General features: G+C 68.9%; 56 protein-coding genes and 1 pseudogene (2 of these 57 only partly in view). 30 read left to right on the top strand and 27 right to left on the bottom strand.

All coding sequences use genetic code 11. The features are described 5' to 3' along the window. A protein-coding gene (gene epsC / locus H5V44_RS10610; protein WP_185193085.1) for a serine O-acetyltransferase EpsC crosses the window boundary here: on the bottom strand, positions 1-71 show its 5' end (the start). Its footprint begins 802 nt before the window's first position; 71 of the gene's 873 nt are visible here — the first part of the coding sequence; the start codon lies at positions 69-71; its stop codon lies off the left edge, out of view. A 79-nt stretch (positions 72-150) separates the two neighbouring features. Next, on the bottom strand, positions 151-1,188 hold the full coding sequence (locus H5V44_RS10605) for a BGTF surface domain-containing protein (protein ID WP_185193084.1): 1,038 nt from the start codon (positions 1,186-1,188) through the stop codon (positions 151-153). A gap of 274 nt (positions 1,189-1,462) precedes the next feature. Here H5V44_RS10605 and H5V44_RS10600 point away from each other — a divergent pair, with 274 nt between their 5' ends. From H5V44_RS10600 to H5V44_RS10590, 3 genes are all read left to right on the top strand, one after another. Continuing rightward, on the top strand, positions 1,463-2,812 hold the full coding sequence (locus H5V44_RS10600; RefSeq protein ID WP_185193083.1) for a S8 family serine peptidase: 1,350 nt from the start codon (positions 1,463-1,465) through the stop codon (positions 2,810-2,812). Between the two features lie 81 nt (positions 2,813-2,893). Beyond that, positions 2,894-3,502, top strand: a complete 609-nt coding sequence (locus tag H5V44_RS10595) for an ArsR/SmtB family transcription factor (protein WP_185193082.1) — start codon at positions 2,894-2,896, stop codon at positions 3,500-3,502. Between the two features lie 180 nt (positions 3,503-3,682). Beyond that, the gene (locus tag H5V44_RS10590; RefSeq protein ID WP_185193081.1) at positions 3,683-3,907 is read left to right on the top strand and encodes a hypothetical protein; all 225 of its coding nucleotides are present in this window, start codon (positions 3,683-3,685) and stop codon (positions 3,905-3,907) included. Positions 3,908-3,937: 30 nt separating this feature from the next. Here the strand turns inward: H5V44_RS10590 and H5V44_RS10585 are convergent, their stop codons facing one another. After that, positions 3,938-6,301: a heavy metal translocating P-type ATPase gene (locus tag H5V44_RS10585; protein WP_185193080.1), complete on the bottom strand. Its 2,364-nt coding sequence runs from the start codon at positions 6,299-6,301 to the stop codon at positions 3,938-3,940. Between the two features lie 244 nt (positions 6,302-6,545). On the opposite strand from H5V44_RS10585, the gene H5V44_RS10580 reads away from it, so the two are divergent. Genes H5V44_RS10580 through H5V44_RS10570 form a run of 3 tightly spaced genes read left to right on the top strand, consistent with a single transcriptional unit; the run spans position 6,546 to position 8,866 of the window. Then, complete coding sequence (locus tag H5V44_RS10580) at positions 6,546-7,553, top strand: zinc-dependent alcohol dehydrogenase (RefSeq protein WP_185193079.1); 1,008 nt, start codon at positions 6,546-6,548, stop codon at positions 7,551-7,553. Between the two features lie 16 nt (positions 7,554-7,569). Further along, on the top strand, positions 7,570-7,974 hold the full coding sequence (locus tag H5V44_RS10575) for a 6-pyruvoyl trahydropterin synthase family protein (protein WP_185193078.1): 405 nt from the start codon (positions 7,570-7,572) through the stop codon (positions 7,972-7,974). Between the two features lie 4 nt (positions 7,975-7,978). Continuing rightward, a complete protein-coding gene (locus H5V44_RS10570; RefSeq protein ID WP_185193077.1) occupies positions 7,979-8,866 on the top strand; it encodes an SAM-dependent methyltransferase in 888 nt (295 codons plus the stop codon). 217 nt (positions 8,867-9,083) lie between these two features. Here the strand turns inward: H5V44_RS10570 and H5V44_RS10565 are convergent, their stop codons facing one another. The 5 genes from H5V44_RS10565 to H5V44_RS10545 form a co-directional block, all read right to left on the bottom strand. Beyond that, complete coding sequence (locus H5V44_RS10565; RefSeq protein WP_185193076.1) at positions 9,084-9,893, bottom strand: ABC transporter permease; 810 nt, start codon at positions 9,891-9,893, stop codon at positions 9,084-9,086. Beyond that, positions 9,883-10,803 carry an ABC transporter permease gene (locus tag H5V44_RS10560; protein ID WP_185193075.1) on the bottom strand — a complete coding sequence of 307 codons (921 nt, stop codon included), beginning with the start codon at positions 10,801-10,803 and terminating at the stop codon, positions 9,883-9,885. The genes H5V44_RS10565 and H5V44_RS10560 overlap by 11 nt, the downstream gene beginning before the upstream one ends. Continuing rightward, on the bottom strand, positions 10,803-11,933 hold the full coding sequence (locus H5V44_RS10555; RefSeq protein WP_185193074.1) for an ABC transporter ATP-binding protein: 1,131 nt from the start codon (positions 11,931-11,933) through the stop codon (positions 10,803-10,805). The genes H5V44_RS10560 and H5V44_RS10555 overlap by 1 nt, the downstream gene beginning before the upstream one ends. 58 nt (positions 11,934-11,991) lie before the next feature. After that, the gene (locus H5V44_RS10550) at positions 11,992-13,161 is read right to left on the bottom strand and encodes an extracellular solute-binding protein (RefSeq protein ID WP_185193073.1); all 1,170 of its coding nucleotides are present in this window, start codon (positions 13,159-13,161) and stop codon (positions 11,992-11,994) included. A gap of 106 nt (positions 13,162-13,267) precedes the next feature. Beyond that, positions 13,268-14,782: an aldehyde dehydrogenase family protein gene (locus H5V44_RS10545; RefSeq protein ID WP_185193072.1), complete on the bottom strand. Its 1,515-nt coding sequence runs from the start codon at positions 14,780-14,782 to the stop codon at positions 13,268-13,270. A 116-nt stretch (positions 14,783-14,898) separates the two neighbouring features. On the opposite strand from H5V44_RS10545, the gene H5V44_RS10540 reads away from it, so the two are divergent. After that, on the top strand, positions 14,899-16,170 hold the full coding sequence (locus H5V44_RS10540) for an iron-containing alcohol dehydrogenase (protein ID WP_221625677.1): 1,272 nt from the start codon (positions 14,899-14,901) through the stop codon (positions 16,168-16,170). A 46-nt stretch (positions 16,171-16,216) separates the two neighbouring features. Here H5V44_RS10540 and H5V44_RS10535 read toward each other — a convergent pair whose 3' ends face one another. Beyond that, positions 16,217-17,014: an IclR family transcriptional regulator gene (locus H5V44_RS10535; RefSeq protein ID WP_185193071.1), complete on the bottom strand. Its 798-nt coding sequence runs from the start codon at positions 17,012-17,014 to the stop codon at positions 16,217-16,219. An 861-nt stretch (positions 17,015-17,875) separates the two neighbouring features. Between H5V44_RS10535 and proC the strand changes: the two genes are divergently transcribed. The 3 genes from proC to H5V44_RS10520 are packed head-to-tail and all read left to right on the top strand — an operon-like array spanning position 17,876 to position 20,825. Next, on the top strand, positions 17,876-18,649 hold the full coding sequence (gene proC / locus H5V44_RS10530) for a pyrroline-5-carboxylate reductase (protein ID WP_185193070.1): 774 nt from the start codon (positions 17,876-17,878) through the stop codon (positions 18,647-18,649). Beyond that, the gene (proB, locus tag H5V44_RS10525) at positions 18,646-19,473 is read left to right on the top strand and encodes a glutamate 5-kinase (RefSeq protein WP_185193069.1); all 828 of its coding nucleotides are present in this window, start codon (positions 18,646-18,648) and stop codon (positions 19,471-19,473) included. Before proC ends, proB begins: the two co-directional genes overlap by 4 nt. After that, entirely contained in the window at positions 19,470-20,825 is a 1,356-nt protein-coding gene (locus tag H5V44_RS10520) for a glutamate-5-semialdehyde dehydrogenase (protein ID WP_185193068.1), read from the top strand. Before proB ends, H5V44_RS10520 begins: the two co-directional genes overlap by 4 nt. Before the next feature lie 12 nt (positions 20,826-20,837). On the opposite strand, the gene msrA is transcribed toward H5V44_RS10520, so the two are convergent. Next, positions 20,838-21,365 carry a peptide-methionine (S)-S-oxide reductase MsrA gene (msrA, locus tag H5V44_RS10515; RefSeq protein ID WP_185193067.1) on the bottom strand — a complete coding sequence of 176 codons (528 nt, stop codon included), beginning with the start codon at positions 21,363-21,365 and terminating at the stop codon, positions 20,838-20,840. A gap of 157 nt (positions 21,366-21,522) precedes the next feature. Here msrA and H5V44_RS10510 point away from each other — a divergent pair, with 157 nt between their 5' ends. From H5V44_RS10510 to H5V44_RS10500, 3 genes are read left to right on the top strand one after another with little or no spacing between them, the layout of a single operon-like run. Further along, on the top strand, positions 21,523-21,822 hold the full coding sequence (locus tag H5V44_RS10510) for a sulfurtransferase TusA family protein (protein WP_185193066.1): 300 nt from the start codon (positions 21,523-21,525) through the stop codon (positions 21,820-21,822). Between the two features lies 1 nt (position 21,823). Beyond that, entirely contained in the window at positions 21,824-22,147 is a 324-nt protein-coding gene (locus H5V44_RS10505) for a rhodanese-like domain-containing protein (RefSeq protein WP_185193065.1), read from the top strand. 4 nt (positions 22,148-22,151) lie between these two features. After that, positions 22,152-22,562, top strand: coding sequence for a desampylase (locus H5V44_RS10500; RefSeq protein WP_185193064.1), 411 nt, complete (start codon positions 22,152-22,154; stop codon positions 22,560-22,562). A gap of 47 nt (positions 22,563-22,609) precedes the next feature. Here the strand turns inward: H5V44_RS10500 and H5V44_RS10495 are convergent, their stop codons facing one another. Together H5V44_RS10495 and ubaA are read right to left on the bottom strand one after the other, a co-directional pair. Next, a complete protein-coding gene (locus H5V44_RS10495; RefSeq protein WP_185193063.1) occupies positions 22,610-22,831 on the bottom strand; it encodes a hypothetical protein in 222 nt (73 codons plus the stop codon). 236 nt (positions 22,832-23,067) lie between these two features. Then, complete coding sequence (ubaA, locus tag H5V44_RS10490; protein ID WP_185193062.1) at positions 23,068-23,916, bottom strand: SAMP-activating enzyme E1; 849 nt, start codon at positions 23,914-23,916, stop codon at positions 23,068-23,070. Positions 23,917-24,098: 182 nt separating this feature from the next. Between ubaA and H5V44_RS10485 the strand changes: the two genes are divergently transcribed. The 3 genes from H5V44_RS10485 (at position 24,099) to H5V44_RS10475 (ending at position 26,295) form a co-directional block, all read left to right on the top strand. Further along, on the top strand, positions 24,099-24,359 hold the full coding sequence (locus H5V44_RS10485; RefSeq protein WP_185193061.1) for a MoaD/ThiS family protein: 261 nt from the start codon (positions 24,099-24,101) through the stop codon (positions 24,357-24,359). A gap of 71 nt (positions 24,360-24,430) precedes the next feature. Further along, positions 24,431-25,657, top strand: coding sequence for an MFS transporter (locus tag H5V44_RS10480; RefSeq protein WP_185193060.1), 1,227 nt, complete (start codon positions 24,431-24,433; stop codon positions 25,655-25,657). Between the two features lie 170 nt (positions 25,658-25,827). Continuing rightward, positions 25,828-26,295 carry an ester cyclase gene (locus tag H5V44_RS10475; RefSeq protein ID WP_185193059.1) on the top strand — a complete coding sequence of 156 codons (468 nt, stop codon included), beginning with the start codon at positions 25,828-25,830 and terminating at the stop codon, positions 26,293-26,295. Between the two features lie 54 nt (positions 26,296-26,349). Here the strand turns inward: H5V44_RS10475 and H5V44_RS10470 are convergent, their stop codons facing one another. After that, positions 26,350-27,651, bottom strand: coding sequence for a cytochrome P450 (locus H5V44_RS10470; protein ID WP_185193058.1), 1,302 nt, complete (start codon positions 27,649-27,651; stop codon positions 26,350-26,352). Positions 27,652-27,757: 106 nt separating this feature from the next. On the opposite strand from H5V44_RS10470, the gene H5V44_RS10465 reads away from it, so the two are divergent. Next, positions 27,758-29,545 (top strand): hybrid sensor histidine kinase/response regulator, encoded by a 1,788-nt coding sequence (locus tag H5V44_RS10465; protein WP_185193057.1) that lies wholly within the window; start codon positions 27,758-27,760, stop codon positions 29,543-29,545. Positions 29,546-29,554: 9 nt separating this feature from the next. Here the strand turns inward: H5V44_RS10465 and H5V44_RS10460 are convergent, their stop codons facing one another. Further along, entirely contained in the window at positions 29,555-30,553 is a 999-nt protein-coding gene (locus tag H5V44_RS10460; RefSeq protein WP_185193056.1) for a hypothetical protein, read from the bottom strand. A 340-nt stretch (positions 30,554-30,893) separates the two neighbouring features. On the opposite strand from H5V44_RS10460, the pseudogene H5V44_RS18155 reads away from it, so the two are divergent. Further along, positions 30,894-31,291, top strand: a pseudogene (locus tag H5V44_RS18155) (potassium transporter TrkG); the annotation flags it as partial. Between the two features lie 74 nt (positions 31,292-31,365). Here H5V44_RS18155 and H5V44_RS10450 read toward each other — a convergent pair. Beyond that, entirely contained in the window at positions 31,366-32,394 is a 1,029-nt protein-coding gene (locus tag H5V44_RS10450; protein ID WP_185193055.1) for a PLP-dependent cysteine synthase family protein, read from the bottom strand. A gap of 148 nt (positions 32,395-32,542) precedes the next feature. After that, a complete protein-coding gene (locus H5V44_RS10445) occupies positions 32,543-33,751 on the bottom strand; it encodes a YeeE/YedE family protein (protein ID WP_185193054.1) in 1,209 nt (402 codons plus the stop codon). A 155-nt stretch (positions 33,752-33,906) separates the two neighbouring features. Here H5V44_RS10445 and H5V44_RS10440 point away from each other — a divergent pair, with 155 nt between their 5' ends. Genes H5V44_RS10440 through H5V44_RS10430 form a run of 3 tightly spaced genes read left to right on the top strand, consistent with a single transcriptional unit; the run spans position 33,907 to position 37,243 of the window. Then, on the top strand, positions 33,907-35,202 hold the full coding sequence (locus tag H5V44_RS10440; RefSeq protein ID WP_185193053.1) for a hypothetical protein: 1,296 nt from the start codon (positions 33,907-33,909) through the stop codon (positions 35,200-35,202). After that, the gene (locus H5V44_RS10435) at positions 35,202-36,236 is read left to right on the top strand and encodes a sulfurtransferase (RefSeq protein ID WP_185193052.1); all 1,035 of its coding nucleotides are present in this window, start codon (positions 35,202-35,204) and stop codon (positions 36,234-36,236) included. The genes H5V44_RS10440 and H5V44_RS10435 overlap by 1 nt, the downstream gene beginning before the upstream one ends. After that, entirely contained in the window at positions 36,236-37,243 is a 1,008-nt protein-coding gene (locus H5V44_RS10430; RefSeq protein ID WP_185193051.1) for a hypothetical protein, read from the top strand. The genes H5V44_RS10435 and H5V44_RS10430 overlap by 1 nt, the downstream gene beginning before the upstream one ends. A gap of 36 nt (positions 37,244-37,279) precedes the next feature. Here the strand turns inward: H5V44_RS10430 and H5V44_RS10425 are convergent, their stop codons facing one another. The 3 genes from H5V44_RS10425 to H5V44_RS10415 all read right to left on the bottom strand — a co-directional run bounded on the left by H5V44_RS10425 (position 37,280) and on the right by H5V44_RS10415 (position 40,671). Beyond that, positions 37,280-38,404 (bottom strand): MFS transporter, encoded by a 1,125-nt coding sequence (locus tag H5V44_RS10425; protein WP_185193264.1) that lies wholly within the window; start codon positions 38,402-38,404, stop codon positions 37,280-37,282. Between the two features lie 135 nt (positions 38,405-38,539). Next, on the bottom strand, positions 38,540-39,766 hold the full coding sequence (locus H5V44_RS10420; protein ID WP_185193050.1) for an ABC transporter substrate-binding protein: 1,227 nt from the start codon (positions 39,764-39,766) through the stop codon (positions 38,540-38,542). Between the two features lie 107 nt (positions 39,767-39,873). Then, positions 39,874-40,671, bottom strand: a complete 798-nt coding sequence (locus H5V44_RS10415) for an SDR family oxidoreductase (RefSeq protein WP_185193049.1) — start codon at positions 40,669-40,671, stop codon at positions 39,874-39,876. Positions 40,672-40,788: 117 nt separating this feature from the next. Between H5V44_RS10415 and H5V44_RS10410 the strand changes: the two genes are divergently transcribed. Further along, positions 40,789-40,947, top strand: coding sequence for a hypothetical protein (locus H5V44_RS10410; protein WP_185193048.1), 159 nt, complete (start codon positions 40,789-40,791; stop codon positions 40,945-40,947). Positions 40,948-40,996: 49 nt separating this feature from the next. Here H5V44_RS10410 and H5V44_RS10405 read toward each other — a convergent pair whose 3' ends face one another. After that, complete coding sequence (locus H5V44_RS10405; protein WP_185193047.1) at positions 40,997-42,373, bottom strand: hypothetical protein; 1,377 nt, start codon at positions 42,371-42,373, stop codon at positions 40,997-40,999. Positions 42,374-42,461: 88 nt separating this feature from the next. On the opposite strand from H5V44_RS10405, the gene H5V44_RS10400 reads away from it, so the two are divergent. The 3 genes from H5V44_RS10400 (at position 42,462) to H5V44_RS10390 (ending at position 43,584) form a co-directional block, all read left to right on the top strand. Beyond that, positions 42,462-42,773, top strand: coding sequence for a hypothetical protein (locus H5V44_RS10400; protein ID WP_185193046.1), 312 nt, complete (start codon positions 42,462-42,464; stop codon positions 42,771-42,773). A gap of 80 nt (positions 42,774-42,853) precedes the next feature. Beyond that, the gene (locus H5V44_RS10395) at positions 42,854-43,279 is read left to right on the top strand and encodes a cupin domain-containing protein (protein ID WP_185193045.1); all 426 of its coding nucleotides are present in this window, start codon (positions 42,854-42,856) and stop codon (positions 43,277-43,279) included. Then, the gene (locus H5V44_RS10390) at positions 43,279-43,584 is read left to right on the top strand and encodes a cupin domain-containing protein (RefSeq protein WP_185193044.1); all 306 of its coding nucleotides are present in this window, start codon (positions 43,279-43,281) and stop codon (positions 43,582-43,584) included. Before H5V44_RS10395 ends, H5V44_RS10390 begins: the two co-directional genes overlap by 1 nt. A gap of 501 nt (positions 43,585-44,085) precedes the next feature. Here H5V44_RS10390 and nirK read toward each other — a convergent pair. Next, entirely contained in the window at positions 44,086-45,168 is a 1,083-nt protein-coding gene (nirK, locus tag H5V44_RS10385) for a copper-containing nitrite reductase (RefSeq protein ID WP_185193043.1), read from the bottom strand. A gap of 298 nt (positions 45,169-45,466) precedes the next feature. On the opposite strand from nirK, the gene H5V44_RS17845 reads away from it, so the two are divergent. The 3 genes from H5V44_RS17845 to H5V44_RS10375 all read left to right on the top strand — a co-directional run bounded on the left by H5V44_RS17845 (position 45,467) and on the right by H5V44_RS10375 (position 47,104). Further along, positions 45,467-45,592 carry a hypothetical protein gene (locus H5V44_RS17845; RefSeq protein ID WP_281381257.1) on the top strand — a complete coding sequence of 42 codons (126 nt, stop codon included), beginning with the start codon at positions 45,467-45,469 and terminating at the stop codon, positions 45,590-45,592. Between the two features lie 187 nt (positions 45,593-45,779). Continuing rightward, positions 45,780-46,112: a hypothetical protein gene (locus H5V44_RS10380; protein WP_246403905.1), complete on the top strand. Its 333-nt coding sequence runs from the start codon at positions 45,780-45,782 to the stop codon at positions 46,110-46,112. A 332-nt stretch (positions 46,113-46,444) separates the two neighbouring features. Next, positions 46,445-47,104 (top strand): helix-turn-helix domain-containing protein, encoded by a 660-nt coding sequence (locus H5V44_RS10375; protein ID WP_185193042.1) that lies wholly within the window; start codon positions 46,445-46,447, stop codon positions 47,102-47,104. 28 nt (positions 47,105-47,132) lie between these two features. Here the strand turns inward: H5V44_RS10375 and H5V44_RS10370 are convergent, their stop codons facing one another. Together H5V44_RS10370 and H5V44_RS10365 are read right to left on the bottom strand one after the other, a co-directional pair. Next, positions 47,133-47,900 carry an MOSC domain-containing protein gene (locus H5V44_RS10370; protein ID WP_185193041.1) on the bottom strand — a complete coding sequence of 256 codons (768 nt, stop codon included), beginning with the start codon at positions 47,898-47,900 and terminating at the stop codon, positions 47,133-47,135. A gap of 25 nt (positions 47,901-47,925) precedes the next feature. Continuing rightward, complete coding sequence (locus H5V44_RS10365) at positions 47,926-48,186, bottom strand: hypothetical protein (protein WP_185193040.1); 261 nt, start codon at positions 48,184-48,186, stop codon at positions 47,926-47,928. Positions 48,187-48,307: 121 nt separating this feature from the next. On the opposite strand from H5V44_RS10365, the gene H5V44_RS10360 reads away from it, so the two are divergent. Next, positions 48,308-49,681, top strand: coding sequence for a glycine cleavage T C-terminal barrel domain-containing protein (locus H5V44_RS10360; protein ID WP_185193039.1), 1,374 nt, complete (start codon positions 48,308-48,310; stop codon positions 49,679-49,681). A gap of 62 nt (positions 49,682-49,743) precedes the next feature. Here H5V44_RS10360 and H5V44_RS10355 read toward each other — a convergent pair whose 3' ends face one another. Continuing rightward, positions 49,744-50,367 carry a histidine phosphatase family protein gene (locus H5V44_RS10355; protein ID WP_185193038.1) on the bottom strand — a complete coding sequence of 208 codons (624 nt, stop codon included), beginning with the start codon at positions 50,365-50,367 and terminating at the stop codon, positions 49,744-49,746. 256 nt (positions 50,368-50,623) lie between these two features. Between H5V44_RS10355 and H5V44_RS10350 the strand changes: the two genes are divergently transcribed. Beyond that, a complete protein-coding gene (locus H5V44_RS10350; RefSeq protein ID WP_221625676.1) occupies positions 50,624-51,820 on the top strand; it encodes an NAD(P)/FAD-dependent oxidoreductase in 1,197 nt (398 codons plus the stop codon). A gap of 118 nt (positions 51,821-51,938) precedes the next feature. Here the strand turns inward: H5V44_RS10350 and glyA are convergent, their stop codons facing one another. The 3 genes from glyA to H5V44_RS10335 form a co-directional block, all read right to left on the bottom strand. Next, positions 51,939-53,186: a serine hydroxymethyltransferase gene (glyA, locus tag H5V44_RS10345; RefSeq protein ID WP_185193037.1), complete on the bottom strand. Its 1,248-nt coding sequence runs from the start codon at positions 53,184-53,186 to the stop codon at positions 51,939-51,941. Between the two features lie 91 nt (positions 53,187-53,277). Further along, on the bottom strand, positions 53,278-54,147 hold the full coding sequence (locus H5V44_RS10340; RefSeq protein WP_185193036.1) for a methylenetetrahydrofolate reductase: 870 nt from the start codon (positions 54,145-54,147) through the stop codon (positions 53,278-53,280). Positions 54,148-54,331: 184 nt separating this feature from the next. Next, on the bottom strand, positions 54,332-54,543 hold the final stretch of the coding sequence (locus H5V44_RS10335) for a hypothetical protein (RefSeq protein WP_185193035.1). It continues 991 nt past the right edge of the window; only the last 212 of its 1,203 coding nucleotides appear in the window; its start codon lies off the right edge, out of view; it ends in the stop codon at positions 54,332-54,334.

Raw genomic sequence — 54,543 nt, 5'->3', positions numbered from 1 at the left:
AACGGCTCCGTGTCGTCCTGGTAGGCGGCGAAGAGCCGCTCGTGTGCGTCACCGTCGTACCGGTACTCCATACCCACAGTCACCGCAGGACGGTATTATACCTTGCACATTAGTGGCCCCGTCGGCCCACGGCGGGCGTTTCCTGTCGCCTCACCACTCCAGAAGCACCGCGGCCAGGACGGCCCCGCCGAGCAGGAACGCGCCGCTGACGAGGGCGCCGACGGCGACCGATCCGGGACCGTCGCCGCCGGCGTCGGCCGGCTCGTTCGTCGGGGCGTCGGTCGCCACGGTCGGGGTGGCCGCCGCCTGGACGACGAGGCTCCCGACGTCGGCGGGCGCGTCGGTCCCCTCGCCGCCGGCATACAGCGCGACGTCGTAGGTAGCGGGATCGAGCGTCCCCTCGAGTGGGGTCTCGGATCTGATCGTCACGCTGTCGCCGCCGGAGGTGCTGACGGTGTCGCCGCCGCGCCCGGCCAGGGAGGTGTCGACGTAGAGGATCGCCTCGCCGTCCCCGTCGCCGTCGGTGACCACGGCTTCGAGTTCGTAGTTCACCTCGGCCGCGTCGCCGACGACGACGACGGCCCGGTCGGTGTCGCCCCCGTCGAACGTGACTGGCACGGCCGTAACCCCGCCGGTGTCGGCCAGGAACACGTTCTCGCCGAACGTCACCGGCGCGTCGGGACCGGCCGTCCGCGTCGGGGTCGCGGTCTGTTCCGGGATCGGTGTTGGCGTGTCGCTCGGCGGGGTTTCCGCGCAGTCGCCCTCGCAAGCGACGACCTCGCCGTCGACCTCGATCTCGGCGGAGCCGTTCTCGGTTTGGGCGGTCAGCCTGAACCCGTCGCCTGCCGACTGGTGCGCGAAGTCGAAGGCGACGGCCCAGGTGCCGTTCTCGGTCACGACGCCGCGTTCCGCCTTGAGGAAGGCCGGGTCGGTGCCGTCCGTCGACCGAACCCGCACCAGGATCTCGGTGCCGACCGGCGCGTCGGCGGTGCCGCGCACGACCTGCGCGGTGCCGTTTGCGACCGTCACCCGATCGCCCTCGTGGTCGACCGTGACGCTCGGGCCCGCCGCGACCGGCGCGGCGAACGTCGCCGGCGCAAGCGCGGTCACGAGGACGACGAGCGCGGCTGCGATCCGAACCGGACGGCCGCGACCCAGCCACCCCGTCCCCGACCGACGGCTACGCATCGACCACCTCACCGACGACGGGCGGTCCACGACCCGGTTCCTGCAGCGGTAGCACTGTTAGCCCGGCGGGCGCATCCGCCGACCCGTCTGCGGAGGGTATCTGTGTCGACTCGTGTGCGGAGGGCATCCGTGCCGACCCCTGTACGGAGAGCATACGCGTCGACCGAGCGGGGGTATCACCTAAGAACGCCCGATTGCTTCGAGAGCCGTTTACGCTACCGCGTGGCCGGGATCCAGAAACGTTTATCACCGCTGTCACGATACCGGGTGACGGATGCCGACGGATCGGACCGAGTTCGGCGTCAGCCGGCGCCGGGCGCTCGCGATCGGCGGCGCAGCGGCCGCCAGCGTGCTCTCCGTCCGGGGGATTCCCTCCCTCGGTAGCGGCGGCTCCGAGACGGGGACCGACCCGCCGCCGGTCGCGGACGACTCGATCGGCCGCGTTCACGACCTCGGGGTCACCGGGCGCGGCGTCCACGCCGCGGTCCTCGACCCGACCGGGTTCGATCCGACCCACGACGCGGTGGCCGGTCGGATCGCGGACATCCGCCAGTTCGGCGCCGAGCGTGCGGTCGTGGAGGGGACCACCCACGGCACCGCCGCCGCCGCGGCCGTCTCGTCGATTGCGCCCGACGTCCGGCTCTCCCTGGCGTCGTTCCGGGAGACGGGGGAGTTCCGCGCGGCGACCGGGTGGGCGCGGGACCGCGGCGCGGACGTGATCCTCGCGCCGGTCGCCGCCCACGGGGCCGTCACCTCGCCCCGCTCGCCCGTGTTCCGCGCCGCACGGGCCGCAGCCGAGTCCGGGTCCGTGGTCGTGGCACCCGCCGGCAACGCCGCCCTCGGCCACTGGCAGGCGCCGTTCGACGCACTCGCCGACGGCACCGCCGCCGACCGACGGCTCCGGATTCGGGCGATGCCCGGCGGCGATTCCGTCGCGGGTCGGTTCGTCGCGTGGCTGGTGACCGACCCCCCGCTCGGGGCGGACCTGACGCTCTCGCTGCTGCGCGCGGTCGACGGCGGCGAGCGGTGGGATCTGATCGCGGTGTCGCGGTCGGTCGATAGACGGGCGGGCCGGCGGCTGACCGCCGATCTCACGCCCGGCGACTACGCGCTCGCTGTCCGAGTCGAGGGGTCAGCGCCGGCAGACGGCGCCCCCACGAGCCGCGTCGAGGTCACAACCCCGACCCACGCGTTCGTCTCGCCGCGGCCGCTCGGCAGCGTCGCCGTCCCCGCGAGCGTCCCGGGCGTCGTCGGCGTCGGCGCCGTCGGACGCCGGAACGACCTGGAGGACGTGGTGCCGAACGCGGAATCCGGTCCGGCCGCCGGGGCCGTGGCCCCGTACAGCGGCCGGGGGCCGACGGTGGGAGGTGACACGGGCGTCGACGTCGTCGCGCCGCCCCGCCCGTGGGCCGCTGCCGGCGCACCCGGCACGTCGGCCGCCGCCGCGCGAACCGCCGGGGCCGCCGCCCTGGTACTCGACGCGCGACCGGGACTCGACCCCGAGGGGGTGACGCGGATCCTCCGGGCCTCCGCGGGCGACGTCGGCCGTCCCGGACGCGACCTCTCGGCGGGGTGGGGCCGACTCGACGCCGTCGCCGCGGTCCAGCGCGCACGGGCCCGGTAGGGGGCCGCTCTCGACCGGCTCAAACGGACGTTTAAGCTTCCACACACATTGATAGGTCGCGTCTGCGTAGTCCGACGTACGATGTCATCGCCCATCGCCCGGCTGGGGGGAAGCGTCCGGTCGCCGGACGCCTCGCCAGCGGTCGTCGATGTCAGCGACGACGACGCGGGTGAACTCGTCGACGCACTCGGCTCGGAGACCGCACGGGAACTCTACAGCGCACTCCACGACGACCCCGCGCCGCCCTCGGAGCTGGCTCGGGAGCTCGACACGTCGGTCCAGAACGTCCACTATCACCTCTCGAAGCTCCGGACGGCCGGGGTCGTCGAGTCCGTCGGCACGCGGCTCTCGGAGAAGGGCAACGAGATGACGGTGTACGGCCCCGCCGCCGATCCGATCGTGCTCGTCGGCGACGCGTCGCCGACCCGCCGGGCGGACCTCCGGCGGGCGATCTCGGAGGTGGCCGCGGGCGTGGCGGTCCTCGGGCTCGCGAGCCTCGCGGTCCAGATCGCGGCCGAACGCCTCCTCGGGGCCGCGGCGTCGTCGCCCTTCGAGCCGGCGAGCCTCGGCGTGGGCGAGGGCGCGCGGGGGCTCCTGCTCGCCGCGGAACCCGGCGTGCTGTTCTTCGTCGGCGGGCTCGTCGTCTTCGCCGTCGCGATGCTCCGCGGCGCCGTCTCGACGGATCGATGACCGACCGCGAAGCCCGTCCGGCCCCGACCCGGATCGGCCGGACCGCGCTCCGCGCGGCCGACCTCGACGGGGCGATAGGGTTCTACCGGGACGCGTCGGCCACGTCCACCCGGAAGCGACCGACCTCGGGGCCGCCCGGGCCTTCTACGTCGACACGCTGGGGTTCGACGTGCGGGCGGAATGGGGTTCCGCCCCGTTCCTTGCCGCCGGCGACTCCACCGCCACGTCGGCGCGAACACCTGCAACGGGCGCTCCGAACCCGCGGGCGGCTACGGGCTGGCGTGGTTCGAGGTCGTGGTCCCCGACAACGCGGCGCTGGCGGCGGTTCGGGAGCGACTCGCTGCCGCCGATGTCGCTGTCGGGGAGCGCGGGGACGGCATCGAGTTCGGGGTTCGGACCGACTGACCGGAGGGGGCGCCCGGGAGCGGGTGCCGATCACTCCCCCTCGGGTCGCAGCCGCGAGAGCCGCATCGCGTTGCCGGTCACGCCGACCGTCATCCCGGCGTCGCCGGCGAGTACCGCCAACCAGATCGGGACGTAGCCGAACGGCACCGCGACCGCGAGCAGTGCCTTCAGCCCCAGGCTGGCCCAGACGTTCTGCCGGATCACGCTGTTTGTGTCGCCCGCGAGTTCGTAGAGGTACGGCAGCTTCGAGAGGTCGTCTGCGAGTAGCGCGATGTCTGCGGTCTCCAGGGCGGTGTCGGTGCCCGCCGCACCCATCGCCACGCCGACCGTGGCGGTCGCCAGCGCCGGCGCGTCGTTGACGCCGTCGCCGACCATCGCGACGCCGCCGTCCCCGTCCCGCCCGGCGAGGCCGCGGACCGCGTCGACCTTCTCCTCGGGGAGCAGCTCCGCGCGGAACTCGTCGACGCCGACCGCCTCGGCGACCGCGCGGGCGGTCCGCTCGTTGTCGCCGGTCAGCATCACCGTCCGCGACACCCCGAGTTCCTTGAGCCGAGCGACCGCGCGGGCGGCGCCGGGCCTGACCTCGTCGGCGACCGCGATCACGCCCTCGATCTCCTCGTCAGTCCCGACCAGGACGACGGTCTTGCCCGCCGACTGGAGTTCGGGGACGATCCCCTCGAGGAGGTCGACGCAGTCGTTGCGCTCGCAGAGCTGCCGGGCGGTCGTGGTCACGGCCCCGCCGTCGGTCGCGGCGTGGACGTGCGAGAGGTCGAACCCGAGTTCCTCGAACAGCCCGGGCTTGCCCGCGAGGTGGGGGGTGCCGTCCAGACGGCCGCGGACGCCCCTGCCGGTGAGGCTCTCGAAGCCGTCGACCTCGGGGGCCGCCGAGTCGGTGACGCCGGCGTCGCCCGCGGCCGCCACGATCGCCTCCCCGACCGGGTGTTCGCTCCGGCCTTCGAGCCCGCGGGCACACCGGAGGACGTCGGCCTCGCTGTTGCCGTTCAGCCCGATCACGTCGGTCACTGCCAGTTCGCCCGTGGTGAGCGTTCCCGTCTTGTCGAACGCGACCGTGTCGACCTCGCCCATCGCCTCCAGGTGCGTGCCGCCCTTGATCAACACGCCGTTCTTTGCGGCCGAGGTGATCCCCGAGACCACCGACACCGGCGTCGAGATGACGAACGCACACGGGCACGCAAGCACCAGCAGGGTGAGGCCGTAGACCAGCGCGGTCGGCCACGTCACTCCGAGGACGAACGGGGTCGACAGCGTGACCACCACCGCGAAGGCGACCACCACCGGCGTGTAGTACGACGAGAACCGCTCGACGAACTGTTCGCGGTCGGTCTCCTCCGCCCGGGCGTCCTCGACTAGCCCGACGATCCGCGAGAGGGTGGTGTCGGCTGCGGCCGCGGTGACCCGGACTTCGAGGTACCCGTTCTCAACGAGCGTGCCGGCGAAGACCTCGTCGCCGACGGTCTTGTCGACCGGGACGCTCTCGCCGGTGATCGGCGACTGGTTGACTGCGCTGTCGCCCGCGATCACCTCCCCGTCGGCGGGGATCTTCCCGCCCGGCCGCACGACGACGACGTCGCCGGGCTCGACGGCGTCGACGGGGACTATCTCCTCCTCGCCGTCCGCGCGTTTCACCGTCGCCTCCTCCGGCGAGAGGTCCATCAGCTCCCTGAGGGAGTCGCGGGCGCGGTCCATCGAGTACCGCTCTAGGAGTTCGGCGACGCTGAAAAGCACCGCGAGCGTCGCGGCCTCGAAGTACAGCGCCTCGCCGAACCCGACGCTCGCGGAAAGCGCCCCCAGGATCGCGACCGACATCAGGAAGTCGATGTCCAACCGGCGGTGCAGCGCGGAGTAGTAGCCGCCGCGGAGGATCGCCTGGCCGCCGGCCGCGACGGCGAACACAAAGAGCGCGTCCGCGAGGTGGAGTTCGCTTCCGAGTGCGGCCGCGACCCGTGGGTTCGCTCCGGGGACGAAAAACTCCAGGGCGAGTCCGGCCGCGAGGAAGACCGCGCCGATCCAGGTCTTCACCGCGCGGGGGCTCCGCCAGACCGGGTCGGGATCGGTGTCCGTCCCGCCGGCCCCGTCCGCCGTCCCCGCGTCGGTCACCTCGTAGCCCGCCCCGCCGATCGCGTCGACGAGGGCCGACGCCGACACCGACTCGGGGTCGTACGTGATCGTCACCCGACCGGTCGCGGGCGCGGTGTCGCGGTCGACGACCCCATCGACCCGGTCGAGGGCGGCCTCGACCTTCCCCGCACACGAGGCGCAGTCCATCCCCGGCACCTCGAAGCTCGCGGTCGCGACGGCGCCGTCCTGCGGTTTCGCGGTAGCGCTGCCGCTCGACGGGCCGTCGGGCGGCGATTCCCGGCTCGAGGGTGGCATTACTGGTCCGGAGTGGCTCGGTCCGTATTAATTTCACTGCTATATTGACCGCCTCTCTTGGTACTCCTTAATAATTGAATGAAACTAAAATAACAACACCGTCCGTCGAGCCAACAGCGTCATAACGCTGCGGCTCAGATCCGTGGTAACGACCTTATATGTGCGTCGAACCCTCTCGCGTCGGGCGGTCGCACGTCCCAGTCCCCCACTGCGGGTCAGAACACCGTCGTCCCCGTTCCCCGCGATGAACCGGCGCTCCCTGTACTTCACTGGTCCGTCGGAAGCCGCGATCAGGCCGACGTCGGTCGGGATGGCCGACGACGAGGTGCTCGTCGAGACGCGCGTCTCGGGGATCAGCGCGGGGACCGAACTCCTGATCTACCGCGGCGACGCCCCGACCGACCTGCCGGCCGACGAGACGCTGGAGGCGCTCGACGGCGACCTCTCCTTTCCGGTCCGGTACGGCTACGCGGCCGTCGGCGAGGTCGTCGAGACGGGAGCGGCGGTCGACGACGAGTGGCTCGGCCGGACGGTGTTCGGGTTCACCCCCCACGAGACCCACTTCGCGCTCCCCCCCGAGCGGCTTCTCGTCGTGCCCGATGCGGTCGACCCCGAGGCGATGGCGACGTTCCCGTCGGTGGAGACGGCGACGTCGCTTGTCCTCGACGGCCGGCCGCGGGTCGGCGAGGAGGTCGTCGTCTTCGGCGCGGGCGTCGTCGGGCTGTGTACGACCGGCGTCCTGTCTTCGTTCCCGCTCCGCCGACTCGTCGTGGCCGAACCGATCGAGGGCCGCCGGGAGCGGGCCCGGGAGATGGGCGCCGACGTCGCGGTCCCGCCCGGCGCGGTCGCCGACGTGATCGGAAGCGACGCCGACCGCGAGGGTGCCGACCTGGTGTACGAACTCTCCGGCCGCCCGGCGACCCTCGACGACGCGGTGGCCGCCGCGGGCTACGACGGCCGCGTGATCGTCGGGTCGTGGTACGGCGACAAGCCGGCCGCCCTCGACCTGGGGTCGTCGTTCCACCGCGACCGGATCTCAATCGAGTCGAGCCAGGTGAGCACCCTCGCACCGGAGACGCGGGGCCGCTGGAGCAAACAGCGGCGGGCCGAGGTCGCGGTCGAACGCCTCCGCGACCTCGACGCCGCCGACTTGGTCACCCACCGCGTCCCCTTCGACGACGCGCCCGAGGCGTACCGCCTGCTCGAGGAGCGCGCCGACGGCGTCCTGCAGGTCCTGCTTACCTATCCGTAACCACACGATTCCGACGATGACACCACCAACTCACGACACGTACGAACTGACCGTCACGCGGGAGTTCATCGCACAGCACTACCTCACGGTGCCCGATCCCGGGCCCGAGGGCGAGGTCCACAGCCACCACTTCACCGTCGAACTCAGGTTCGCCGGCCCCGAACTCGGGGAGTACGGCTACCTCGTCGACATCGACGCGGTCGACGCGCTCTTGGACTCCTTAGAGGACCGCTACCGGGACGCCCTGCTGAACGACCTCCCGGAGTTCGCGGGACTCAACCCCAGCATCGAACACTTCTCGCGGCTGTTCGGCGACCGCGTCGCCGACGCCCTCTCGAATCCGACGCCGACCCGGCTGACCGTCCGGATCTGGGAGGACGACACCTCCTGGGCGAGCCACACCCGCCGGCTCGACGGGTAGGCGGATGGAGCACGCCCTGCCGCGGTATCTGGAATCGAAACGCTCGGTCGACGAGCGGTCGCTGTCGACGCGGGTCCGCGACCGCTTCCTCGCGGAGCTGCCGCCCGCCCCCGAGATGGTCGAGGCGGCGTGTGGAACCGGCGTCACGGTCCCTCGGCTTCTCTCGTGGGGCGTCGACGCCGGCCGGTACCGGGGGATCGACGCCGACGGGCGGATCGTGCCGTTCGCGCGGTGGCTCCGCCCCCGGGAGCTCCGACGGACGGGGTACGACGTTTCCCGCGACGCGACGGGCGGCGGCCCCGCCGCCGGCGACGGTCCCGCAGTCGACTTCGAGGTCGCCGACCTCGCGGTCTCGTTTGCGACCGGCGACGCGCTCGACGCGCTTGCGGCCGCCACCGACCTCGATGCGGTGATCGCACAGGCGTTCGCGGACCTGGTTCCGCCCGCCGAACTGGCCTCGGCGGTCGAATCCGCGCTCCGCCCCGGCGGGGTGGCGTACCTCCCGATCACGTTCGACGGCGGGACGATCGTCCAGCCCGACCACCCTGCCGACGACGCGGTCGAGTCGGCCTACCACGACGCCATCGACGCTCACACCGGGCGCGACGTCCGGGCGGGGCGGCACCTCATCGACCTGTTCCGGCGGCGCGACGGCGACCTGCTTTCGGTCGGAAGCTCCGACTGGATCGTCCGTCCGCGCGGCGGGGCGTATCCGGCGGACGAGCGGTACTTCCTCGCCCGGCTGCTCGGGTTCGTCGCGGACGCGGTCGGCGACCGGGACGTCGAGAGGTTCGACGAGTGGCTCGCGACCCGCCGGGATCAACTCGCGGCGGCGGAGCTGACCTACGTCGCCCACCAGTACGACCTGCTCTACCGGGCGCCGACCGGATGAAGTGCGTTCCTCGCGCGGGAGGACGGCCTCACCCTCCGTCGACGCCGACAGGTGATCAGCGCTGACCGGGTGATTCATTTATAAGCTGACCGGTATTTTCGCTGTACTCTATTTCGTGTGATACAATCAGAAGCCACCTCTCGGCGTCCAGGTTGCTATTCGATCGCGTGTAAGTTCCGAAATATCAGAAACAGAAGTATACTTCGTAAAGTATACGTCAGCCCAGACGCTTCGCAACGAAGTCGAGGTTCATCGCGAGCGCGGCCACGATGAGACCGCCGACGGAGATCAGGATCAGAAACGTCGACACGACACTCACCGTCGGCGTGAGCGACTGTCGTAGGGAGCCCCACGCCAGCACCGGGATGGTCTGGGTCTGGAAGTTCGACAGGAACAGCGCCATCACGAACTCCTGAAGGCTGATGATGAACGCCAAAAGCGCCGACACGACGATCCCGTTTTTCACGTTCGGGAGGATCACGTGGATGAAGACCCGGATCGGGTTCGCGCCCAGATCCATCCCGGCGTCACGGAGCTGCCAGTCGAACCGCTGGAACACCGACTGCATCACGAAGAACACCAGCGGCGTCGCCCACAGGCTGTGCGCGAGGATGATGCCGATGTACGACGATTGGAGTCCCAGCGCGCTGAAGTACACGAGCAGGGTCACACCCAGGATCACCGGCGGGATCAGGAGTGGTAGAATCACCACGGGCGTCACCAACTCGCCCAACCGGCCCTGCCGGGCTTCGAGCCCGAACGCGGCGGTGATCCCCATAAACGTCGCCAGAACGGTGGTTCCGATCCCGACGATGAAGCTGTTGTCGAACGCCCTGAGCCACTGGATGTCGGCGAAGAACTCGCCGTACCACTTCAGCGAGAACCCCTGCGGGGGAAACTGGAGGTTGCCCGACGCCGAGAACGACGTCACGATCACGATAAACAGCGGCAGAAGCATCGCTACGAAGATGGCGGCGTACCCCAGCCGGAACGCGGCGATCCCCAGCCTGTCGGGCTCAAGCCGCATCCGAGATGTCACCCCCGAAGCGGCCGAGCACGACGTAGATCAGCACGATGCTCACGAACATCAAGACGAGCATAACCGTCGACAGCGCGGTCGCGATCGGCCAGTTGAAGTTGAGTAGCATCTGCTCTTGAACTTCGAGCGCGAACGGCCGGTCGCTCCCCGCCCCGAGTAACGCGGGCGCGGAGTACGCGCCGACGCTCCACGCGAAGGAGATGATGGTCGCGACGGTGACCCCGGGCATGATCTCGGGGAGGACGACCTCGAAGAACGACCGCGCCCGGCCGGCGCCGAGGTCCCGGGCCGCCTCAACGAGTTCCCACTCGACGGTGGAGAGGACGCTGTAGATCGCTAACATCGCGTACGGGAAGACGATGTACACCTGCCCGACCACGACCCCGAGCGTGTTCGGCACGACCTGTACCGGCGAACTGAGCAGCCCGACCGCGAGCAGGAGGTTGTTGGCGGTGCCGTTCGGGGCGAGCAGCGGGACCCACGCGTACGTCTTGATCACGAGCGTCGTCAGAAGCGGCAGCACGATCGAGAACAGCAGCGCCGATTTGAGCAGGCCGTCGGCGCGCCACGTCGCGTACGCGTAGAAGGTCGCGAGAACGACGGCGAGCACCGTCGCGATGATCCCGAGCTTAAACGAGTAGGTGATGATCCCCTGGAGCAGCTCCGACTGGAACACTTCGATGTACGACGCCACGGTGAACGTGCCCTCGGCGTAGGGGAGATTCCGGGACTGCTCGCTGAAGCTGATCCGGATGAGCATCGCGAACGGGACGACGAAGATCAGCACCTCGAACAGGATCAGCGGGCTCATCAGGAGCAACGACCGCCGGGAGCCGGACTGGGCCTCGAACGGTTCCCACAGCCGGTCCAAAACCGAATCCGGGGTTTGGACGCTCATTACGCTCCCCTCACGCGGCTCCCGTCGGGGTGGAACACCAGGATATCGTCGGTGTTCCACCCGAGTTCGACCTGCTCTCCCTCCTCGATTCCGGTCTGATCCATCACGCTCTGCTCGACGAACAGCTGCTCGCCGCCGACATCGACCACGTAGCGGATCATCGACCCACGGTAGATGTTGTTCTCGACGGTGCCGGTAACCGTGTCACCCCCGGTCCCGTCGGCACGAGCCGTCTGCGCTTCCGACGTGTCGGCTTCGTCCGACCGTTGGATCCGCATAAACTCCGGCCGGAGCGAGACGGTGAACGAAACCCCCGGTTCGACCGCCTCGAACGGCGGGATTCGGATCCTCGCGCCGAAGTCCGTCGCGAGGCGGGCGTAGTCGGCGGCGGCTTCGGTCACCTCCCCGGCGACGAAGTTGGTGTCGCCGAGGAACTCCTCGACGAACCGGTTCGTGGGGTTCCGGTACACCTCGCTCGGTTCCCCGACCTGTACCAGCCGGCCGTCGTTCATGATCCCGATCCGGTCGGCGAGCGTGAACGCCTCGTCCTGGTTGTGTGTGACGTAGACGAAGGTCTTGTCGAACTCCTCGTGGATGTCCTTGAGTTCGATCTCCATCTCCTCGCGGAGCCGCTTGTCGAGGTTCGACAGCGGCTCGTCCAAGAGGAGCACGTCGGGATCGACCGCCAACGAGCGGGCCAGGGCGACGCGCTGTTTCTGCCCGCCGGAGAGGTCAGTGGGGCTGTACTCCTCGTAGCCGTCCATATGGACGCGTTCGAGCATCTCGCGGGCCTCCTGTTGGCGCTCTTCGGAACCGTCGCCGCGCATCTTGAGCCCGAACGCGACGTTCTCTAAGACGGACTTGTACGGGAACAGCGCCCAGTTCTGGAACACCATCGAGGTGTCGCGGTCGTACGCCGCCTGGTCGGTGACGTTGTCGCCGCCGATGTACACCTCGCCGGCGGTGGGCGTCTCCAGCCCGCTTATCATCCGCATCGTGGTCGACTTCCCGCACCCACTCGGGCCGAGCAGGCAGAGCAGCTCCCCGTCGCGGACCGACAGGTCGACGCCGTCGACCGCCTGGAGGTCGCCGTACGACTTCGAGATGTCTTCCAGTTCGATCTCGGACATGTAAATCAGGTGCTCCCGTGGACGGGCCGGTCGTGCGACGGTCCTTCACCCGACATCGTTACCCCGAGCTCACTGCCATCTTGGAGATCCGGTCGGCGAACTTCGAGAAGTTGGAGTTGATGTAGTCGAACTTCGGCCACGCGATGAGCTTTGCCTCCTCGCTGTTGTTCGGGAGGTCCTCGTCGAGCTTGTCGGTGGCGTACTCCATGTTCTCGTTGGTGAACAGCGTGGGGCTGTTCTCCGACCACGTGGTCTGGGTGTCGGCGTCGAGCAGGAAGTTCAGGAAGTCCTCGGCCATCCGCCGTTTGTCGGTGCCGCGGACCGGACACCAGTGGTTGACGAACCCGCTGTTTTTGCTGGGAGCGAAGTGGCTCAACCCGTCGTAGTCGTCGATGTCGAACGCGGTCTGCTCGTAGTACCACTGGGCGTAGTCGATGACCCCGTTCTCGAAGAACTGCCAGATGTCCTCGCCCGAGGTGGCCCACCCCGTGATCGGCCACTCGTTTTCGATGTAATCGAAGACCTCCATCGTCATCTCCTCGTTGTAGATTTCCCCGGCGAGTTCCATCTCGTCCATCGCGACCGCGGCGTCGTGCTGTGGGAACCACCAGAACCCTTTGTCGATGCCGATCCCGGCGCTGTTCTGGACCGTGTCGGAGGCGAGGTCGGCCCACGAGTTCGGCTCGAAGTCCCCGTCGTTGCGGTAGATCATCGTCGTCGGCGCGCCGTCGATCGGCACGCCGAACTCCGTCGTCCGGAAGTCGGTGTAGTAGTCGATGACGTTGTCGAGGTTCGGGACGTTTTCCGACCGTACCGGGAGGAAGAGGTCGTCCGCGCGGCCGAGGAGGTAGAAGTACCCCTCGGTGATCGTGACGTCGAACGGCGGCTGGTCCTCGGGCGCCGACCGGATCTGCGCGAGGATCTCGTTCCACCCGCGGTTGACTTGGAGGGTGCCGCCGGTCCGCTCCTCGTACATCGGCTTGATTGTCTCCTCGAAGCGGTCGGCGTAGTTCCCGCTCCATACCATCACCCGGAGCGTCTCGCCGCTGAAGTCCGGGCCGCTCCCGCTCTCGCCGGCGGTGCCCCCGCCGCCACCACCCCCGGCGAGGGCGGAACAGCCGGCGAGCGCGGTCGCCGTCCCGGCACCTGCCGCCGCGAGGAACGCCCGACGGCTGGAACTGGTGTGGTCTGGCGACTCGTCTCGGGATCGCGGAGTACCGTCTCGCATAGGTGTATTGCTATTTCGAACAATCGTATAAAAACGTTGTCCTGAACAGAACGACAATACCGGATACGATGCTTCCTCGGTGGGAGCGGTGCGGTTCCGACGTCGGCTATAACTCGGGTTCGTCGAGGTTCACGTAGACGCTCTTCTGCCGTTGGTAGTGGTCGAGCGCCTCGAGCCCCAGGTCCTTGCCGAAGCCCGACCGCTTGAACCCGCCGTAGGGGGCGTCGGGCATGATCGGTCCGTACTCGTTGACGTACACCAGCCCGGCCTCCAAGTCGTCGGCGGTCCGGTGGACCAGCGACGTGCGCTCGGTTCCGATCCCGGCGGCGAGCCCGTACTGGGTGTCGTTCGCCAGTTCGATCGCCTCGTCGTACTCCGCGAACGTCTGGATCGTCTGGACCGGCCCGAAGATCTCCTCCGACCCGATCGTCATCCCGTTTCTCACCCCGCCGAACACGGTCGGTTCGACGTAGTAGCCCTCCGAGAGCGCCGGATCGTCCGGCTGCCCGCCGCCGCAGAGCAGTTCGGCCTCCTTCTTACCGGTCTCGATGTACTCCATCACGGTCTCGAACTGGCTCTCGGAAGTCAGCGGCCCCATCGTGGTCTCCTCGTCTAAGGGGTCGCCGAGGACGTAGGACTCGGCGGTCTCGACGAACCGGTCGGTGAACTCCTCGGCGATCGACTCGTGGACCAGCGCGCGGGAGAAGGCATCACAGATCTCGCCGGTGCTGTAGAAGATGCCGTCGGCGACGGCCGGGACGACCTTGTCGAGATCGGCGTCCGGAAAGACGACGAACGGGGATTTGCCGCCGAGTTCCATCGTCACCGGCGCAACCCGGTCGGCCGCCGCACGCATCACGCCGCTGCCGACGGCGGTGCTGCCGGTAAAGGAGACCTTTCGAACGTCCTCGTGTTCGGCGACCGCCTGCCCGACGTCGCTGCCGGATCCCGGCACGACGTTGAGGACGCCGTCGGGGAAGATCCCCGCCGAGAGCTGTGCGGCCCGGATCGTCGACAGCGGCGTGTCGCTTGCGGGTTTCAGCACGCAGGCGTTCCCCGCTGCGAGCGCGGGCCCGAGCTTCCAGGCGGCCGCCCACAGGGGGTAGTTCCACGGAACGATCCCGCCGACGACGCCGTAGGGCTCCTGTTTGGTGTAGAGGTGGAGATCCTCCCCGGCGGGCACTTCGCTGCCGCGCTGTGCACGGACGGCCGAGGCGTAAAATTCTATAGTGTCGATCGCGCCCTCGACCTCGCCGCGGGCCTGTGAGATCGGCTTGCCGCAGTCCAGACACTCGAGCAGCGTGAGTTCCTCGACGTGGTCCGACAAGACATCGGCCCACTCAAACAGACGCTTCGAGCGGTCGCGGACGGTGGCTTCCTCCCACCCGCCGTCGAACGCCTCCCACGCCGTGTCGACCGCGTCGTCGACGTCGTCGGCGTCACACTGCGGCACCTCGACGATCGGCTCGCCGATCACCGGATCCTCGATTCCGCGTGTCGGGCCGTCGGTGCGGCGCTCGCCGTCGATCCATCCGCCGAGCTCGACGTCGGCCGTCGCCGCCCGGTGTTTCGAGCGGTGTCGCTCGGCGATCGCGCTACCGTCCGGTTGTGGACTGCCCATACGGACCCTCTCTGTCACCGGTTCAAAAATCTTCCCACAACAGGAACCGCATCGATCGAAACGAGTAATCGCTTCTTCATACCATACTTTTTTGTACTGACTTTTGGGATTCTCGTATGGATGCGACACCACACCCACGACCGTTCGACGAGCAGTACGGACGCCCTCTCGGCACGGAGTCCCGGACGATGAGCCTCGGCGAGTACACCTTCTCGTTCCCGATCTGGGTCGAGTTCGGCAACGGAAAGAGCGAGCGCACCGGCGACGTCATCGACGTCAAGGGCTGGGACAGCGCCCTGGTCGTCACTGACCGGGGAATCAGGGCGGCGGGCATCCTCGACGGCGTCGAATCCTCGCTCGACGCCGAAGGGATCGACTACGAGATCTACGACGACGTCGAGCCCAACCCGACGGAGGCGATGGTCCACGACGCCCTGGAGACGCTGAACGCCGGCGACTTCGACGTGGTCGTCGCCGTGGGCGGCGGCAGCGTCATCGACACGGCGAAATGCGCGACGCTCCTGCAGACCAACCCGGGACCGCTCTCGGAGTACGAGGTCAACGATCCGGAGGACGTCACTGCGGGCAGCATCGAGAACCACACGCACCCGCTGATCACGATCCCGACGACCTCGGGGACCGGCAGCGAGGTCGACTACTGGGCCGTGATCACCGCCGAGGACCGGGCGTTCAAGATGGCGATCGGCCAGCCCCCGCTGTACCCCGACGGGCCGTACCTCGGCGCCGAGGTGTCGCTGGTGGACCCCGAACTGACCGCGTCGCTCCCGCCGCGGCAGACCGCCGCGACCGGGTTCGACGCGTTCTCCCACGCCTTGGAGAACCACGTCGCCGCCGGCGCCCCGGAACTCGTCAAGCCGTACACGAAACACGTGATGGGGCTCGTCCCGGAGTACCTGCCGGAGGCCTACGAGACGGGCGATATGGAGGCCCGCGAGCAGATGCTGTACGGGTCGCACATGGCGGGGTTCTGCGAGAACTTCGCCGGGTTCGGCGCGATCCACTCGCTTGCGGAGGTCACGGGAGGGATGTACCCGGAGATCCCGCACGGCGAGGCGATCGCGGCCTTCACCGCGCCGGTGATGCGGTACAACCTGGAGCAGTACCCCGCTCGCTACGCGGAGGTCGCCGAGGCGATGGGACTCGACACCGACGGGCTGTCCGACGTCGAAGCCGCTCATAAGGCGGTCGAGGCGGTCGAGGCCCTGATCGACGAGGTCGACCTCCCGTCGAGCCTGCGCGAACTCGGCGTCGACGAGGCGGATCTCCCCGAGATCGCCGAGACGTCGCTCGACACGATCGAGATCCACGACAATCCCCGCGACGCCGACGCCGAGGACCTGCTCGACGTCGCCCGCGACGCCTACTGAGTTTCCCGCCGGGTTCGTGCCGCGCCATCCTGGCCGAGTTTACCGGTCAGGCCCCGGCCATCGCCGCGAGTTCGGATTCCAGCGAGTCGACGACCTCTGCCAGCGCCTGCGGTATCTCGCGGTCGAGTACCGGGCCGTCGATCCGGTAGGTGGGCCCGGAGACGCTGACCGCGCCGAGCACCGTCCCGTCGGCCGCGGTCACCGGCCGCCCGACGCTCCGGAGCCCCTCGGTGTAGTATCGATCCCCGACGGCGTAGCCCCGCTCGCGGGTCCGATCGAGTTCCACGAACAGCTCCTCCCGGGACGTGATCGTGTGGTCGGTCAGCGCCGACAACCCCCACTCGTCGACGACCGTCTCGACCCGCTCCCGGGGGTACGTCGACAGGATCGCCAGCCCCGAGCCGGTGGCGTGCATCGGGTAGTAGGTCCCGATGTTCGCCCGGTACCGCTTGGAGCCGTCTTCGGTACCGTACTTCGCCCACTTGTGGTACGACTCGGCGACCGTGATCACCCGGCCGTGGTCGTCGACGACGAAGTCACACTCCTCCTCGGTTCGGTCCGAGAGCTCCTCGACTGCGGCTTTGACCGCGGAGAACCAGTACCACCGCTCCCGGGCGTACTCCCCGAGGTTCAGGAACTTGAACCCGATGTGGTACACCTCCCCGGACTTGGTGAGATAGCCGGCGCGTTCCAGCGTCGTGAGGTGCTTGTGGGCGGTGCTCTTGGCCATCCCGTGGGCATCGATGATGTCGGAGACCCGCGCCCCGTCGGCCTCCCGGATCGTGGAGAGGATCTCCAGCGACGTCCGGGTCGTCTTCACGGTAAGTTGGTCGGGGTCTGCCATCCTTGCACATACTCGCGCCCGGACTGAATTAACAGTTTCGTATGCTCGAACGGGGTCCGGTTCGGGGCGGCCGCCGGACGACGTCCCCGTGGCCCGCGTCGGCGGAGCGTTCGCCCCGCTTCCGACGCCGAGTCGACGGCCGGCGGCGTCGATCACGGACCCGGATACATCCGGAACCCGTCGCGGCGTTCGCCGGTTACTGGCCCTGACGGGGCTGTACTCCTCCACGTGTCCGCGGCGTGGACCGCGCCGCTCCCTTCTCGGTACGGCTTCGCGTCCGGACTATGCGGTCGGGTTAGCCTCTCCCACCGGCGACAGACTCCGTGCTCGGCCCCCGAACCGTGCCTCGTCGCGAACGATAAAAAAGTTCCATCGAATCGAACTTTCATAAACGAACATCGAGACGGTACTAACACGTGTACCTATGTTAGGGTCGTCGTGGCCATAGCGTGCGACCGCGTCAATACCACGACGGCGCCGGTGCGTGCGGTTGCGGACGTCGGACCGGGATCGGCGGAGTCGTTCGCTACAGGCTTATAGTATACGATGAAGAACGAACTGAGAAATGTAATTTGGCTGTGATAACAGAAAAGCAATTTTCAGCCGACCGAATCGGCAGAAATCAGAAAAGCCAGAAAAAATAAAAAATCAAACTATTATTGTTGTATTACTTGTACCGTCACAGAGCGACTCGATGCGCTCGCGGGCAACGATCCGAAAGAGGCAGATACTGAATGAAAGTTCGTTACATACGAACGCGGTCGACGACCGAGCAGGGACGGGCGGCGAGGGTGGGTGGCGCCGTCCCCCGGCGCGAAACCAAAGTTCGTATATCGGCGGCCCCGCCTACAGGACAGTACAATGATCGACGTCAGCGTGATCGGCTGCGGAAACATGGGGAGCGCCCTGATCACGGGGCTCTCCCGGGCCGGCGGCTACCGTATCACGGCCTACGACGTGGACCCCGAGGCCCTGGAGGCGATCTCGGCGCACTGCGACCGGACGACCACCGATCTCGGTGACGTCCGCGACTCCGAACTCGTCGTGCTCGCGGTGAAACCCGACATCGTCCCGATCGTGCTCGAGGACCTCGACCTCCGGGCCGAGCAGACGCTCGTCACCATCGCGGCCGGCGTCTCCCGGGCCCGCGTCGCCGCCGAGACCGGCGCCACGGTCGTCCGGATCATGCCCAACCTCGCCGCGGAGACGCAGACGATGGCCGCGGCCGTGTCGTGGGACGACCCCGACGAGACCGTCCGGCAGATGCTCTCGGACCTCGGCGAGTACGTCGAGATCGACGAGGACCGGATGCACGTCGCCACCGCCCTGAACGGCAGCGGCCCGGCGTTCGTCTTCTATCTGATCCGGGCGATGCAGGAACGCGCCGTCGCGGAGGGGCTCGACCCCGCCGACGCCCGGACGCTCGCGGCACAGACGTTCAAAGGCGCCGCCGAGACCGTGCTCCGCTCCGACCGCGACCTCGATGCGCTGATCGACGCGGTCTGCTCGCCCGGCGGGACCACCATCGAGGGGATGGAGGTCCTGTTCGACAGCGACGTCGACGACGTCGTGGGCGACGCCCTGAGCGCCGCCCGCCGGCGCTCGGAGGAACTCGCGGGGGACGACACGGAATGAACGCTGTCGCCACCGAGGACGTCGACCACGCCCGGAGTCTCGCGGCCGAGGCCGGCCGGGTCGTGGTCAAGGCCGGGACCAACTCCCTCACCAACGACGAATCGAAGCTCGACGACGGGAAACTCGACAAGCTCGTCGACGACATCGCCGACCTGATCGACCGCGAGAGGGAGGTCGTCCTGGTCTCCTCGGGGGCGATCGGCGCCGGGAAGGGCCGGATCGGGTTCGACCCCGACGACACCGTCGAGGAGTCCCAGGCGGTCTCGACCATCGGGCAGAGCCACCTGATGCGGCGGTACACCGAGAGCTTCGAGCGCTACGGGCTGACGGTCGCCCAGATCCTGGTGACCGACCAGGACCTCGAGGACCCCGAGCGGTTCACCAACTTCAAGAACACCGTCGAGACGCTCCTGTCGTGGGGCGTCGTGCCGATCATCAACGAAAACGACGCGGTCGCCACCGAGGAGATCCGGATCGGCGACAACGACATGCTCTCGGCGTCGGTCACCGTCGCGGTCGGCGCCGACCTGCTGGTCACGCTGACCGACGTGGCCGGCGTCTACACGGCCAATCCCAAGGACGACCCCGACGCGGAGCTGATCGACGCGGTCGGCCGGAACTACGACGCGGTCGAACGGATCGTCGAGGAGACCGCAAGCGGCTCCTTCGGCGGGATCCGGACGAAAGTCCGGGGCGCCCGGACCGTGAGCGAGCACGGCATCCCCGCGATCATCGCGGAGTCGACCGAACCCGACGTGCTCGAAGCCATCGCCACCGAACAGTCAATCGGAACCATCTTCCTCCCCATCAACGATCACGTATGAACCACCACACCACCGACCGAGCCGCCGAAACGAAGATCACCGACGCACAGTCCGCGGCCCTGGAGCTCGCGAACCTCCCCGAGTCGACCCGGAACGACGCGCTGCACGCGATCGCCGACGCGATCGAGGCCAACGCCGACGCGATCCTCGACGCCAACGAACGGGACGTCGCCGCGGCCGAGGAGCTACTGGCGGCCGGCGAGTACACCCAGGCGTTCGTCGACCGGCTGACGCTCTCGGCGTCGAAACTCGAGAGCATCGCCGGGATGGTCCGCAGCGTCGCGGGCCAGGACGACCCCCTCGGGCGGACGCTCGCGGCCCGCGAACTCGACGCCGACCTCGAACTCTACAAGGTGTCGGTGCCGATCGGCGTCCTCGGCGCGGTGTTCGAGTCCCGGCCCGACGCCTTGGTGCAGATCGCCGCGCTCAGCCTCAAATCCGGCAACGCAGTCGTGCTCAAGGGGGGCAGCGAGGCCACGCACTCCAACCGGATCCTCTTCGAGATCATCGTCGAGGCCGCCGCCGACGCCGACGTCCCCGACGGGTGGGCCCAGCTGATCGAGGCCCGCGAGGACGTCCAGACCCTGCTCGAACGCGACGACGCGGTCGACCTGCTCATGCCCCGCGGGAGCTCGTCGTTCGTGAGCTACGTCGAGGACAACACCTCGATCCCCGTCCTCGGCCACACGGAGGGCGTCTGTCACGTCTACGTCGACAGCGAGGCGGACCTGGGGATGGCCGCGGACGTCGCCTACGACGCGAAGGTCCAGTACCCCGCGGTCTGTAACGCCGTCGAGACCCTGCTGGTCCACGAGTCGGTCGCCGAGGAGTTCCTCCCCGCGATGGCCGACCGCTACCGCGAGGCCGGCGTCGAACTCCGCGGCGACGAGCGGGTTCGAGACGTCATCGACGCCGAGGCGGCGACCGACGCGGACTGGCGGACCGAGTACGGCGACCTGATCCTCGCGATCAGGGTGGTCGACTCCGTTGCCGACGCGATCGACCACATCAACACGAACGGCTCGAAGCACACCGAGTCGATACTGACTGAGGACCAGGACGCCGCGGCGCGGTTTATGCACGGCATCGACGCCGCGAGCGTCTTCCACAACGCCTCGACCCGCTTTGCCGACGGCTACCGGTTCGGGCTGGGCGCGGAGGTGGGAATTAGCACCGGAAAGACCCACGCCCGCGGCCCGGTCGGGCTGGAGGGGCTCACCACCTACAAGTACCACCTGGAGGGCGACGGCCACCTGGTCGCCACCTACGCCGGCGAGGACCCCCGGCCGTTCACCCACGCCGACTTCGAGGGCGAGTGGACGCCCGGGCGACTCTCGGATCGAGAGGAGTAGACGACAGCCGGTCTACTGTGCGACCTTCTCGGCGAACCGCTCGCGGACCTTCTCGACTTTCGGCTTCGCGTGCATCCGGCAGTAGGCGTCGCGTGGGTTCTTCGCGAAGTAGTCCTGATGTTTCTCCTCGGCGCGCCAGAACCGCTCCAGCGGTTCGACCTCGGTCACGATCTCGTCGTCGTACTCCGGGTCCAGCGCCTCGATGTACGCCTCGGCCTGTTCCCGCTGAGTCTCGTCGTGGTACAGCACGATCGAGCGGTACTGCGACCCCACGTCGGGACCCTGCCGGTTCAACTGCGTGGGGTCGTGCGTGGCAAAGAAGACTTCGAGCAGGTCGTCGTAGCCGATGACGTCGGGATCGTATTCGACCTGGACGACCTCCGCGTGGCCGGTGCTTCCGGAGCAGACCTCCCGGTAGGTCGGGTCGTCGGTGTCGCCGCCGGCGTACCCTGACGTGACCGACTCGACGCCGTCGAGGACTTCCATTGCGGCCTCGGTACACCAGAAACACCCGCCGCCGAACGTCGCTTGCGCCGTCATACCCCACAGTTGGGCGCCGAACGGTATGTAGCTGACGCGCGGCCGGCGGTCCGCGGCTCCGGAGGCTCGACGTCGCCGGCGTGTGCGCCGTCGGAGATAGGAGTCAACTCTGCACGGTCCGAAATGGGTTTAGTCGCTGGACGTGTACGTAATCGTAATGTCAGAATCAGGCTGGGAGGGCGTCGTCGACCTCCCCGACGAACTCGACGACGAGACGGCAGAGGAACTGTTCGAGCGGGCGACGGAGGTACAGGACATGACCGGCGAGGTCTGCCCGTACCCCCAGGTCGAGGCGAAGAAGGCGATCCAGAGCCTCGAATCGGGCGACCTCCTCGTCCAGGAGACCGACCACGTCCCGAGCACCGAGAACGTCCCGAAGTCGGTCGAGGGGCAGGCCGACGCCAACGTCTGGAAGAGCGGCGACGGACGCTACCGGATCTTCCTCCGGAAACAGTAAGATGGTCGAGGAAGTTCCCCCCGAAGACGTCAAGGATCGGATCGACAACGGCGACGACACCCAGATCATCGACATCCGGTCGCCCGCGCAGTTCGAGCAGGGCCACATCCCCGGCGCGATCAACATTCCGATGGCGGAGCTCCCCAGCCGGGTCGACGAGGTCGAGTGGAGCGACGACGTGGTCGTGGCGTGTCCCATCGGCCAGTCGTCGGTCCAGGCCGCCCGGCTCATTGGGAGCTACGAGGGCGTCGACGACGACTCGTCGGTCAGCAGTATGGCCGGCGGCTACGAGGCCTGGGAGTACGACCTCGAAACCGAGGAGTGACCGCGTGCTGACGCTCACCCGCGAGGCCTACGACGAGATCGTCTACCAGGGGTACGGCGGCGGGAGCGAGGAGATCTGCGGCGTCCTCGCCGGCGACTACGGCGACGAGGCGAGCCACGTCGCCGACGTCTACCCCGTCGAGAACGCCGCCGACACCCCGCAGATCCGGTACGCGATGGATCCGGAGGAACAGCTCGCGGTGATCGACGAGATCGAGGACGCCGGATCGGCGGTCGTGGGCTTCTATCACAGCCACCCCGCGGGGCCGACCCACCCCAGCGAAACCGACGCCGAGCGCGCGACGTGGCCGGGCTACTCCTATGCGATCTGTGCGTTCGACGGCTACCCGTTCTTGGGCTCGTGGCGGTGGCGCGGCGACGGCTTCGAGGGCGAGCGGGTCGCCGTCGAGGGGTAGTTCACCTCAAGCGGCCGGCTGCCGGCCGCAGTCCGGATTCGCCGGGGTCAGCAGCACTCGTCGCCGTCCGGGCGCCACTCGCAGGCGTCGCCGACGGTGAGCGCGTTCTTGTCGATGTACACGGAGAGACAGGCGTAGTTACAGAAGTACACCGGCGACCCGCAGCCGTCGTCGCAGTCGCGGACGCAGACCGGATCGTGATCGAAGATCCGCGAGCCGCAGTACGCACACGTCTCGTTCGCGTCGGGCGTCTCGACGGTCGTCGACATATCCACATCGAACGAGGCCCCGGGACAAAACGGTTCGGCGGACGGGTTCACGGGGCGGACGAGCGGCCGGTTCGGGCGTCGGGAGCCGTCAGGACGGGCGCACGTCCGGAGCCACCGGACGGCCACGATCGTCGAGCGACCGCCGGCGCCGTCTCATACGGATTATTGTAACTAATTACCGGTCATCGCCGGCGGCGGGGTCGGCGATGACCGGCAATTGACTACAATAATCCGTATCAGTCGTCGGAGACCGCCGGCTCGGCCTCGCGGGTGATCGAACACGAGGCGGTGTACTCCACGTCGTGGACGGAATCGATCGCGGGGTCGTCGCCGCAGACCGGGCAGTCGTCCTTCTTCGTGATCTCGACCGTGTCGAACTCCATCTCGAGGGCGTTGTAGAACACCATCCGGCCGTCCAGGAGGTCGCCCTTCCCCAAGGCGTACTTGATGGCCTCGGTGGCCTGAACGCAGCCGACGGTGCCGGGGAGAACGCCCAGCACGCCCGCTGTCGCACAGTTCGGGACCATCCCCGCCGGCGGGGCCTCGGGGAACATACACCGGTAACACGGCGAGTCGTCGCCCCCCGCGAACGTGGTGATCTGCCCTTCGAACTGGAAGATCGAGCCGTGGGAGAAGGGGATGCCCGCGAGGGTACACGCGTCGTTCACCAGGTACCGCGTCTGGAAGTTGTCGGTGCCGTCGACGACGAAGTCGTAGCCGTCGATGAGCGCTTCGATGTTGTCGGGCCCGACGCGGAGTTCGTGTCTCTCGACGTCGACGTCGGGATTCAGATCGGCCACGAACGCCGCGGCGCTGTCGACCTTCTTCCGGCCGACGTCGTCGTCGCCGTGGATGACCTGCCGCTGGAGGTTCGAGAGTTCGACCTCGTCGTCGTCGGCGATCCCGAGGGTCCCGACGCCGGCCGCTGCGAGATACTGGATGATCGGTGATCCGAGCCCGCCCGCGCCGAGCACCAGGACGTTGGCGTCGAGCAGGTCCTTCTGGCCCTCGGGACCGACGTCGTCCATAATGATGTGCCTGGAGTACCGATCCAGCTGCGTCGGGTCGAGATCGAGATCTGACATACGCCTCGGTACGGTGCCATCCCGAATAAGCCCGTTGGAGTCGGGTGTCCCTCGCCGGAGCCGCCGATGCGGGGGACAGCCGTGTCGACGCCGACATCCGGACCGTCCCCGGCGCGTCACAGCCGTCGGGCAGCCGTTGCCGGGGACAGGCCCTTTTTAGGCCGCATCGACCAACGGACGGTATGGCGACGATCAAGATACCAGCGGTACTCGGCGACGGCGGCGCCTCGACGGTCGAGGTCGCCGGCGCCACGCTCGGAGAGGTCTTCGAGAACCACGCGGCCGAACACGGCCCGGGACTCAGGAACAGCGTGTTCGATGACGGCGACATCAAGGAGTTCATCAACGTCTACGTCGACGGCAGCGAGACGTCCGACCCCGACGCCCCGGTCGACGAGGACAGCCGGATCCGGATCATCCCGGCCGCAAGCGGCGGGCGCTGACTCGGCTCCCCCGGAACCCGCCGACGGCGTAACGTCCCCTTTATCATCACCGGGAAGTTGACTCCGAAGCGATGGCTCCCCGCAACGACGCGGTCGTGGACGGCGAGGCGACCGCCGCGTCCGACCCCGAGTGGACGACCTACGGCCTCATCCTGGGTTCCGGGCTGGTCTCGGCGGGGCTTGCGGCCTACGAGATCGTCCCCGCGAGCGTCACCCCGCTCGTCCGCGACTCCCTGGGGATCGGCTCGACCCGGGTCGGCCTGATCGTGGGGGCGATGTTCGGGACCGCGGTCCTGGCGAGCCTTCCGGCGGGGGCGGTGCTCGACCGGACCGACTCCCGGCGGATGATGGCCGCGGCGGTCCTCTCGCTTTTTGTGGCCGGGATCTGGGGGTGGGTCGCGGGTCGCGCCGGCGCCTACTGGCCGCTGATCGCCTCCCGCGTCGTCGGGGGTGCCGCGTACGTCGTGGTGTGGAACGCCGGCATCGACATCGTGAGCCGCGCGGTCGCCCCCGACCGGCGGGCGACGGCGGTCGGGATCTTCACCGCCAGCGGTCCGGTCGGGTTCGCGCTCGGACAGAGCACCGGCCCGCTGGTGGCCGCGCGGCTCGGGTGGCCCGCGATCTTCCCCGCCTACACCGGTCTCGCGCTCGTCGGGTTCGTGCTGTTCTGGAGTACCAGCCGCGGGCTGGGCGGCGCCCGTGCCGACGCCCCCACCCTCTCCGAGTTCGGGACCGTCCTCCGGAGCCGGTCGGTGTGGCTCGCCGGGGCGCTGGGCTTCCTGAGCTACGCGCTGTATCTGTTCGTCAACTCCTGGGGGTCGTCGTACCTGACCGACGAGATCGAACTGTCGCTCGCGCTCAGCGGGGCGGTCGTCGCGGTGTTCCCCGCCGTCGGCGTGGTCTCCCGCGCCGCAAGCGGGCTGCTCTCCGATCGGGTGTTCGGCGGGCGACGCCAGCCCGTGCTGCTCGGGTCGTTCGCGGTTGCGGCGCCGCTGGTGTTGGCCTTCACCCGGCTGGAGTCGGTGCCGGTGCTGGTCGGCGCGCTGTTCTGTGCGGGGTTTGCGATCCAGCTCACGCTCGGGCTCTCCTTTACGTACGTCCGGGAACTCGTCGAGACCAACGTGGCGGCCACGGCGGTAGCGTTCCAGACCAGCGTCGGGCTGGCCGGCGCGTTCGTCTCGCCGATCGCGGGCGGCGCCGTCGTCGACGCCGCGGGGCTCGACGCCGCCTTCCTCGTCGCCGGCGCGCTGGCGGTCGCCGGGATCGTCCTGGCGTGGCGGGCGCCGGAACCCGGGTGACCGCATCACGCCAGCGTCCCCGGCGCTCGCCCGGATCGATCCGGTGTGGCGGGCCGGGACGGCCGCCACGTGACATCGCACAGTGCCGAGAGTCGGACCGCAGGTGCTCCAACCTCCCGGCCGCGACAGCGGCGGTGCCTTTTAAATACGCACACGAGCATATGGGGACGATGAACGCGGATGTGGACCCTCACATCGAGGCAGCGCTCGAAGCGCTCAACCGGCAGGATACCGACGGTCTGGTCGCCGAGTTCGTCGATGGGGGGACGTTCACCGATCCGTTCGTCACCGAGGGGGTGAGCGGGGCCGAACTCCGGGCGTATTTCTCGGACCTCTTCGAGGCTGCGCCCGACCTCCACCTCGACGTCGACCGCGTCGTTTCCCCAGCCGACGGACCGACGGCAATCGAGGGCGCATACGTCGGAACACACCGAGGCACGCTCGACGGGATCCCGCCGACCGGGAACTCGGTCGTCGTTCCCACGATGGTCGTGATCGATGTCTCCCCCGACGGCATCACCGCCTGGCGGGATTACTGGGACAGCCGGACGTTCTTCGAGCAACTGGGATTGACCTTTCCGGAAGTGGTTCCGCTGCTCCCGGGGCTCGCGGTGCGGAAACTCAAGGAGTTCGTGTGACCGCCCCGGTCGGCTCCTGGGCCGACACACGGACCGGGCTACACCCCGGCACGCTCACCGCCGCCTGACGGTCATCGGGAGCCTCCCCTCGGGCGTCGCCGCCACGCGTGCGGAGAGGCGCAGGTCGGAGTCCGGCTCGAACCGGTAGGCCCGACAGAGGCTGGCGAGCACGAGCCGCGTCTCCAGGAGCGCCATCCGCTTGCCGATGCAGGCCCGGGGCCCCGCGCCGAACGGGAGGTAGCGGTAGCCCAACTCCTCGGGGTCGAGGTCGTCCCATCGCGAGGGCCGGAACTCCGTCGGTGCGTCCCAGAACCGTTCGTCGCGGTGGGGAACGGCGGTAAACACGAGGATGTCGGTGCCGGCCTCGACGGTGTAGCCGCCGACCTCGACGTCTGCGGCCGCCATCCGGGGGATCCTGAACGGCGGCGGGTACAGACGGAGCGTCTCGCGGACGACGTTGTCCGTGACCCGGAGCGAATCGAGGTGGTGGGCGCGCGGCGGCGCCCCGTCCAGGACCGCGTCGAGTTCGGCGTGCAGCCGCGACGCGACGTCGGGATGCTCGCCCAGCAGGTGGAGCGCGAACGAGAGGGTGCTGGCGGTGGTCTCGTGGCCGGCAAACAGGAACGTCCGCAACTGGCTCCGGATCTCCGACTCGGTGAGACCGGCGTCGCCCCGGTTGCTGAGCCGTCGCAGCGTCGCCAACATCCCGTCGCCGTCCGGCGCCGCGTCCCGCAACAACTCCGCCGCGATGTCGTCGATGCGCGCCGAGGCGGTCCGGAACCGCCGGCGTGCGGGCGTCGGAACCCACTCGGGCAGCACCCACGAGGTGGGCTTGAACCACTGATCGAGGTCGTCTACCGCCCGCCGGAGGTCCGCGTCCGCGCCGTCGGGGTCGATCGGGTGATCGAAGAGGGTCTCGAAGAGGACCTCGAGCGTCAACGACTTCATCTCATCGAACACGGGGACCCCCTCGCCGTCGGTCCAGCCGTCCGACCGCGATTCGGTCAGCGACACGATCGCGTCGTCGTAGCCGTCGATCCGGCTCGGCCTGAAGAACGTCGAGATCGCGTCGCGCTGGCGCTTCCACTCCTCCCCGGACACCGACGCGAGGCCGTCACCGAACGCGACGGTGTACTGGTCGGATTTGGGTATCCGGTCGCGCTTCTCTACGAGCACCTCGCCGATCGCGTCCGGGTCGGTGACGACGACGAGGTCCGTGTTCAACAATCGGATGCTGGCGACGCCGCCGACGGCGTCCTGGGCCCACGAGCCGACACTGAACGGATCGCGCATCCAGCGGAGCGAGTGCCCCACGACCGGGTACCCCGGCGGTTCCGGCGGTGTGTCTGCGGACATACTCGACCGACGCGCCCGCTGACTACTTACAGTTCCGGCCGGCGGCCGCGTCCGTCCCGCGGGGCCGCCGGTATTATATTGATTCCGGCTAGCCAACGCATATAGGATGGCATACCTCGACTCGGGGCGGATCACCGTCATCCACGCGGATGACGAACCGGATTTCGCCGAGCTAACGTCGATCCGGCTCGAAAAGGAGCTGGACGACTGCGAGCTGCTCACCGCCACGAGTGCGCAGGACGCGTTGACGATGATCGACGAGACGACCGACTGTGTCGTGAGCGACCTGAATATGCCCGGGACGAACGGGCTGGAGCTGTTGGACCAGGTCCGCGAGGAGTACCCGGACCTGCCGTTCATCCTGTTCACCGGGAAGGGCAGCGAGGAGGTCGCGAGCGAGGCGATCAGCCGCGGCGTGACCGACTACATCCAGAAACAGCCCGGATCGGAGGTGTACACCCTGCTGGCAAACCGGATCGAAAACGCCGTCGAGGCGTACCGTGCCGAACAGGCCGCCACGGCGACCCGCGAGCGCTACGAGACGCTCATCGAACAGGCGTCCGACATCGTCTTCGTCGTCGATCCGAACGGAACGTTCCGGTACCTGAGCCCTGCGGTCGAGCGTGTTCTCGGGTACGAGCCGGCGGAGTTGACGGACGAAGTCGGGTTCGAGTACATCCACCCGGACGACCGAGCCGCCGCGGCCGAGGAGTTCGCCAGCGTCGCCGAGGAACCCGGCGGGGTCGTCTCGACGGAGTTCCGGACCTTACACAGCGACGGATCGTGGGTCCCGCTGGAGGTCAGGGGGCGGAACCTCCTCGAGAACCCGCACGTCGAGGGGATCGTGGTCGTCGGGCGCGACATCAGCGACCGGAAGCAACGCGAGCGCGAGCTCGAACTGATCGAGACGCTCGTCCAGCGGTCGGAGGACGCGCTCGTGGTGTTCGATCCCGACGACGGGGCGGTGCAGTGCTTCGACGACACCGCCTGCGAGCTGTCGGGTCGGTCCGAGGAGACGCTCCGCGGCACCCCCGTCACCGACCTCCTGGCGGGGTTCCCGGACTCGGCGGCGTGGGACGAGCACGTCGCGGCGCTCCGGTCGGCGGACAACAGCCTCTACGAGGACGAACTCGTCCGCACGGACGGCCCGAACGTGCCGGTCGAGATCAACGCGACAATCGGGTCGATCGGGGGCACCGAGTACGTGATCACCACCGCACGGGAGAGCGAACCCGCCGAACGGGACGTGCAGACGCTCCAGCGGCGGGTCGACCGGCTCGACGAGTTGGTGTCGGTGATCAGCCACGACCTTCGGAACCCGCTCGAAGTCGCGAGCGGGAACGTGGAACTGGCCCGCGAACAACGGGACAGCGAGCGTCTCGACGCGGCCGCCGACGCGCTCGACCGCAGCCAGGCCCTCATCGACGATCTCCTCGACCTCGCGGGGGAGTACCAGCGGGACAACGAGTTCCAGCGCGTCTCGCTCGCGGAGACGGCAGAGGAGTGTTGGCGGACCATCGACGCCCCCGACGCGACGCTGCTCATCGAAACCGATCGGACGGTTCGGGCCGACGCAAGCAGGCTGAACCGGATTCTGGAGAACCTGCTTCGGAACGCCGTCACGCACGGCCCGGACGGGGTTACGGTCACGGTCGGCGAACTCGACGACCGCGCGGGGTTCTACGTCGAGGACGACGGACCGGGTATTCCCGTCGAGAAGCGGGCGGACGTTTTCGACGCGGGCTACTCGACACGACCCGACGGACCCGGGCTCGGGCTAACCATCGTCCGTACCGTCGCCGACGTCCACGGGTGGGACGTGTCGGTGACCGACGGGCGGGAGGGCGGTGCCCGGTTCGAGGTCGACGGGGTCGAGTTCGTCGCGGACGGCTGACGCCGGTGCCTACTTCAGGCCGCGGGTCGCGAGGTGGTATTTGAGCACCGTCTCCAGCCCCGAGGCGTACTGGTCGATGTCGACCGAGTCGATCAGTTCGTCGAACTCCCGCAGCCGCCCCCGTTCCCGCATCCAGCGTTCGAGCAGGTGCCGTTCGCTTCCGGTTTCGCGTATCCGCGCCGCGACCTCGGACGGCGATGCGCCGGCGGGATCGTCCCCCATCGACTGGAGCGTCTCCGGCCGGACTGCGCCGTTTTCGAGGGCTCGGACGACGACGCCGGAGCTGTAGTCGGCCTCCCGGAGTTCCCGCTCCCAGGTGGTCAGCCAGTTTCCGATCCGCGCCATCTGCTGGCCGTGCCAGACGGCGTTCCGGAGCGACCCCAGATCCGCGCGGTCGAAGCCGGTCGAGTACATCAGGTCGATGTCGGCGTAGACGAACATCGACATGTTGTACGACTCGTGAACGTGCAGTTCCTTCAGGTTCGCCACCTCCGGCGTGTCGTTGAGTAACGCGGTGTACTCGACGGCGTTCAGGATCTGTTTGAAGTCGTACTCGAAGCACTGCCGGTACTGGTCGTGGTTCGGAGCGTCGCGGATCCGGGCGTCGACCTCCGTCCACACCCGCTCGATCGTCTCGATGTACTCCCGGTCGACCCCCGGGGCCTCCACCGCCACGTTGTCGTGGAACGGCACCAGCGCGGCACGATCGAACGTCGCCCGGTCGCCGTGCTTCTCTATGAGGTCGTCGTACAGCGAAACGAGCATCGTGACGATCGTCTTGGTGGCCACGACGTCGTCGGGACGCGTGTCGACGGACGAAAGCTGGATGTGCGGAAACACCGACTGGGTCCACTTCCAGAGGAACCGGTCGCGGTCGCCCGGGCCGGTCGCACAGTCGTCCAACACGCCCCGGACCTCCGCCGGCAGCTCCTGGTTCCGGACGGCGTCGAGAACCTCCTGTCGCTCGCCCTCGGTGAGGTACCCGGGCGTCGAGTTCGTCGCTCCCATACGGTTACGTGTCTTCCCGGAACGGCCATCCTCACTTATTAGTTGGCCTCCGATTATCCGAATTGATAATTTATCGCGTGATACAACACCCGAAAACGGCGCCGGCGTCAGGTCGCTTTCGTAACTCGGATACCATAACAGTCGAACAGCGTAGGGTCGGCTTCCCGCGCCGCCCTCGCGTTCCTGCTCGCTGGGGGCGTGACCGCGTTCGCCGGCGGCCTCGCCGCCCGGGGATTCGCAGACGCCCCAGTGCCGCAGACGAAACACGGGAGGGGCATCGCCGCCGGCGGGCCGTCTTCAGCGCGCTCCCTTTTCCTGACTGCGTGGGTGACCCCGCGGTGGACACGTTCGTGCCCGCGGGATCGCCTGGCAGTTCTCGCGGGTGTTCCTCGCGAAAAGCACGGTGATCACCGCCCGCATCGACGGCCGCGTCCCGGACCGCGGGACGATGGGACGGGAGTTCGGCGAGGCCGCGATTGTCACTGTCCTGTGGCTGCTGGGGCTCGCAGTCGGAAGTCCCGTGCTCGTCGACGTCGCCGGCCCGGAGTTCGGCTACCCCACGCGCCGTTCGCGGTCGCAAGCGCCCAAGGCAACGTCGGGCTGTCGTCGGGGATCACCGGCCCGACGACGTCGCCGGTTGCGGAGGGGACGTTCGTGCTGTATGTGCGTCTCGGCCGGCTGGAGACCACCCCGGTGCTCGTGGTCGTCCGGGCGCCGATCCCGGGGCTGAAACCGTAACCCGCCGTTCGGATCCGAACACGCCCGTCCGGAAAGTTCAGCCTGCCGCCGTAGCCGGACGCCGCGCTCCCTCCTCACGCCTCGACCGAGAGGTACTCCTCCCACAGCGGGATGTCGGCGTACTTGTCGCCGCGGTCGCACAGCATAATCACGACCGTATCGTCCTCGGTGACCCCGTGCTCCTCGTGGAGCTGTTCGGCGGCGCATACTCCGGCCCCGGCCGATGTGCCGACCACGAACTGCCCCTCCACCCGGAGGTGATCGGCGACGAATTCGGCGTCGTACTGCCCGGTGTCGACGACGTGGGGATCCTCCTCCATATACCGCTCCCGGAGGTCGCGGGCGCGGTCGTAGGCGTCGCCGGTGTCGACGTACAGCTTCGCGTCGAGGACGGACTCGTCGTAGGTCGTCGGGTGGTAATGCTCGCCCGTCCGGAGGTACTTCAGCCCGTCAATCGCGTGCAGCGGGTTCGCCGGCTCGAAGCCGACCACGGTGACGTCGCCTTTCGCGTGGAGTCCGCGGCCGGTGCCGGTGATGGTGCCGCCGGTGCCGACGCCGGCGATGAAGTGGGTCACCCCGCCGTCGGTCTGCGCCCAGATCTCGGGGGCGGTCGTCTCCTCGTGGGCCCCCGGATTGTCGGGGTTCTCGTACTGGTTTGGGCGGTAGTACTCGTCGGGGTCGGCGGCGACGAGTTCCTCGCAGCGCTCGATGACCGCGTCGTAGCCCTCGTCGGCGTCGACGAAGTGGATCTCCGCGCCGGTGTCGCGGACCGCCTCGATCTTGCCGCCGGAGGCGTTGTCGGGCATCACGATCTCGACGTCGTAGCCGCGGGCGGTCGCGAGCCTGGCGAGTTCGCTTCCGGTGTTGCCGCTGGTGGGTTCGATCACGGTCCGGTCGGGGGTGAGGTCGCCCCGCTCCTCGGCGCCGTCCAGCATCCCCTTCGCGATCCGGGATTTGATCGAGCCGCCGCCGTGGGCGGCCTCGGGCAGGTTGAACCACTCGACTTTCGCACACACCGTCGCCGGGACGTCGACGTCGAGTTCGACGAGCGGCGTGCGGCCGATCCGGGCTTCGTCTATGGCTTCGTCAGTCGTTTGAGACATCGTGATTGGTGATTACTTCGGGTTGGTGACGATCGAATAAGGGCGTACCGTCTCACTGACGGGCGGGCATCCGGTCGCACGGCGTCGCCTCGTCGACGGGCTGGAGGCAGACCGCGCGGCGTCGCCACGTCGGCCGCGGCCAGGCGTCTCAGATCGCACAGCCGACCTCGCGGTAGAGGTAGTGGGTCATCACGTACGTTCCGAGGATGATGCCGAGGCCGGCCAAAAGCGAGTGCAGCGACAGCAGCGCGACCCCGCTGAACAGGTTCGCGATGTTGCAACCGGGCGCGAGCCGGGAGCCGACGCCCATCAGCAGCCCGCCGACGACGGGGTTGTGGAGCCGCTGGACCTTCGGCCACCGGAGCCGGAAGTCCCCCGACAGCTTCGCGGCGATGAAGGAGCCGACGATCACCGAGAGGATCATCAGCATATCCACCGTGACGGTGACGTCGCCGCCGCGGAACAGGATCGACCCCCAGTACTCGACGCCGCCGGTGTTCACGCCGGCCTGCGCGAGGAGCCACCCGGCCCACTTGGCCTCGCTGCCGGTGATGGCCCACGCCCCGTACACCCAGAACCAGACGCTGGCGACGAGAGCGAGGCCGATCCCCGCAGTGCGGGCGTCCCAGGAGTCCGTCAGCCGGGCGGCCACCGGGCGGTCGTCGGTCCGGAAACCGTCGAGGTAGCCCCGCGTTCCCGCCGCGATCTCCCGTAGGCCGATTGCGACCGCCGACAGCGTCCGGGTCGGCATCGTCGCCTGCGCCCGGGTGCCGGGCGTCGTCGCCTCGCCCTGGCCGGGATCCTCCGGGAGCGACGCCCGGCCGCGGACGAACGCGTACAGCAGGATCCCCAGCGCCGTCACGAGGGCGCCGGTGACCGCCGGCGGCCACGGCAACGCGAGGTACAGCGTCGCCCCCTCGCCGAACCGGAGCGGCTCGAAGTACACCGACCGGAGGGTGGGGAACGCGTACGCGAAGACGACGTAGCCGACGCCCATAAACAGCAGCGTGATCCAGAACTGGACGTACCCCTGGCCGGCCCGGTAGAGCGTGCCGGAGGCACAGCCGCCCGCCATCGTCATACCGATCCCGAAGACGAACCCGCCGAAAAGCGACGCCAGCCCCCACGCGGGGGTCCAGAACCCGCGGAAGTAGCCGAGCGTGGCCTGGAGGCTCCAGAAGATCGTCATCACCACCACGCCCGCCATCACCCCCTTCAGCACGCGGGTGTCTTTGAACGCCACGAAGTCGCGGAACGCGCTCACGAAACAGAACCGCGCTTTCTGCAGGAGAACGCCGAACGCGAGCCCGACCCCCACCGAGAGGGCGACGTACGCGAGCGGCGAGAGCGTAACCATACCGTGTTGTACGACACCTGCGCTTCTTTCGCTGACGGTCGGATACATCCTTGCCACCTCCCCTGGATACGGGCAAAATATTCTCCTTTTGGGGACAACGGGAAACGCCGGCGGTGATCGGTGTCCCTATGCGGCCCGACCTGGTATGAGCGGGTATGAGTGACGACACAGCGGATTCCGTACTCTATCCCAATCGTCGCGGCGACAAGGCCGAGGGCGGCTCCGGCGGCGTCTCCCGGCGGACGCTTCTGGCCGGGTCGGCGGCGGCCGGCGCCGCCGCGACCGCGGGGTGTTCGGGGTCGACCCCCGGCTCCGGCGACGGCGGCGACGAGTCCGGGCCGCCGACGGTGTACGTGTTCAACACGGGCGATATGACCGTCAGCGTGATCGACGCCGCGGCCGACGAACTCGTGACGACCACCTTCCTGGGCGCGACGGCGTCATTTCCCTCGAACCAGTTCCTCCCGGGGATGCTCACCGGCGACGACGACGCGATGTGGCTGAACGTCGAACAGGGCGTTCAAGCCGTCACCGCGGGGTCGCTGTCGGAGGCCGCGTCGCTCGACACCGGGTCGGGCGCGAACTGGCAGGAGGTCACCCCGGACGGGGAACATCTCGTCGTCAGCGCCCGGGAACCCACACACACACAGTACCGGCTGGACGCCGACCCCGCCTCCGAGAGCTTCGGCGAGGTGACGGCGGAACTCGACCGGACCGACGAGGGCGGCCGCGGCGACAACAACGGCCCCGGCCCGTGCGACATCTCGATCCATCCCGACGGCCAGTACGCGTACATCCCCGACATCTTCGCGGACACGCTGACCGTGCTCGACTACGAGTCGTTCGAGATCGTGAACCAGGTGCCGGTCGACCCAGTCGGCGACGCCGACAACGTCAGCCCGTGGATGGACACCGTCGCGTGGGACGGCGAGACCCTGCTGGTCGAGAACAACGAAGGCGACCACGGGACCGAAAGCGTCTGGGATACCAGCGATCCCGCCAACCCCGAGGAGGTGACGCGACTGACCGCCGACGACAACCTCGGTGCGCTGCCGCTCACGAGCGAGATCGGGCCGGACTCCGAGACCGCCTACGTCTTCACCCCCAACTCCCAGGACGTGACCGTGATCGACCTGACCGCAAACGAGGTTACCGGGCGGATCGACCTCGGCGGGAAGGCGTTCGTCGGGACCTGGGACCCCGCCCGCAAGAAGCTCTACGTCCCGGTCCAGACGTCGGACGAGGTGAAGGTAATCGACCACGCCGAAGGGGAGGTCGTCGGGACCATCTCCGTTGGCTCGAAGCCGTACGGCGCCACCGCCGGCTTCGTCCGCCCCGAGACCGACGCCTCCAGTAACCTGCTGGCGTCGCTGGCGACGCTGGGCGTCGAGATCCCGGGCGGCGGCACCACGTACTGCATCGGCGAGTGCGCCTGCGGCCACCAGCTCTGATGTCCGGCGAAGAGACGGATCTCACGCGACGGTCGCTGCTGGCGGCGGCCGCGGGGGCGGGCGTCGCGGGCACCGCCGGGTGTTCGGGCGTCCAGACGCCCTCGGACGTCGCCGCCGCCGCGAGCGTCGGAGGCAACGTGGGCTACTTTCGCGGCCCCGCGCAGGTCGACCTGGGGGCGTCGACGTTCGTCGACGCCCGGTCGAAAGAACAGTACCGGGCCGAACACGTCTACGGCGCCCGCCACGCGCCGATCGAGACGCTGGAGACGCGGCAAGCCAGCGACGACGGGTTCGTTCCCGACGCCGCGGGGATGGCGTCGGCGCTCGAATCGATCGGGGTCGCCCCCGACGACGACGTGGTGGTCTACGGCAGCAGCGTCGGCTCCCGGGTCTCCCGGGTCGTGTTCGCGCTCGAATACCTGGGTCACGAGGGCGACGTGTTCGTGCTCAACGGCGGCTATGAAGCCTGGACCGGCCGGGTCGGCGTCGGCAGCCGGAGCCACGGGACGGTCGACTACGATCCCGACCCCCAGCCGGGGCTGGTGGTCACCCGCGAGTGGCTCGCCGATCGGGTCGGGACGTTCAACGCCGACGGCGGCCCCGGCCTGCTCGACGTCCGCCCGCCGGAGGCGTACCTCGGGGCGCGGCAGGCCGACGCCCTGGTGGCGTCGAACGCGCGCCACGGCCACCTCCCGGGCGCGGTCAACGTCAGGTGGACCGGGAACATCGACGGCCGCGAACTGGTCGAACCGGGCACCCTCGCACAGCTGTACTTCAGCCGCGCGGGGCTGACACAGTCCGGACCCACGGTGGTCTACGGCCAGGGCAACGTCAACCCCACCAACACCTGGCTCGTCCTCCGGGCGCTCGGCGCCGAGGACGTCCGGCTCTACGAGGGCGGGTTCGGCGAGTGGGCCAACGTCGACGCCGAGCGCCGCGGCCGGTTCCCGGTCGAGACCAAGACCTCGACCGTGATCGAAACCTCCGGCTCCGTCGGGGGCGGCGACGACGGCGGCTTCTCCTGTACCGGCTGATGCTCGTCGCCGTCCCGTGTTCCGACGACGACTGCGTGGTCCTTCTGGACACCGCCGACGGAACCGAGCGGGGGCGGATCGGGGTGGGCGACCACCCGGTCCACCTGACGGTCGTCGGCGACCGCACCTTCGTCGCGACGATGGGCGATCGCGCGGTGAGCGTCGTCGCCGACGGCGCGGTCCACCGGGTCGAAACCGGCGTGCTCGGGCCGTCGCACTTTGCGATCGCCGACGACGGCGACGTGTTGGTGCCGTGTACCGGCGGCGACGCCCTCGCGATCGTCGACCCCGAGCGGCTGGCACTCCGCACCCGGGTCGGGGTCGGCGCCGAGCCCCACGACGTCGCGGTCCGAAACGGCCTCGCCTACGTCGGCAGTCGCGCCGACGGCGTGGTGACCGTCGTCGATCCGGCGGCCGCGACCGTCGAGGCCACCCACGATCTTGCGTCGGACGCTCGAATCCAGGGGGTTGAGGCCGCCGCCGAGGGCGTCTACGCCGTCGACCAGCGGCACGCCCGGCTGTTCAGGCTGACGCCCGAAGCCGTCGAGGGGAGCGTTCCGGTCGGTACGAACCCCTACGACGCGGTCCTGACCGACGATCGGGTGCTCGTCGCCGGCCGCGACGACGGGACCGTGACCGCGGTCCCGCGAGCGGCTGCCGTCGGCGACGACGACCCCAGCGACCGAAAGGTCTACGAGGTGGGCGGCCGGCCGAACGACGTCATCCTCGCCGACGGCGCGGCGTGGGTACTCGACCGCGAGCGGTCGCAGGTGGCGTCGCTCCCCGAACATCCGGTGGCGATCGACGGGGACGACGCGCCGGCGACGCGCCGCCGCGTTGCCCTCCCACACCCGACCTTCGCGGCGGTACCCGCACCGAACGACGATGCCGTCGTCTACGTGAGCCACTACGACGACGCTGCGGTCAGCGCCGTCGACATCGGGGACGGTCGGGTGGTCTGGACCGCTGAGACGCCCGATCACCCCTTCGAGCCCGCCGTGATCTGATCCGCCGCGTCGAGCCCGGATCTGCCACACACCCGGTCACCGCTGCCGAGCCAGGAGCACGGCCGCGACGAGCAGGCAGACGACGAACCCGCCGAACGCGAGGTCGTAGCTGGCGTAGGTTGCGACGATGCCGACGTAGGCCGGCCCGGCCGCGTTCGCGATCAGGAACAGCGCCCGCGCCGCGCCCAGATCCGCGCCCGTTCCGTCCGCCGGGGCCCCGTCGAGGATGATGGCGTCCGCAAGCGGGAACCCGGTCTTGTACCCGAGCGCGAACACGCCGATCACGACCCAGATCGCGAGGGTGGATCCGACCAGGAGAAGCGCGGTCATCGCCGCGGCGGCGACCGACAGCCCCGCGACTGCGATCCCGCGGCGGGAGAACCGGTCGCCGAGGATCCCCGCGGCGGGCTTGACCGCGAATCCGACCGCGAAGACGATCGCGAAGGTCAGCCCCGCGAGGCTCCCGGAGAACTCCTTTGCCCGCGCGAGGTAGGTCGGAATGAAGTTGATGAACCCGCCCACCATGAAGTAAAACAGCGCGAAGGCGACGAGGGTCTCCCGCTGGCGGTTGCTCTTTACCAGCCTCCCCACGGTCCCCCGGAGATCCAGCGTGGTCTCCCCGACGTAGTACCCCTCCCGGGTCGTGAGAGTGTAGATGACAGTGAGGACTGCGAGTCCGACCGCGATCGGGAAGAAGGGCGTCCGCCAGGTGAAGTACGTCAGCGCGATCACCGCGGCGCCGGAGGAGACGAGCCCGCCGACGTCGGTGCCCGCGGCGTAGATCCCGAGCGCGCGGCCGCGGTTGTCGGTGAACAGATCCGAGAGCAGCGCCCGCGAGGGGATCGCGAACAGGCCCTTCCCGACGCCGACCACCGTCGCCGCGAGCAGGAACGTCCACAGCCCGGCGGTGAGCCCGAAGAGCCCGAACCCGATCGCCAGGATCACCAGCCCCGGCACGATCAGCGTCGTCCGGTTCCACCGGTCGGAGTACTCCCCGCTGGGGTACTGGACAACGGCGTAGGAGCCCTGGAAGATCGCCAGCGCGATCCCCGCGGTGGCCTCGGTGATCCCGAGATCGGCGATGATGGTGGGAAGCAGCGGGGCAAGCAGGAACCGACCGGTCTGGAGCGTCGCCCACCCGAGCGACACCACGATCAGCATTCGGCGGGCGTATCCGGCCGTGTCCGCCGACCCCGTCACCGTACTCGACTCGGTCACGTCCCCGCGTCGGCGGCGCTCCCTGACGTGGCTTCCGATCCGCGGCGACGGAGCCGGCCGCGGGCGTCGTACCCCGCGTCAGGCCTCCGCCGGGATCGCCGGCAGCGGGTCGGTTCGGAAGACCTCGGTGTACCCGTAGTCGCCCTCGGGGTAGTACGACGGCGGGTCGGCAGTGACGGTGCTATACAGCTGGATCTGGTTCTCCAGCTCCCCGGAGTCGGCGTACTGGATCGGGTTCGCGAACAGCGTGTCGAACTCGATCGCACGCGTCGCCTCGGTGATGGCTTCAGGATCGGCCTCACCCGCGTTCTCGATGGCTTGGGCGATGAGTTTCCCGGTGACGTATCCGTAAGCGGTGTGGGTGTTGAACTGGCCGTCAACTGCTCGGGCGTACCGCTCCGCCACCTCGGCGAACTCGTCGCTGTACGGGTCCGCGAGGTGGACGTGGGTGAACCCCCGGTCCGACTCCGCGCCCAGCGTCGACCGCACTACGTCCGGCGGCCACGAGGACCCCGTTACGACATCGGGGTCGCGGCCCAGTTCGTAGAGCTGCTGGGTGATCGTCAATACCCCCGGCGGATGTCCGCTCGTCACCACCATCCTGACTTCGTCGGGGATCTGCCGGACGTACGTGGAGAAGTCGCTCTGGGAGACAGGAGCCACCTGGATATCCACGTCGACGGTGAAGACCTCCTCGATCGCCGACTGGACGGAACGGCCCCACGCGTAGTCGGCGACGATGGCGCTGACCGAATTGTATCCCCGCGCCTCGGCGAGCGCCGCCTGCGCCCGCATCGTCGGTTCCGCAGGGAGGAGTCCGACGCGGAAGGTGTGCCGTGTGTCCGGCGTGATGGTGTCGCTTGACCCGGCCATATGTGTAAACATCGGGACGCCGAGCTCCTGGGCGGTGCGGGAGGTGCGGATTCCGACATCGGAGCTCACCGGCCCGGTCGCGGCCACGATACCATCCTGCTCGACAAACCGCTCGAAGAGCGCCGCCGCCTCCGCGGGATCGCTTCCGGAGTCACCCTCGACGACGCGGAGCTCCCGACCGTCGAGCACACCACCGTCGCGATTGATCTCGTCGATGGCGAACGCCAGCCCGGACGCGTGGACCCGGCTCCACACCGAGAAGTTACCCGAGAGCGGCTGGATCGATCCGATACTGATCGGTTCCTCGTCCCCGCCGCTGGCGTCGCCGGCCGTGGCGCCGTCACCGCCGCTACAGCCGGCCACCAGCCCGATCCCGGCCGTCCCCGCAGCCGTTAGAAACCGCCGCCGATCGAACGCCCCGTACGCGGTCATAGTTGTTTCGACGCGTAGTGAATTTTTGAGACTGACGGTATAGCCCCGGTCCCCGCCGGGGCGCCCCCGACCGGCGACCACCCGGCCCCGCGGGAACCGCACGCAGCTCAGAGCGTCGAACCGCTCTCCCCGCCGTCGACCGGGAGCGCGACGCCCGTGAGGAACGCCGACTGCGGCGAGGAGAGGAACGCGACCGTGCGGCCGAGTTCCATCGGATCGCCCAGCCGGCCGACCGGGATCCGTTCGGCCCACTCGGCGATCCCCGCCTCGTAGGCGTCGTAGTCGCCGCGCTCCAGCCCCTGCTCGACGACGTCTTCGACCCGCGGGGTCTCGTGGGTCCCCGGCAGCACCGCGTTCGCGCGGATCTCGGGTGCGAGTTCCGTCGAGAGCACCTTCTCCAGCCCGACCGCGCCCGCCCGGACCGCGTTCGAGAGCACGAGGTTGTCCTTCGGTTCCTTCACCGTGATCGATGCGATGGTGACAACCGTCCCGCCGTCGCCGGCCCGGAGGTGTGGCGCCGCCGCCCGCACCGCGCGGACGACGCTCATCACAAGCAAGTCGAACGCCTCGTACCACTCCTCGTCGGTGGTTTCGAGGAACGGCTTCGCGGGCGGGCCGCCCGCGGAGGTCACGAGGTGATCCAGCCCGCCGAACTCCGCGACGGGACGCTCGACGAGCGCTTCGACCGCGTCGGGGTCGGTGATGTCGGCCGCGTGGCCGATCACGGTCGCCCCCTCGGCGGCGTCGGTTCGGATATCCTCGACTGCGGCCGCCAGCCGCTCCTCGTCGCGGCCGTTGACGACGACGTTCGAGCCCTCGGCGGCGAGCGCCCGCGCCGACGCCTTCCCGAGGCCGCTGCTCGATGCCGTCACCAGCGCGGCGTCGCCCGCGAGTTGTAGGTCCATACGCCCGCCTGTCGCGGCGGAGACAAAAGCGTTGACCGCGACGCCGCCGTCGCAGAGGGCGCCGCCGTCCCGCAGTTCAGGGAATATATAACTCCCGAGCCCCCGTTTTCGGATGGTATGAGCGACTCAGACACGGTCGACGAGGCCATAGAGCACGTCCGAGACGCCGTCGACGAGGCCGCCGAAGAGGCCGAGGAGATGACCGAGGAGGCGCGATCCGAGGTCGACGAGGCGATCGACAGCCTCGAAGAGCGGATCGAACGGCTTCGGGACTGACCCCGCGACGCATTGACCCGCCGACCGCCGCGGTCGGCGCGTGATCCACTCACCTGCCGTCGTTCTTCGAGCGCGACATCGGGGTATCGCCGCCCGGCAGTACCGACGCCGGGCTGTGGCGGCGAACCGTCCGGCCCAGGTTGACCGCGAACGCGACGACCCCGACGGCGGCGACGCCCCCGGCGAGCGCGACCGCCACGGGCGGGACGGTCAGTTCGCCGACGATGGGAAGCGGTTCCGCAACGGAGAGTAGCTCCGCTGTGACGAGCGTTGCCGACCCGACCGACAGCGCCGCGAAGTCGACGGCCGCCAGCCTGGCGTCGTAGAGGTCGTCGATCATCGGCACCGGTTCGAGCCCCAGCCGGTCGCTGTAGCGGTGGACCCACACGATGAACGGCACCACATGGTAGAGCGTCCCGGCGACTACGAACCCGACGGCCCCGAACGCAAGGAGGTGGGCCGCGCCGGGCGCTCCGAACGTCGCAGCAGGGTGCAGAGGGTCAGCGATCCACGCCGGCAGCGAGAGGACCGCCCACCCGAGCATCGCGACCGCGGCGACGGCGTACCGGCGGAGCATCGGCGTCCATTCGACCGCGGTTTCGAGCAGCCGACGCGCCAGGACGACTCCCATCGCGGCGACGCCGACGAGGACGAGCAGCGCGCCGACCCGTGCGACCGCGGGCGCGCCGACCAGCCGCCCGGCCGCGAGCGCGACCACCCCGACCGGATAGCCGACCGTCTCCACGCGCCGGAGGTAGACGTCGACGCCGTGGAGTGCCGATTGGGTGAACATCGTCGCGAGCTGGTAGAGCGCGCCGAAGACGGTGACGAGGACGGCGCCGAAGACGGCGAGCGTGGCGTGAGCCTCGCGGAGCCCCGTCCGGGCGACCGGGAGGCCCGCGAGCACCGGCCGGGTGTACCCTGCTGTGAGCAGCGCGCCGAAGCCGGTCGCGACCACGAGGAACCCCAGCGCCACGGCGAAGTGGCGCTCGGTCACGTCCCAGGGCCGGGCCGTCGCGAGCGTCCGGCCGACGTTGTAGGCGAACGTCCAGAAGCCGGCGAGCGCGAGTCCGCCGACCGCCGGCAGCAACGCGTAGGCCTCAGCGAGCAGGCAGCCGGCGAACCCAACGAGGCCGGCCGTGACCGTCCAGAGTTGGATGCGCGCGAGCCGCCGGGAGTGCAGCGTCGTCCCGGACCACACCGGGACGAACTGGGTCATCGCCCCCTGGATCGTGACACACACCCACCCCGCGAGCAGGAGGTGGACGTGCGCCAGCCCCGCGACCCCGGGGACGACGCCGAGCGGGGCGACGGCGCCGACCGCGACGCCGGCGAGCAGGAAGGAAAGCCCCACCAGGAAGTGCCGCAGCGGGATCGCCATCGGCGGCTGGGTGTCGGTCTCGATATCGCCCGGGATAGCGCCCATACGCGACGGTCGGGTCCGAAGCCACCTGTGGGCGGGCCCGAACGTGTTCGCGACAAGCCGGAGGCGGGTCGCGGCCGTCGGTGCGGGTATGGGCGATCGGGAGTCCACGCTCCGCGAGCTCGCCGCACAGGCCCGCGGGTACGACGCCGTCGCCGACGCGTTCCCCGCGAAGAGCTTCACCGACCGGATGCTCGTCGTCGACCTCCGGGGCGACGCCGAAGGGGTCCCGGAGGAGTTGGTCGCGCTGCTCGAAGCCAACGGCTGTTACGGCGCCAACGAGGTGTACGACCGCGACGCCGGGGACCGCTCGTCGGCGGGCACGGTGGGCGGCGCGGACAGACACGAGTTCGTCGACGTCGAGACCCGCGGCGACCACCGGTCGTACGTCGTCGACGCGTAGGGCGGGCGGCGGTGCCGTCGTTGTCCCGCCGAACAGGTTCGGCCCAATCCCGAACCGGCCCGCCCGCCATCCTCCGAGCGATGCCACGAATCGACACCGACGCCGCACGCGAGTACGACGACGAGAGCTTCGCCGCCGCCGGCGTGTTCCGGACCGACGACGCGAAAGTCGTCTACGCCTGCTTCGAGCCGGGGCAGTTCATCCCGGTCCACGCACCCGACAGCGACGTGGTCGTCAGCGTCCGGCGGGGGCGTGGCCTGGTCCGCGAGGGCGCGACCGACCACCGGGTCGAGCCGGGCGACGCCGTCGCGATCGAGTCGGGCACGCGCCGCGGCATCCGCGCTGACGACGGTGAGCGGCTGGAGGCGCTGCTCGTGACTGCGCCGCCGCCGACCGACGCCGAACACGAACCGGTCCGGCGTGGACTCCGGAACGGAGAGTTCGAGCCGGAACTGGGGGAGTCTGCCGGGACCGCCCCTGCGGACGAACCGGGGGCGGGTCGCTGATGGCGGAAATCGAGCACCTCCCCGACTTCGAGGCGACGCCGCACGCGAACGTGTTCCCGGACGCGGAGCCGAAGACGATCCGGTTGGCGCTCGAGGCCGGCGACCGGGTCGACCCACACACCCACCCCGGCCGCGACGTCGTGTTCCACCTGATCGACGGCGCGATCGACCTCGAACTCGACGGGGAGCGGCACTCCCTGGAGGCGGGCGACGTCGCACGGTTCGACGGCGAGCGGGAGATCTCCCCGGTCGCCCGGGAGCCGAGCACGGCCCTCGTCGTGTTGGCCGCGCGGGCATCCGAGTAAGCATACTGCTCGGTGTAGCCACCGACGCTTCGACCGAGGATAGCGACACCCGTCACGGTGCCGCAGCCGACGCGCCGTCCCCATCGCTGGGGTGTGCTCCGGCGCCGTCTACTGCCGATACTCGGCGGCCACATCCGGCCCCGCCGACCGGCGGAGTCCCGAGAGCAGCGATCCGGTCATCCGGACGAACATCCCAGCAGGGCCACGGCGAAGGCACAGACGGCGACGCTCGCCAGCAGTTCGCTGGCGACGGCCTCGCGGAGGAACGCACCGAATATGCCGAGCATCTGGAGGGAGAGTAGTCGGTTTAGTGGATCCGCTTCCCGTGTAGAAACCCGCTCTTGAAGCGTACAGGCCGTGCGCGGGACGTGTCCCCAGGTGCCCCGCGTGGGGTTCGGTGTCACGGAACGGGTACTGCGGTTCCGTTGCAGATCCCTCCGTCGGCGCGCCCGACCCGACTGCTCTCCTACGGGCCGGCGTTCGACCCCGCAACCGGCGTCCTCACGCCGGGTCGGGATCGAAGATCTCGGGGCGTTCCTCGCCCTCCGCACGGACGATCGCCATACACCCCTTCCGGGCGACCCGCGACAGCGAGTGGTCGACCAGCTTGAAGTCGCCGGGGACCGGGGAGTTCATCGTCGCGACCGTGGTGCTCCCCGGCGGGACCTCCCGGGTCTGGATGTGCGTCTGCGGATCCGTGCTCAGCGAGCCGTCGGGGTAGAGCGTCTCCCAGACGCTCCCGATCGGATGGAAGCTGCTGGCGAGGTTCGGGCCGCCGTCGACGAAGAACACGCGGACGGTCTCGTCGGTGCCGGCGGTCACCGCCGGGCCGTACGCGTTCGGCGTCAGCGCGTACTTCTCGCCGTTCATCAGCACGTACGACGGCTCCTCACTGGCCATCGCGTCCATATCGAACCCGTGGTGGCCCGCCTCGCCGGCGGGCTTGTTCGTGTACACCTCGTGTTGGCCGACGTAGATCTCGTGGTCGACCTCGGGCAGCCCCTCCGGCGGCTCCACCAGGATGATCCCGAACATCCCGGCGCTGATGTGCATATCCAGATTGGGAACGGCGCAGTGGTAGATGTAGGCGCCGGGGTAGGTGGCCCGGAACCGGAGTTCAGCGGTCTCGCCGGGAGCGGTCGTCGTGGCTTCGGCGCCGCCGCCGGGGCCCGCACACGCGTGGAAGTCGACGTTGTGCGGCATCGAGTTCGACTCGGCGTTCTCGAAGGTGAGGTTGATCGTGTCGCCCTGGCGGACCCGGATGAGCGGGCCGGGAACCTGCCCGCCGTAGGTCATATACGAGAAGGTGACGCCCTCCTCGATCTCGGCGACGACCTCCTCGCTCCGGAGGGTCACGTCGACCTCCTTGGAGGTGTCGCGGTCGATCGGGTCGGGGATGTCGGTGGGATCGGCGGCGACACGGTCGGCGTCGGTAGATCCGGGGGTAGACATCGCTTCGGTCGCGGTGTCGGTGGTGGCCTGGGTGTTGTCGGCGGTCGGCGCCGTGGAGGCGCAGCCGGCGAGCGATGCGGCACCGCCGAGGCCGAGCGCCTGGAGCGTGCGGCGTCGGGTAGTGTCGAACATTGGCTTCCTCCTCCGGTTGGACGACGGCGGCGTACCCCGGTATAACTCGCAGCCGATTCCCTCCGTCGTGGATCCCGAACGAACATCTTCCGGGTGGTGTATATGATCGATCGCGGGGTGACGGTCCCGACGGGAGCCACGCGAACCGGGCGGGGTCACGCTGGGAGCCGGCGTGTCGCGCCGGCGACGTAGCGAGCGTGACTACTCGGGGAAGTGAGGCCGAGCGACGCGAGGTCAAGCGGACCCGACGGGAGTGGGATTTTTTAGATCGCATCCGTACTTCCTGTGGGGTGAAACGATGCCCCTGGTACCGCACTACCCGAACGACGAACCTCGGCGTGACCGCCGCACCCCGAACATCGACGATATCGTCGACGACATCCTCGGGCGCGGCGACGACGACCCACAACCGGTCGTCCGGTGATCCCGAGGCCGGCGGTGCGGCGCAATTTTTTCACACGCGGCGACCCCGCCGAACCGAACCCCTCCAGCGCCGAACCCGGGGCTGTGAGCCGGCCGGTCGTTCACGGATAAAAACTGGTACTCTTCCGATACAAAAACACATACTATAGGATATATTATAAGTAGGGTCGCCCCGGGAGCGGTACCGGGTGGTCAACTTCGGCGACCTCGCGGAACTCTCGTACTCGATCCCGGAGATCGTCGTTCCCGTCGTCGGGATGTTCCTCGGCGTGGTCGCGCTCGGCGCCACCGTCATCGGAACCCTGTACGCCGACATCACCCGGCTCGAACGGATCGGATTCGCCGTGAGTTCGCTGCTGCTTATGGCTCCCCGGCTCCTCTCGACCTCGGTGTTCGACGTCCTCGGGTTCGCGGGCGTGTCGGTGTCGGTCAACGCGCTCCTGCTCGATCTGGGGCTCCGTGCCGTCGGCCTCGTGCTGTTCCTGGGGCTGGCGCTCATACTGTTGGCTATAACTACGTGAAAATTTTCGACACCCCGAGGTGTCGAAATCCTTCACGTGACTATAGCCGACAGTATCAAGAACCGGCGGGAGTCCGCGCCCGCGCCACCGGCAGAGGACCCGGCGTCGGCGTGATCGGGGCGGAGTCGCCCGCGCCCCCTGTCACGCCGCATCGGGGTGGGGGCTGCCCGCCCGCGCCGGTGCGATCCGGCGCCGCACAACCGATAGTATAACACGGGGGGACCCCGAATTCGGCAGTACCACAGTCGTCGCGTCACTCCGGCCGCGGCGGTCGCGTTCCACCCGTGGACGGCCCGCAGGGGTCCGACGTGACGCCGGCGACCATCGAAGCTATGTCGATCACAGCTAAAGTCCACATCGAGCACGACTACCTCTCGCTCGTCCCCACGTTGCGAGCCCTCGACGACGTGAAGATCCGGGTGATAACCCAGGGGACGACCGATCCGGGGTCGACGTACTTCCCGTTCCTCGTCGAGTACGACGACGCTGAGGAACTCGAAGCGACGCTCGCAGAGGACGGGACCGTCGAGGCGTTCGAGCTGATCGACCGCACCGACGACACCGCGATCTACCACATCGAGCACACCCCGCAGACCCGGCTGATAAGCAGCATCGTCACCGAGGAGAACGGCTTTCTGGTCCACACCGAAACCGAGAACGGCGGCTGGCTGGTCCACCTGCTGCTGCCGGACCGCGCCGCGTTGAACGCCATCTGGGAGTACGCGATCGCCAACGACATCGCTCTCGACATCATCGAGATCTACAGCAACGACGACGCCGGCGGGGAGTCGTCGTACGGCCTCACCGACGAACAGCGGGCGGCGCTCCAACTCGCCTTCTCGGAGGGCTACTTCAACGAACCCCGGGACATCTCCCTGGGGGAGGTGGCCGACCGGATGGAGTTGTCGTCGACGGCGATGAGCGGGCGGCTCCGACGCGGGATGCGGAACCTCATCGCGGCCACCATCGCGGAGCGCGAGCGGCCGGACTGATCGGTGTCATCGCTGGCGGACCCCGTGCTCACACGACCTCGACCGGCTCCCCGACCCGGAGCGTGGGCCGCTCCGCGGCCGCCGGCACCCGCGCGAGGATCATCACTGCGAAGAAGTGGTCGAACGTGTCGGGGTCGGCGAAGTCGGGGAACGTCTCCCGACGCTTCTCGATGAACCGCTCTCTAAACTCCGGGAGCGCCTCGCCGGTGTCCGGATCGCGGGACGGAACCACACACCGGCCACACGGTTCGACCCCCTCGAACCGCACGCCGCCGACCGCAAACTCCGGGGCGGCCTCGCCGACGAACCGGTCCTCCCAGAACGGGTCGACCCCGCTCACCTCGAGGTTCGCGCGGAGCCGGCGCCGGACGCTTCCGACCGTCAGGCCGTCGAACCACGACGCCACGGTTTCGAGCGTCGCGGTGCTGACCACCGACGGCCCCATCCCCGGGCGGTCCACGAACCCCCGCTCGTCGTCCCGTTCGAGCGTGAACTCCCCGTCGAAAACGTCGCTGCACCACGCCGACGCGCGGTCCCGATCCGCGGGGAGCGCGAACCGCTCGGTCTCCCCCGCGTCCGTCTCGAGTGTCAGGGTTCCGGAGTCGGGGTCGAAGCCGGCGTCGAGGTCGTGGACCGCGGCGGTGCGTTTCCCGTTGAGCGGGTCGCCGTCGGCGTCGAGGAGTGCGTACTCGCGGTCGCCGTCGAGCGTCCCGCCCGCCCGCACGTCGGCCGTCCCGACGTCGACCCCGTCGAGCCCCTTCACCGGGTAGATCCGGAGCCGTTCCAGCCGCGCCATAGCCGCCCGTGTCACGGGACCGGAATCACTGTTTCGTTCTGTACACCGGCCGGAGGGAGGTGACGTCCTTGTCGTACCCGAGCCAGACGCTGAGGAGGACCGCGACCGCGATCAGGTAGACGGGGAACAGCGCGATCATCACGTAACCGAGCGTCAACAGCGTGAGGGCGCCAGTCCAGTAGAGCGCGCCGGCGACCACCAGACCGACGATCCCGCCGGTGATCATTCCCAATCGGTAGGCCCGGGCGGCGTCGGGCCCGGGTGGTGGTCGCTGCTCACGTTCCATACCGGGGGTAAGGACCCGACGGAAATAAGTTGTTTGTCGCACCCGCCTCGCCGGCCACGGGATAAACGTACGGGACTATCAGGGTGATCCTTTATTGAGGTCTATATCCACAGTCTATTGGATGTCAGGAGACGCCGACAATCCGAACTTCCCGAGCGTCGACCAGTCCGATCGTTCCGTCCCACGGAACCTCCGTCAGACGGGCGATCCGGGCATCGAGATGCTCGTCTCGACCCGCGTTCGCAAGTCACCGTTCTTCCACAAGTCGTTCGTCGAGAACGGCGCGTGGCGCTGTACCGTCTACAACCGCGTCTATCACCCGCGTGGGCTCATCGAGCCCGAGGACGGCGGTGCGATGGCCGAGTACGACGCGCTGACCAACGACGTAACGCTGTGGGACGTCGCGGTCGAGCGCCAGATCCGGGTGAAGGGCCCCGACGCCGAAGCGCTGACGAACTACGTCGTCACCCGCGACGTGACCGGAATGGACGCCCTCGACGGGAAGTACGTCATCCTCTGTAACGAGGACGGCGGCGTTCTCAACGACCCGGTTCTGCTCCGCCCCGAGGAGGACGAGTTCTGGTTCTCCATCTCCGACAGCAACCTGATGCAGTGGCTGCAGGGCGTCAACGTCGACAACGACTTCGACGTCGAGATCGACGAGATCGACGTCGCGCCGATGCAGATCCAGGGCCCGAAATCCGAGGACGTGATGGTCGACGTCGTCGGCGAGGAGGTTCGGGAGATCCCCTACTACGGCCTGATGGAAGCCGAGATCAACGGCGCCAGCGTGCTCATCAGCCAGACCGGCTTCTCCGGCGAGGCCGGCTTCGAGATCTACGTCCGGAACGCCCACGTCGACGCCGACAAGGTGTGGGACCCGGTTCACGAGAGCGTCAAGGCCCACGGCGGTCGCCAGATCGCGCCCGGTCACCACCGCCGTATCGCGGCGGGGATCATGTCCTGGGGGCAGGACCTCGACTTCGAGACCTCGCCGTTCCAGGTCAACCTCGGCTACCACGTCCCCGACGACAAGGACGCGGACTACATCGGCAAGGAGGAACTCGAAAAACAAAAAACGCAGATCGAGAACGGCAACTACCCGTTCACCCACAAGCTCGTCGGCCTCAAGATGGCCGGCGAGCCCATCCGTGACTACGCGCCGGACTTCTGGCTCATCTCCGACCCCGAGACGGGCGAGGAGTGCGGTTACATCACCTCGCCGTGGTGGAACCCGGACCTCGAAACCAACATCGCGATGGGCTACGTGCCCGCCGAGAAGCTCGAGGAAGCCACGGACACGCCGCTCAACGACGAGATCTACGACGAGGACCTCGACCTCGAATTCCAGGTCCACCTCCCCGACGAGTACTCCGAGGAGCCCGACGAACCCACCTTCGCCACCGTCGCGAAGGTTCCGTTCAAGGAGTCGGTCAACCCGAGCGCCCGCGAGCAGGCCAAGCTCAACGCCCGGAAGGAAGCCGAAAGCGAGTAACCTCGCCTGACGGCCCTCGCGGCCGGTCTTCGGTGTCGTTTTCCTTTCGCTCACGCCCTCACTTACACGTTCAGATGCGAGGTGTCGCCGGTGTAGTCGAGCCGCCACCCCCCGTCAGCGTCGGCTTCCAGCCGGGTCACCCCACACAGCGGCGCGTCGGCGTCGACCTCCGGGCCGACCAGCCCCTCGACGACGCCGGCGACGGTGATCCCGTGGCCGACGAGCAACGCCGACCCCCGGACTTCCGCGGCGAGCCGCCGGGCCGCGGTGGCGATCCGCTCCCGCGCCGCCCCGTGGGTCTCCGGGAACTGGGGGACGACGTGGGGATCCTCTCTTGGATGGAGGGTCCCAACCCGTTCGCGTAGCCGCGCCGGCGGCAGGGTTTCCGGCTCCGCGTCGAACCACTCGGGGTTGCGGTACTCGCCGAGCCCCGGTTCGAGTTCGAAGGACGTTCCGAGTTCCCGGCAGACCTCGTCGGCGGTCTCGACCGTCCGGAGGAACGGCGAGGCGTAGATCGCGTCGACGGAGACGTCGGCCGCGGCGAACCGCCGGCCCACCCGCCAGGCCGCCCACCGCCCGAGCTCGGTCAGCGGGGGGTCGTGGACGCGGTCGGCGACCGACTCCCAGTCGGGGTCGACGCTGTCCCGGCGCTCGCCGTGTCTGACGACGTACATCTCGGTTGCCATCGTCGGAGACCAGGTTCCAGCGAGGTTTGTCACTTTGCCACGAGATTTATTCCCGCGGTACACACCAATGGTACGAGATGCGACCCCGGCCCGAGCGAGCCCCGACGCCCGTCCCGCGGCGGGCGCCGGGACGCAGCCACCGACGCGGATCCGACCGCCGTCCGACCCGGAGAGTGCCCGTGAACGCCCGTCCGCCCGACCGTTCCGACCTCGTCGGACGGCGGTCCCGCCGACCCCGGCACACGGGATGCCGCCGATGACCGGCGCCGGCGGGACGGTCGGGGTCGTCGGCGGTGCGATGGCCGGCCTGGCGGCCGCGGAGGCGTTCCACGACGCCGGCTTCGACGTCGACCTCTACGAGCGGCAGTCCTACGACGCCAAGCGGGTCAACTGCGGGGAGGCGATGACGGCCGTCTCCGAGATCCCGCTGGACCCGACACCGGAGAACGGGTTCCACAACCCACTGCCGGCACTGGAGGTCGAGGTGTACGACGGCACCGCGTCCGACCGGCGTCGGACCGGGCGCGGGGAGTTCCCCGCTGCCGACGCGTACATCACCGACCGCAACGCCGTCGAGCGCGCCTGGGCCGACCGGCTCGACCGGCTGGGCGTCGCCGTCCACGAGGACCACCCCGTCCCGTCGGCCGACTTCCTCGAGTTCGCCGACGGCTACGACCTCGTCGTCGACGCCACCGGCCACCCATCCCTCTCCAGTAAGGCGCTCGGCCGCACCGACGCGTACGGGGCCCGCCTTGTCGCGCTCAACGCCGACGTTGCGGGCGACTTCGGGGACCTCCACCCGAACGCGCGGATCGTCCTGGAGAACTACACCGGCTACGTGTGGGCGTTCCCGAAGACGCCCCGACGCGCCAACCTCGGGATCGGGTGGACGTTCGACGAACGCCCCGACGACTACTTCGCGGCGTTCGCGGCGGCCTGCGACCGCAACGGCTGGCCAGTCCCCTCGCGGGATCGGACCAACGTCGCGACCATCCCCGAGGGCCCGAACCTCGACCCCGACCGGACGTACCTCCCCGAGCACTCGGTCGTGCGGGTCGGCGACGCCGCCGGCATCGCGAACCGGGTTACCGGGAAGGGGATCTCACAGGCGGTCGAATCGTCGTATTTGGCGGCGGAACTGGCCGCGGCGGGTCGGCTGGAGGCGTATCCCGGCCGGCTCTACCGTCGGCTGAAGCCGGAGTTCCTGTTCGCGTCGGTGGTGCGACACCTGCTCGAAGCCCGAAGGCCGCGGGTCCTGGGGGCGGCGGTCCGGGCGGCCTCGGGGGTCGACATCGAGGCGGTTGACCGCGCGCCGACGACGGTCCTCCGCCGACTCGCCCGCAACCCGCTGTTGCTCGCCCGGATCTTCCTCCGACGGCGGGCGCTCGGGCGGCTCTACGCGGGGATGACCGATCGGTGGCGCGCCACCGGGGCCGGACGCGGTTCGGGTTGACATCCTCCCCGCCCTGAAGCCGAGGATTCCCGAGCGTTGGGATATAACCGAGACCGCGCGACCGGTCGCCGACCCGGCCGGAGTGCCGACGAAACTTCTCGACGGCGGCGGCGTACTCTCAGTCGTACAGGGGGTACTCGTCGGTGAGTTCCTCGACCCGGGCGGCGACGTCGGCGACGACGCTCTCGTCGCCGGGGTCGTCGACGACTTTCATAATCAGGTCGGCGACCTCCCGGCAGGTCGACTCGGTGAACCCGCGGGTGGTCAGGGCGGGCGTGCCGAGTCGGATCCCGCTGGGGTTGAACGCCGAGCGGGTCTCCCCGGGGACGGTGTTCGCGTTCATGATGATCCCCGCCGACGCGAGCGCCTCTTCGACCTCCTTGCCCGTGGTGTCGGGGTGGGAGGGGCGGAGGTCCGCCAGGATCAGGTGGTTGTCGGTGCCGCCGGAGACCAGGCTGAGACCGTGGTCCTGCAGGCGGTCGGCCATCGCGGCGGCGTTGTCGACGGTCTGTCGGGCGTAGGCCTCGAACTCCTCGGAGAGCGCTTCTTTGAAGCCCACCGCCTTCCCGGCGATACAGTGCATCGCGGGGCCGCCCTGTGCGCCGGGGAACACCGCGTTGTCGATGTCGTCGGCGTACTCCTCGTCGCACATAATGATCCCGCCGCGGCCCGCGCGGATGGTCTTGTGGGTCGATCCCGTCACGAAGTCCGCGACCCCGACCGGCGACTCGTGGACGCCCGCCGCGACGAGCCCCGTGATGTGGGCGATGTCGGCAAGGTGGTAGGCGTCGACCGCGTCGGCGACCTCCTGGATCCGCCCGAAGTCGACCTCCCGGGGGTACGCGGAGTAGCCCGAGACGATGATGTCGGGCTCGAACTCCTCGGCGGTCTCGGCGAGGCCCTCGAAGTCGACGTAGCCGGTGTCGGGGTCGACCTCGTACTGCTCGACGGTGTAGATCTGGCCGGTGAAGTTGGCGGGGTGGCCGTGCGAGAGGTGACCGCCGTGGGTGAGGTCCAAAGAGAGGATCTTGTCGCCCGGTTCCAGCATCGCGAGGTAGACGCTCTGATTCGCCTGCGAGCCGGAGTGCGGCTGGACGTTGACGTGGTCGGCGCCCCACAGCTCCTTCGCCCGGTCGATCGCGAGCTGTTCGACCTCGTCGGCGTGTTCACACCCCGCGTAGTACCGCTCGCCGGGGTACCCCTCGGCGTACTTGTTGGTGAGGGTGCTCCCCTGGGCTTCCATCACGGCCTCGGAGGCGTGGTTCTCGCTCGCGATCATCGCGAGCGTCTCGTTTTGGCGCCTGCGCTCGGCGTCGAGGGCGTCGGCGACGGCCGGATCGGCCTCGCGAACGGTTTCGTTCGGCATACATAAGATCCGTGGGATCCGAGGCAGATAATTCTGCCTTTCGGTACGGCGTGATACGGCCCGATCGGACCGGAGCCCGTGCGGAGTGCGGTCAGCCCTCGAGCCGGCCGCGACGCCACTCCTCGAGGTCGGGCGTCTGGTTGAAGGTGTAGATGTGGACGCCGCGGATGTTGTACTCGTCGTCGCCGACGTACGGGCCCAGCCCGTCGATGAGGTCGTCGGGCTTGTACCGGCCCCGCGATCCGATGAACTGTTTGACGAAGCCCACGAGTCCGGTGGTCTTCCGCAGGAACTTCACGGAGTCACCGACGCCGACCTTCCGGGAGATGTTCAGGAGCTTCTCGTATTTCATCACGCCGGGGATCCCGATCTCGATCGGGAGTTCGACGCCGCGAGCCCGGAGGTCCTCGACCCACTCCAGGATCGTGTCGGGATCGTAACACAGCTGGGTCACGATGTACGTCGCGTACGGCGCCTTCTTCTCCATCTCCTCGGCGAGCGTCTCCTCGGAGATGAACTCGTGACCCTCGGGGTAGCCGGTGATCCCGACCTCGTCGAACTCGTATTCGAGGTCCTCAAGGGCGACGAGCAGGTCGTAGGCGGACTCGAACTCGCCGACGGGCTCTTCCTTGTCGCCGCCGGGCACGAAGATGTCGGTGACGCCCGCCTCGGTGAGCCGGCGCGCGATCTCCTCGAGCTGCTCGGGGCCCTCGACGTACCGCGCCGCGATGTGAGGCACGACGTTGTACCCCTGGGCGGCGGCTTCCTCGGAGCGTTCGACGGTCCGTTCGATCCCGAGCTTCGGCGAGGTCGTGATCGCGATGCTCGACCCCTCGGGAAGGTGGGAGATCTCCTCGTCGAAGCTGTCGAACGGCATCAGCTCGAACCGAGCGTTGTTCAACAGGTACTCGGCGCCATCAACGGCGTCAGTTCCGGACTCGCGCTGCGCTCCAAGTGACATTACTGATTGAACGGTCGGCACGCACTTTTGTCTATGGGTCCGTCACTCGACATACCAAATGGAACACACGATCGGGCTCCCGACCGGCTCCTCGGCGGCCACTCGTACGGATTATTGTGGTCAATTACCGGTCATCGCTCACACGGGATCGCCGATGACCGGTAATTCGTTACAATAATCCGTATCAGGCCGCGTCGGGCGTGCACTGCCGGATCCGGTCGGCGACAATATCGACGGTAACGGTCCGGTCGGCGGCGACCCGGCCGACAACCAGATCGAGGACGTTGAGCTGGGTTAACAGCTGTCGCGTCCGGTCGTAGTCGAGGCCGATCTCGCGCTGCACCTCGTGGACAGTTCTGGCGCCGACGACGGCGTCGACGACGTCGCGGAGAGTCA

Origin of the sequence: Halobellus ruber (assembly GCF_014212355.1) — an archaeon.
Taxonomy (GTDB): Archaea; Halobacteriota; Halobacteria; order Halobacteriales; family Haloferacaceae; genus Haloquadratum; species Haloquadratum rubrum.
Note: the sequence above shows the minus strand (reverse complement) of the source record. Positions and strands in the feature narration are given on the sequence as shown.

Coding starts and splice junctions, on each gene's coding strand:
- H5V44_RS10605 (WP_185193084.1), bottom strand. CDS start 1,188: ATGCGTAGCCGTCGGTCGGGGACGGGGTGGCTGGGTCGCGGCCGTCCG.
- H5V44_RS10600 (WP_185193083.1), top strand. CDS start 1,463: ATGCCGACGGATCGGACCGAGTTCGGCGTCAGCCGGCGCCGGGCGCTC.
- H5V44_RS10595 (WP_185193082.1), top strand. CDS start 2,894: ATGTCATCGCCCATCGCCCGGCTGGGGGGAAGCGTCCGGTCGCCGGAC.
- H5V44_RS10590 (WP_185193081.1), top strand. CDS start 3,683: ATGGGGTTCCGCCCCGTTCCTTGCCGCCGGCGACTCCACCGCCACGTC.
- H5V44_RS10585 (WP_185193080.1), bottom strand. CDS start 6,301: ATGCCACCCTCGAGCCGGGAATCGCCGCCCGACGGCCCGTCGAGCGGC.
- H5V44_RS10580 (WP_185193079.1), top strand. CDS start 6,546: ATGAACCGGCGCTCCCTGTACTTCACTGGTCCGTCGGAAGCCGCGATC.
- H5V44_RS10575 (WP_185193078.1), top strand. CDS start 7,570: ATGACACCACCAACTCACGACACGTACGAACTGACCGTCACGCGGGAG.
- H5V44_RS10570 (WP_185193077.1), top strand. CDS start 7,979: ATGGAGCACGCCCTGCCGCGGTATCTGGAATCGAAACGCTCGGTCGAC.
- H5V44_RS10565 (WP_185193076.1), bottom strand. CDS start 9,893: ATGCGGCTTGAGCCCGACAGGCTGGGGATCGCCGCGTTCCGGCTGGGG.
- H5V44_RS10560 (WP_185193075.1), bottom strand. CDS start 10,803: ATGAGCGTCCAAACCCCGGATTCGGTTTTGGACCGGCTGTGGGAACCG.
- H5V44_RS10555 (WP_185193074.1), bottom strand. CDS start 11,933: ATGTCCGAGATCGAACTGGAAGACATCTCGAAGTCGTACGGCGACCTC.
- H5V44_RS10550 (WP_185193073.1), bottom strand. CDS start 13,161: ATGCGAGACGGTACTCCGCGATCCCGAGACGAGTCGCCAGACCACACC.
- H5V44_RS10545 (WP_185193072.1), bottom strand. CDS start 14,782: ATGGGCAGTCCACAACCGGACGGTAGCGCGATCGCCGAGCGACACCGC.
- H5V44_RS10540 (WP_221625677.1), top strand. CDS start 14,899: ATGGATGCGACACCACACCCACGACCGTTCGACGAGCAGTACGGACGC.
- H5V44_RS10535 (WP_185193071.1), bottom strand. CDS start 17,014: ATGGCAGACCCCGACCAACTTACCGTGAAGACGACCCGGACGTCGCTG.
- proC (WP_185193070.1), top strand. CDS start 17,876: ATGATCGACGTCAGCGTGATCGGCTGCGGAAACATGGGGAGCGCCCTG.
- proB (WP_185193069.1), top strand. CDS start 18,646: ATGAACGCTGTCGCCACCGAGGACGTCGACCACGCCCGGAGTCTCGCG.
- H5V44_RS10520 (WP_185193068.1), top strand. CDS start 19,470: ATGAACCACCACACCACCGACCGAGCCGCCGAAACGAAGATCACCGAC.
- msrA (WP_185193067.1), bottom strand. CDS start 21,365: ATGACGGCGCAAGCGACGTTCGGCGGCGGGTGTTTCTGGTGTACCGAG.
- H5V44_RS10510 (WP_185193066.1), top strand. CDS start 21,523: ATGTCAGAATCAGGCTGGGAGGGCGTCGTCGACCTCCCCGACGAACTC.
- H5V44_RS10505 (WP_185193065.1), top strand. CDS start 21,824: ATGGTCGAGGAAGTTCCCCCCGAAGACGTCAAGGATCGGATCGACAAC.
- H5V44_RS10495 (WP_185193063.1), bottom strand. CDS start 22,831: ATGTCGACGACCGTCGAGACGCCCGACGCGAACGAGACGTGTGCGTAC.
- ubaA (WP_185193062.1), bottom strand. CDS start 23,916: ATGTCAGATCTCGATCTCGACCCGACGCAGCTGGATCGGTACTCCAGG.
- H5V44_RS10485 (WP_185193061.1), top strand. CDS start 24,099: ATGGCGACGATCAAGATACCAGCGGTACTCGGCGACGGCGGCGCCTCG.
- H5V44_RS10480 (WP_185193060.1), top strand. CDS start 24,431: ATGGCTCCCCGCAACGACGCGGTCGTGGACGGCGAGGCGACCGCCGCG.
- H5V44_RS10475 (WP_185193059.1), top strand. CDS start 25,828: ATGAACGCGGATGTGGACCCTCACATCGAGGCAGCGCTCGAAGCGCTC.
- H5V44_RS10470 (WP_185193058.1), bottom strand. CDS start 27,651: ATGTCCGCAGACACACCGCCGGAACCGCCGGGGTACCCGGTCGTGGGG.
- H5V44_RS10465 (WP_185193057.1), top strand. CDS start 27,758: ATGGCATACCTCGACTCGGGGCGGATCACCGTCATCCACGCGGATGAC.
- H5V44_RS10460 (WP_185193056.1), bottom strand. CDS start 30,553: ATGGGAGCGACGAACTCGACGCCCGGGTACCTCACCGAGGGCGAGCGA.
- H5V44_RS10450 (WP_185193055.1), bottom strand. CDS start 32,394: ATGTCTCAAACGACTGACGAAGCCATAGACGAAGCCCGGATCGGCCGC.
- H5V44_RS10445 (WP_185193054.1), bottom strand. CDS start 33,751: ATGGTTACGCTCTCGCCGCTCGCGTACGTCGCCCTCTCGGTGGGGGTC.
- H5V44_RS10440 (WP_185193053.1), top strand. CDS start 33,907: ATGAGTGACGACACAGCGGATTCCGTACTCTATCCCAATCGTCGCGGC.
- H5V44_RS10435 (WP_185193052.1), top strand. CDS start 35,202: ATGTCCGGCGAAGAGACGGATCTCACGCGACGGTCGCTGCTGGCGGCG.
- H5V44_RS10430 (WP_185193051.1), top strand. CDS start 36,236: ATGCTCGTCGCCGTCCCGTGTTCCGACGACGACTGCGTGGTCCTTCTG.
- H5V44_RS10425 (WP_185193264.1), bottom strand. CDS start 38,404: ATGCTGATCGTGGTGTCGCTCGGGTGGGCGACGCTCCAGACCGGTCGG.
- H5V44_RS10420 (WP_185193050.1), bottom strand. CDS start 39,766: ATGACCGCGTACGGGGCGTTCGATCGGCGGCGGTTTCTAACGGCTGCG.
- H5V44_RS10415 (WP_185193049.1), bottom strand. CDS start 40,671: ATGGACCTACAACTCGCGGGCGACGCCGCGCTGGTGACGGCATCGAGC.
- H5V44_RS10410 (WP_185193048.1), top strand. CDS start 40,789: ATGAGCGACTCAGACACGGTCGACGAGGCCATAGAGCACGTCCGAGAC.
- H5V44_RS10405 (WP_185193047.1), bottom strand. CDS start 42,373: ATGGGCGCTATCCCGGGCGATATCGAGACCGACACCCAGCCGCCGATG.
- H5V44_RS10400 (WP_185193046.1), top strand. CDS start 42,462: ATGGGCGATCGGGAGTCCACGCTCCGCGAGCTCGCCGCACAGGCCCGC.
- H5V44_RS10395 (WP_185193045.1), top strand. CDS start 42,854: ATGCCACGAATCGACACCGACGCCGCACGCGAGTACGACGACGAGAGC.
- H5V44_RS10390 (WP_185193044.1), top strand. CDS start 43,279: ATGGCGGAAATCGAGCACCTCCCCGACTTCGAGGCGACGCCGCACGCG.
- nirK (WP_185193043.1), bottom strand. CDS start 45,168: ATGTTCGACACTACCCGACGCCGCACGCTCCAGGCGCTCGGCCTCGGC.
- H5V44_RS17845 (WP_281381257.1), top strand. CDS start 45,467: ATGCCCCTGGTACCGCACTACCCGAACGACGAACCTCGGCGTGACCGC.
- H5V44_RS10375 (WP_185193042.1), top strand. CDS start 46,445: ATGTCGATCACAGCTAAAGTCCACATCGAGCACGACTACCTCTCGCTC.
- H5V44_RS10370 (WP_185193041.1), bottom strand. CDS start 47,900: ATGGCGCGGCTGGAACGGCTCCGGATCTACCCGGTGAAGGGGCTCGAC.
- H5V44_RS10365 (WP_185193040.1), bottom strand. CDS start 48,186: ATGGAACGTGAGCAGCGACCACCACCCGGGCCCGACGCCGCCCGGGCC.
- H5V44_RS10360 (WP_185193039.1), top strand. CDS start 48,308: ATGTCAGGAGACGCCGACAATCCGAACTTCCCGAGCGTCGACCAGTCC.
- H5V44_RS10355 (WP_185193038.1), bottom strand. CDS start 50,367: ATGGCAACCGAGATGTACGTCGTCAGACACGGCGAGCGCCGGGACAGC.
- H5V44_RS10350 (WP_221625676.1), top strand. CDS start 50,624: ATGACCGGCGCCGGCGGGACGGTCGGGGTCGTCGGCGGTGCGATGGCC.
- glyA (WP_185193037.1), bottom strand. CDS start 53,186: ATGCCGAACGAAACCGTTCGCGAGGCCGATCCGGCCGTCGCCGACGCC.
- H5V44_RS10340 (WP_185193036.1), bottom strand. CDS start 54,147: ATGTCACTTGGAGCGCAGCGCGAGTCCGGAACTGACGCCGTTGATGGC.